Origin of the sequence: uncultured Veillonella sp., from assembly GCF_963524655.1 — a bacterium.
Taxonomy (GTDB): domain Bacteria; phylum Bacillota; class Negativicutes; order Veillonellales; family Veillonellaceae; genus Veillonella.
This window is the reverse complement of sequence record NZ_CAURHA010000007.1, coordinates 1-57,671: the sequence shown is the minus strand read 5'-3', so window position 1 is coordinate 57,671 and position 57,671 is coordinate 1. Positions and strand designations below refer to the sequence as shown.

The window sequence follows — 57,671 nt, the reverse complement described above, 5'->3', positions numbered from 1 at the left end:
CGCACCTCTTGTGGACGCATATCGACAGCGTTCATGATTTCTGTACGACTGCGATCTGTAGCTTTTTCTTCGAAGAACTCACCGATACGGTAAAACAAGATAACGCCTACGGCTTCAGGCAATGCATCGATAGCAATAGCGCCCAATGTAGCGATAGACATCAAGAAGTTCTCGTCGAACACTTGGCCTTTTAAGATATTGCGACCTGCGATACGCAATACTGGGAATGCAAGAAGAATATAGGCAATATAGTAAATTGGAGTTTCGATAGACTCTGGCAAGCCGATGGACGGCACAACTGTAGTCAACCCTTCGTAGGCCATGAATAACAAGCCTGCTACGATAACTGCAATTGTTACTGCATCACTGCCGTGATCGTGATCGTGGTCATCCATAGCCGCTTTAGATTTACGCTCGTAATCGGCTACTGTTACACCCTCTTCAATGGCATCACAAATGTCTTGAATGTCACGTTTAAGAGCTTCGCGGTCTTCCCAAGAGCCGGTTAATTTTAATTGATGTGTAGCAATTGTGAAATTTGCAGTCTCTACAACATCCATTTTACGGATGCGATCTTCAATTTTTGCTGCGCAGTTCGGACAGTTCAAATCCTTCAACAATAATGTTTCTTCCATAATATCTCCTTTTTGATAATAGTGAAAGCTTCTATCCTGTATTGTAAGTTAATAGGTAATATTTTTCTAATACTTATTAGTCATATCTTGTTTCATATCTTGTTATATATGTTCCTAAACATTTTTCATCAGATATTTTTATTTATATGAATACTTGTTCATATGTTTATCTTACATTAAAGGAGATTAATTGTCAATACAAAATCATATTCAACATATATTAAATTTTATTTACTTTAGTTCTAACTATATTCACCTTATATCAAATTTCGTTCTACCAGGAATTTATGTGCTACATCAGCTGGCAGTTGGTGTTCCGTTTCAACGGCGTAATTCATCTTCGCCATCTCTTGATCTGTAATCGTATGATTCAAACTTTCTAATACAGGGCGCAGTTCAGGATGAGCAATCAATACTTCGCTACGCACCACATTACCAGACATATAAGATGGATATAAATGTTTATCATCTTGTAACACCGTAATTGGTGCAATACTTAATTGACCATCAGTCGTGAATATCGGCATTACATCCACCTCATCACGACTAATAGCCGTATATTTTAGCCCTATATCCATATCTTTAGTAGCTTTAAAACTCATACCATACACGCGTTGTAATCCAGCATAGCCATCTTCACGTCCAAAGAAATCATATTCCCCTCCTAATGTTAGGGATGGTGCTATACGAGCAAGATCAGAATACGTTTTTACGCCATAACTCTGAGCAATTTCATTACGCACCCCTATGCCATAGGTATTATTAAAACCGTACATGCCGACCCACTCAAAATTATATTTCTCTTTATAGGCCTGTGAAAGCTCATTAAATAGACTTTCATCATACGCATCCGTACGTTTTAGCACAGCAGACCAAGCCGTACCTGTATATTCAGGATATATATCAAATTGGCCAGAAAGCATAGCTGGTTGAATATTTGATGTACCACCACCGACACCTTCTGTAACCTCTACGGTTAAATCAGTCTTCTTCTCGATTAATTCTTTTAAGATATTCCCCAAAATAAGCTGTTCCGTCATAGGTTTCGTTGCAATATGAATAACATCGGTCTTCACATGACGGCAATACATAGCCCAGCCACCTATACCCATCGCAATTATCGTCATAATCGAAACAAATATAATCGTATAGCGCTTCATATAAGGGCTAATACGCGTTACTCTTTCACCTAAAGAAAAGAGCGCATCAACAGTAATGGCTAATAGGGCAATCAGTAGACTACCTGCAATTGTCAAAGCACTTTGATTCGTTGTAATCCCCCTATAAATCGCCACACCTAAGCCACCAGCACCAATAAAGGATGCAATACCTGTCAAGGCAATGGTCATAACGAGCATAGTCCGTATACCAGCTATAATAGTCGGCATAGCCAAGGGAATCTCTATATTCCACAAACGTTGAATCCGCGTGAGCCCTAACGCAATTCCCGCTTCACACATGGCTTGATCGATCTGGTTAAGACCAGTAAATGTATTTCGTACCATCGGTAATAAAGCATAGATAACCAATGCAATGATAGCCGTCGTATTACCAACCCCTGATACGTACAACAAGAGACCTAGCATCGATATAGATGGAATTGTATATAGGAAATTAACTACTACCATAACGGGCACAGCTAGCCGTTTATATTCATATATAAACACACCCAATAATCCACCGATGATGGTAGCAATAACAGAAGCTAATACTGAAATTTCTATATGCTCCCATAGCAACTGGAGAAAAAAATCATAGCGATTGATAAGTAATGATATGACCTCATGCATTACAGACACCGCCTTTCTCATAAAACAATACAAAGAGTATATATAGTCATATAACAGCTAACCATATAGGGTGTTTTATACGAGAATATAATTAAATTATAATTCTTATTATCATTGTATACCGAATCACACCTTAACTCTAGCCCTTAAGCCATATATAAAGACAACTCTTTATATTGTCATATCATACAGATTCAATTCCTTGATATATCTAAAGGGAATATCTATGCCTTGGACAGATATAATTTGCATTTGCGCACTAATCCTATCAACAGCCCCTATAAGCTCTGTATATCTTTGTTTATTGTAGTAAACAATTCGTACCCATTCTCCGCCATGTATAGTCTGTAAAACCTTATTTAACTCATCTATTTGATCCTCTGACAGCTCCACTCGTGCCTCCTTAGACCGTGCAACAGCTGACAATAAAGTCTCAAAGCCCTTCAATGCCGCAAAGGGCATAAATTGTTTCGCCCGTTGCAAACGAGACATACGATGTTTCATTAATGTATACCTCCCCTTATGCGACTAATCTATTTTCAATTGCTGTTCTTCGTTCAATTGCCATGCTATCCATTACACTATTTATTCCCCATTATGGCCACCTACCAAGGTATTTCTAAAGCGCATTGTCCCTTCATCTTGCAAGCTAGAGGCACGTAAAATAGCGTTTTTACCGAACTGCTCCTTGATAGATAACATCGCCTCATGTACTTGCCGCTCCTTTTCCTCTTCCTCCGTCGCAAGAGAGCTAAATAAATCTACCTCCTGAGGTATAGCAGAGCGATTGACTAAATCCTCAAAGCTTACGCCTATACGTCGTATAAGTTCATTTTTATGGCAATGTTGTTCATATAATTTAATTACTGCCGTCGTTAATGCTTGCAATGAATCAGTGTACTGTTTAAGCTTTTTAGAACCTCCAGTAGAGCGCACCATATCATCTGCATAGCCAATATGAACATGAATATGATTCGTAACCCCTTTGATTTGTAAAAGCTCTAGTACCAATGACTCCACCATTTCCCGCATAGGCACGTACGCCTCTTCGTAAGTATAGTTACGCAACAAAATCTGGCTATGCGAGATAGAATGCTTAATAGGACGATACGCATGGATATCTGCAATCGTACACGGCTCACGGCCCCAAGCATGATCGATGATGAGCTCGGCGTTAATGCCAAACTCCTTATACAGCTTAGCCTCTGGAACCATGGTAATACCATGCAAATCATAAGCTCCATATTTATGTAAGCGGTTGGCTATGCCCTTACCAATCTGCCAAATGTCGGTCAAGGGCTGATGATACCAAATTGTCTCTTTAAAGAGGCTTTCATCAAGATACCCTATAAAATCAGGCGCATGTTTTGCCAGGATATCGAGAGCAATCTTGGCAAGGAACAAGTTTGTTCCAATCCCAACGGTGGCATAAATCTTGGTCGCCTCTAACACCGCATCAAGTAGCATCTGCGCTAGCTCTCGAGGCGTTTTCTTGTAGAGCGGTAAGTAAGGCGTAATATCGATAAAATACTCGTCGATAGAGTATACATGTACATCCTCAGGTGCCACATACTTGAGCAAAGTCCCGTAAATCTCAGCAGACGCCTGCATATACCGCTTCATATGAGGCTTCACCGTCAAATACTCAATGTGCGGAGGAATCTCAAAAAGACGACTACGATTCTTAACACCTAGCTTTTTTAAGGCTGGTGAAATGGCCAATGTAATAGCCCCTTTGCCACGAGACCCATCGGCCACCACCAAAGGCGTCGTAAACGGATCCAGCCCCAAATCGGCACACTCCACAGACGCGTAAAAACTCTTCAAATCAATGCATATATACATTCGATCCGTATCAGCTGAACCCATACAAACACCTCCTCAAACCGCTAAATAACTAGACTCTACAAGAAATATAAAAAGAAGAATTTCTATGATTAGTATAACAAAAATACGGAGTATTTTCAAACATATGTTTGTTATTATAGCGGCAAATTTTGGACATAAAAAATCCCAAGCCTTAACTATATAGTTAGGACTCAGGATTAAATGATATAACTTCACCTGCAATATACTATTCTATTACAAACTTAACCGATTTCCCCATCTCTCCAAACAATACACTGAAAACTATCTAGTGCTACTATATTGATGGGACACCTTCATATGTACAGTGATAAAAAGAAAGGACTATACTTATGCAGCGACATCAGGTCACGAGGAGCAAAGAAGTATAGTCCTTTCTTTTAATTAAAATGTAGCTATGTCACGGGGCCCCATCAATATAGGCACACCCCCACGATAGTTTTCATTATTGTTCCGGCCCCATGTCTCGGAATTCCACGTCTCTAAATTGTGTTAATTCCCCAACGAATTGGAGTTCCACGGTACCAACGGAACCATTACGGTGTTTACGAATGAGGACTTCTGCATTGTCCCCTTTTTCGGAGTTTTCATCGTAATATTTGTCGCGGTACAAGAAGATAACGATATCCGCATCTTGTTCGAGGGAACCAGATTCACGAAGGTCAGACAGTACAGGCCGTTTATCTGGTCTGCTTTCAACACTACGAGACAACTGAGACAAGGCGATGAGCGGCACGTTAAACTCACGAGCGATCAATTTGAGGTTACGAGAGATTTCAGATACCTCTTGTTGACGGTTCTCGCTGCCCTTGCCGGAGTTGCGGCCTTGCATCAACTGAATATAGTCGACGATAACGAGATCGAGACCATGTTCCACCTTAAGACGGCGCAATTTAGAGCGCATATCTTGTACGGTAAGGCCCGGCGTATCATCGATAAAGAGCTTGGCTTTGCTCATGCGATCCGCTGCAGCGATAACCTTTTCCCAGTCAGTAGGGTCCATGTTGTATGCACGGCGCAGTTTTTCAGAGCTCACGCCTGCCACGGAGGACAGAATACGAGCAACGAGCTGTTCCTTGCCCATTTCTAGGGAGAAGAAGGCTACCGTCTTGTCGTACATCATCGTTACGTTTTGGGCGATGTTCAAGGTGAAAGCCGTTTTACCCATTGCAGGACGGGCTGCTACGAGGATGAGGTCAGATTTTTGTAGACCATTAAATACATGGTCTACATCTTTAAAGCCTGTTGGAACGCCTGTAATGGCACCATCATGCTGTTGCAATGCGTTCAATCTATCTAAGTTAGATAATACGATCTCACTAATTGGAGCAAAGGAAGATTCAGATTGAGTTTGACCACTTACGTCTAGCACCATTTGCTCTGCCTTGTTGAGGATAGTCGTTGGTTCATCTTCGCCAGCGTACGTCATGCCTACGATTTTATTCCCTGCATCGATAAGGCGGCGCAACTGAGCTTTCTCGCTAATGATCTTCGCATGTTCCTCTACATTGTAGGACACCGATTCATTAGCAAGAGATGTAATATAAGCAAGACCACCTACCGCATCGAGTCGCTTGCGACGGTCTAACTCTTCACCAACAGTGATAAAGTCTGCCGTCTTATTGGCATGCACGATTTCTAAGATAGCATCATAAATAATACGATGCGCATCGCGGTAAAAGTCTTCAGATTTTAGAATGCTCGTCACTGTATCAACAACAGCGCCCGAGTTCGATCCATTGGTTAATAAGGCCCCCAAAACGGCCTTTTCCGCATCTAGATTATGCGGTGGAATGCGTACATCCATGATAATCCCCTTCACACAACCACTATGGATAAAAGAATTCACCATACTCAAAGAGCATGGTGAACACTATTATTCAGCTACTACATTAACCTTGATAGTACTTGTAATCTCAGGATGAACACGAACTAAAACGTCATGTACGCCTAATGTTTTCAATGGTTCTTTGATTTCGATTTTCTTTTTATCGATATCTACTTTGTACTGAGCTTTAGCTGCATCGGAAATGTCTTTTGCAGTAACAGAACCGAATACGCGACCTTCTTCGCCCATGCGAACTTTTACAGTTACTTCAACCTTAGTCAATTGAGCTGCCAAGATTTTAGCTTCATCGTTCGCTACTACTTTGTGGTGAGCAATGGAGTCTTGTTTTTGTTTTGCGTTATTTACGTTAGTCGTTGTACCTTCAAGGCCAAGACCTTTTTTAATCAATACATTACGACCATATGCGTCGCTAACTTCAACGATTTCGCCTTTTTTACCAACTTTTTTAACGTCTTCTAACAATACTACTTTCATTGTTGTTCCTCCTCTTGTTCAGCGGAATGAAGGGCTTCTAGAGCACGCTCTAAAATGGCCTGCTTCGCTTCCTCTACGGTCATACCTTGTAATTGGGCACCAGCCACAGTTCTGTGACCACCGCCACCCAAGGCTTCCATTACAACTTGTACGTTTACCTTGCCTTTGGATCGAGCGCTAACGCCGATACCGCCGTCATTCAAGGAATACAGTACAAAGGCTGCTTCAATATCTTCATTACTGATGAGCATATCCGCACTTTGTGCAGCTAATGCCATCATATCTTTCAAACCTTCAGGTGCTACGGAAATAGCAATCCCTTCGGTGCGATTGGCTTCAAATACTATTTTAGCACGCAATTGAACAGAATCGAAGGTTTCAATAAATAATTGTTTCACCTTTTCGATATCCGCCCCTGCACGGCGCAAGAATGCAGCCGCTTCAAAGGTACGCGCACCAGTTTGTTGAACAAAGTTCTTCGTATCTAAAACGATACCTGCATAGATGCCTGTAGCTTCCGCTTTTGAAAGCTTCACAGGAACACCTGCATATTGTACGAGCTCTGTAACGAGCTCAGATGTGGACGATGCAGTAGGCTCCAAATACGTAAGCAATGGGTTTTCTACAAAATCCGCTGCGCGACGGTGATGGTCGATAACGATGCGTCGTTCAGAAATTTCAAGCGCCTCTGGGGCTGCTACCATTGCTTGACGATGCGTATCACACACGATAGTGAGCGTATTCGCATCTACCCATACCTTTGCACCTTCTAGGGTGATAAAATGCTCTTGCCAGAACTCAGATTCATTGAGAACGGCCACCATTTTATCGATAGCACTCGATTCTTTTGAAAGTACAACACGTACGTCTTTACCAAGTGCTCGAGCAATAGAGGTGACACCTATGATGCCACCTAATGCATCATAGTCTTCCCGTTGATGCCCCATAACAAGAATCTTATCAGAGTCGATCATGAGCTCATGTAAAGCTTGAGATACGACACGAGCACGAACACGTGTGTTCTTCTCAACACCTGCTGTATTACCACCGAAGAAGCGGGTGCTTTCACCATCCATAATACACACTTGGTCACCACCGCGACCTAATGCGATATCTAAGGCGGCGCGAGCACGACTAGACACATCTTTTACAGAGCCTACGTTCTCACTAATACCGATAGAAATCGTAGCTGGCACCTGACGTGGAGAAGGCAATTTACGGATTTTCTCAAGAATTTTAAAACCCTTTTCCTCCATCGCGCGAAGAGCGCCACGAGAGATGGCAAAGGTGTACATATCATCTTGGAAGTTACGAACGAAACCTTCATGGCCGTCGATTTCATCTACGATGATATTGTTAATATCGGACCAAACGCTAGTATACTCGCGGTCACTAAGACCTTTTGTCAACTCTTCGAGATTATCGATTTGAATCATGCCCCATACAGGCTGATCCTCTTCAGCCTTGATACGCGCTTTTTCTACTTCTGTAATGTTTTTGAAGTATAGCGCCATTACAGCATGTTCAGCTAGCTCATCTTCACTATGAAGATCTGGCCGTGTATCACGAGGATCAATAAATTTGTAAATGATTTGGAAGTGCTTGTCTTCGTACTGCTCCGTCATATATCCGGATTTACCCCAGATTTTATCAAGGCGGAAGCCTGGTAAAAGAGCAGACATTTTTTGAAGTTTATTCCAGTCCACCTTAACCCAATCTGCAAAGACACTATTATTCCATACGAGGGTACCTTGTTTATTAACAAGAGCAATCCCCATTGGCAAGTTTTGTAAAGCAAAGTTCGAAGCTTGTGTGACATTTTTTATCATCGCCCCAAACTGTTCCCTTGCTAAACGACGGCGGTTATGAATGGTGTTATAGTTAACCAAATACGCCGCTACTACGATAATTAAAGCTAAAATTGCCACAGCCCAGTTTAAATAGGCCAACAATAATAACAATAATACGATAACAGTGATAATGGTAATTTCTAAACCTTCCCATTTCCGTTGAAAGGATTTCATAACGGCCTCCTTTCTATTACAAGCTGCGTTTTTGGAAACGTACTCGCATATCTAAAAACATATCAAAAATACCGTATATAACGAGTGCCATCGGACTCATCACATATAAGAGAGCTATAATAATAAATCTGAAAAAGCCCGCTAAATTATAAGACTTCATGATGGATAGTAAGCATGTAATACCATTTAAACCACATACCATACCACCAAACAAAGCTAAATTAAGACCTACATCTGAAATAATAGTGTTTGTATAGCCTAGATACTGCTCACCATAAGCAAGAATAATACCTACTGCTAATACCCCAGCGCCCCAAATCGGCATGCGCCATGTATCCATAGTCGGCAGCGTACGCATTACGCTATTTGTACGTCCACCAATATAAGATACAAGCTTAGCTAACATATAAACTACGACTGCATTGGCAGCAAACCAATACGCTAACAGCATTCGTTTTGCTTGTTGAATCGTAAAATCTAAACGATTGATATATGCATCCATTTGCTCTTGTGTCATAGGCTGTTGCTTAACAGACTCAATGATAGCATTCTTTAAATCTACATCAATCATTTGATTAATTTGACTCAAATCAAAGGATGTAAGACCTGCAGAAATAAAAATCCCCATAAGGCTCGTTAAAGTTAACGCAACAGCCGGTATAACGATAAGCTTCCCAAAAGACCAATTCGCTCTGAAAGCTTCACCAAGGAAGATACTTGGCAAGGAATATGCCAAGATTGTCGCCATTGCCATTAATGGGCCTACTAAAAGGGAGACGAGTACAAATGCCACCACTGACGCGGCGCAACTATATTTACTACCCCACCGGATACCAATCAGTGCAATCCCAGATGGTGCAACTAAGGTGGCTAGCAAACTAAGAAAGGGCACTGTAGACCCCACTATAGTTAACATTACAACAATGGTTGATACAAATCCTGTTTCTACCATCGCTCTTGTATTTGTTTGTTTCATAAATCTCCATTCTATATATAAGAAGATAGATTAATTGGTATCTTTTAATTATAACAGTTTAAAAGGGTAACTTCAAATACCCCATATAGTAGCTAAATGCGATAGCGTAGCTATTTATAGTAGTTTTGAAAGCCCATTTTTTAAATGTCAAAAGTACCACATCATACGATGCGGTACTTTTGTGTATTGTATGTGATTATACGTCTTGAATAATCGGCAAGATCATAGGACGGCGGCGAGTTTTATCGTAGAAGAATTTACCCAACGCGTCACGTACGTTTTGCTTAATAGTAGTCCAGTCTTTGATGCGTTGCACTTCGCAATCATCAAGGACTTGTTCTACGCGACGTTCTGCAGCAAGCATAAGCTCTTCTGCATCGCGCACATATACGAAGCCACGAGATACGAGGTCTGGACCAGCTACGATTGTACCAGAAGCTTTATCCATCGCCATTACAACGATAACCATGCCTTCTTGTGCCAATTGTTGACGGTCGCGGATAACGATGTTACCTACGTCGCCAACGCCAAGGCCATCGACGAAGATAGCACCAGCTTGTACACGGCCACCTTTACGGCCACCATCTTTATCGAATTCAAAGATTTGACCATTGTCGCCGATAAGGATTTTCTTAGGATCTACGCCCATAGCAACACCAAGTTCACCATGACGACGCAACATGCGGTACTCACCATGAACAGGGATGAAGTATTCTGGACGAACAAGGTTGAGCATCGTTTTAAGCTCTTCTTGGCTCGCGTGACCAGATACGTGGATGCCACGGTCTTTACCGTATACTACATTACAACCTAAACGAAGCAAGTTATCGATAGTTCTACCTACAGCACCTTCGTTACCTGGAATTGGTGTAGCAGAGATGATAACTGTGTCATTCGGCGCCAATTCTACAGTGCGATGGTTGCTTGTAGCCATACGGGACAAGCCGGCCATCGGTTCACCTTGAGAACCAGTTGTTAAGATCATGATTTGGTCATCTGTGTAGTTGTGCATTACATCTACGTCGATGATTGTATTTGGTGGAATGTTCAAGTAACCGCGTTCTTGTGCGATTTCTGTAACATTTACCATGCTACGGCCCATAACGACAACCTTACGATTGAACATAACTGCCGCATCAACAGCTTGTTGAATACGAGATACGTTAGATGCGAATGTTGCCAAAACAACGCGGCCTTTTGCTTCGCCAACAGCTTGTTTAATCGCAGGGCCTACAGAGCTTTCAGAACCTGTAGTGCCTGGTTTTTCAACGTTTGTAGAGTCGGACATCAACGCTAATACGCCTTTGTTACCGAGCTCAGCAAATTTGTGCATATCCATCAAACGGCCATCAACTGGCGTTTGGTCGATTTTAAAGTCCCCTGTATGAAGTACAGTACCGATTGGTGTATCGAAGTATACCGCGCAGGAATCAGGGATGGAGTGGTTTGTTTGGATGAAACCAACATTTACAGAACCAATTTGAACTTCATCGCCTGCAGCAATCGTGCGGAGACATTTTGGAGATACCTTATGTTCTTTGAACTTGCCTTCAATCAAGCCACAAACGAGATTTGTTGCATATACCGGGCAGTTAATTTCTTTCATAAGGTATGCCAAGGAACCGATATGGTCCTCGTGACCATGAGTAATTACGACAGCTTTTACGCGATCCTTATTCTCGATGATATAACTCATATCAGGAATAACGATATCTACGCCAAGCATGTCTTCACTAGGGAACGCAAGACCAGAGTCGAGAACGATAATTTCGTCCTCATATTGGAAGATGGTCATGTTTTTACCGATTTCACCAAGACCGCCAAGAGGGATGATTTGGAATTTACCCTTGTTAGCGCCATTTGGTGTACGACCTACTAATTCCACTTGTGCCTCTTGATGATTGCGGTTCGTGGAACGGTTATTTGGACGGTTGTTGTTACGGTTTTGACCATTTTGGCCATTGCGACCAGTATTATTAGTACGCGTGTTGCGCGTATTTTCACTACGTTCACCGCGTGGTGCACGAGTTTGGCGTGGTTTACGTTCTGTACGTTCTTGACCTTCACCTTGCTCCGCATTGCGACGAGTATTTGTACGGCGAGTCGTATTTGTACGACCACCATTCGCGCTTGTGCGAGTATTTGTACGGCGTTGGCGTGTAGTGCCTTCGCCTTCGCCAGCTGCTTGTTGACGAGTACGACCTTCGCCAGCAGGACGGCGTGTATTAGTGCGGCGACGAGTTTGTTTTTGTTCGCCTTCAGCCGCAGCTGTACGAGTAGCATTTCTTGCTACTGTCGGTTCTGCTTTCACTTGTGCAGTAACCTGATTATCTGTTGTATTCACAGTTCCTCCTAAAATTTTGTTCATTATTTTATTTAACATAGTTTCTTTTCTCACCTATCACTTGAATTGATCTATGCTACGGAGGCCACACAAAGAAAAAGGCGCTAAAATACTAGCGTCTCGTCAAATAGGCGCAAAGATGCGCTATCGATTTTTGCCGTTCCTAGTGTTGTTGTGACCATTTGCCATAGCAAATGAGTATATTGCCCTCATTAGATATGTCAGCCGCGACGGGTACGTTCTCTTCGTCCCTATCCAATGGGTCTTGCAATATAATCCGATCGATTTTGATGAAAGCCTCGCTTTCATACGTTAGTCCTATTGTAACATAAAAATAGCGCTAACAAAAGAGGGGACCCTTATGTTAACGCTATTACACGAACTTTACACGACTGTTAAGTGCTTCAAAAGCGCACAAAATCAAGTCAATTCTATAGATTATATAATTTTAATTATCTATTTTAATCCTTATAGCTAACTATTTTATTCTTAAATCGATCTAGGTACTTTATGCTTATATGATACAGCTATTTTATTTGTATTAGATCTAATTATTTATCATTAGGATCATCTTTGTAAAAGCCTTCAATATGCCATGCCCCATTTTCTTCAATGACGGAAATATAGCGTTTCGTATGTGTCGCTTCTACGGCACCTTCACTAGGTTTTGTCATTTGCAAGTTCGCCTCGAAGGTAATGCGCTTCAAATTACCTACGCGGCTCACTTGAGAAACGCCTAAAGAGACAACGTCAACCTTAGGGGCCTTCTTCATAGACTCAATCCACTTTTGTTTCTCTGTTGGGTTAGCCTTAGCTTGATCAATAACATAGGTGAAAGCCTTGTCGTAATCTTTGTTATTAACGGCATTAAAATATTCTTTTACCGATGCTTCCGCAGCTTCTTCACTACCTTCACCTACTACAGCATTCGCGAACCACCCCATGGATATGGTCTTATCAGAAGGCGCCATATAACGCATGGAAAGACCACAAACACTAAGAGCACTTACGATTACAGCAATAAGAACTTTCGTTGTTAAAGAGCTGCTAGTAGGAGATACTTTCATAATAGACGCTAAGCGTTTGTCGATTACGATATGTTGTAAAGCGCTGCCATATTGATTATCCTGCGCTTGCCCCTTTTTACTTAATAAACCTAATGCGATCAAAGGGCCTACAAAAGGAACGAAGAATAGTAATAATGTGTCACTACCTTTTCCCGTATCATGGAGACGACGGACACAGAGTGCAACCATAGGCACAAAAGAAACGAGTCCCAAAATCGAGATAATCATCCATGCTAAACCAAGTAAATAAGGGCCTGTTTTAAATATAGCAGTCAACGCACAGAACACTGCTAATATACAGATTATTACTACATTCCACAAGAATATAAATTGGAAAAACTCCCTACGAGAAGCACGTCCATCGGTATCCATGAACTTTTTCCCCATTACATAAAGGAACGTATCCTTATAACTCATTTGGTAATGGGCGAAAGGATAGATTACATCGCCTTCCGGTGCGATACGCTCCACCTCTGTTGCCACTGTATACTGCCCACAAGTAGGGCAAAACATAGCCGCCTCATCACAATACTGACGGCAAGTATCACAATAACGTTTCATAAAATTCTCTCCAAAACACTCTAAAATCCGCTCTTACAGTCTTACTCTCTTTAGAACTTAAGAACTTCGCTAACTCTCTTTAGCACTTAAGAATTTAACTAATAAGATAATTATATTTCATTAATTTATATAATATATCTTATATTTTATCACTATATATCAAACTATATTATTTCAAATATGTATCTACAGCCTCAGCAAATCCTTGGCGATATAAATTGGCGCCACCGTTTGCAGGATGACGTAAACCGATGGCAGACAGGCCAAATTTATCCATCGTATCAGCAGATTTTTGTCCTACGGCGAGCATAAGAGGTTCTACACCACCTAGCTCAAGATGTAAATCTAATAAGCGTTTTGTATATTCCCAGCCTACTTGTTGTTCTCTATCCGTAGGTGTACGGTTAGTCAATGGATTTCCATCCTTATGTGGGTGGAAAGGGAATATGTTCCACAACAATGTATCATAGGTATTGATACCCTTTTCAACAATAGCATTCCACACCACTGTATCAGTAGGCTCGTTAAAGCCGTCCTTTTGCTGTGTTCCTTTTAACAGATTACTACTAGGAGAACTAGTTCGTTCTAAGCGAATAGGCGTTACATCCTTTGCACGAATGGTTTTGTGCTTATCTAGTAGCATTCTTTCACAAGTAATAGCAATCCCTGTAAAGCGTCCCCCTTGATAGCCTACAGCCTCAGCCACCACAAAAACCTTAGCTCGACCTAAGCGCGGCAATAGATAAGCGACTAAATTATCTCGGCGCACTTGAGCCGCATCAAAACCATCTGTAACGATTTCTAAATCGGGGTTTACCTCACCCCAAGGATTATGGATAAGACTACCTTGATACTGTGCGAGCCAATCTACAAAACCGCGTACCTTCGCTACACGCTCCGCATCAAAGGACTCTATATATTCATCAAAAGACAAGCTCTTCTCTAACTCAAATAAAGACATACAGCCTCCAATTTAAATTTCATACGTTATTACCGATATATATCTACTATACATGATAATTACACGAATTGCATAAGAAATATATAGTTATATGTACTACAATCAAGATGTCACCACTCTGTTCTGGGGAAACAGGTACAGAAAGGAGGTGCACCAGTGAAAGATATTCTTATAATCCTTCTAATTCCTATCGTGGTAAATGTGACCAGCTATCTCATTTGCAAGTGGTTAGATAGGAAATTTCATAGTGATTAACCCCGTTAGCTTAGACGATCATAAACAATAAAAAACTCCCTCAAGTATTTCGCCGTTCTTGAGGGAGTTTTTTTGTGCTAACAGTGAATTCTTATAATCCTTCAGCTACTTATAGTATACATTATTTTAGGATTTTGTCTATTATAATTAAAGAAACCATCTAGGTATGTCGCAGTCCCTAGGTGGTTTCTTTTGTGCACTCAGTGGAGCACTTACAATCTTTAGCTACTTATAGTATACCGTAAAACAACTAAATATAGAACTCGATTTTGTCTTCTTTTGCCAGTTGGAATTGTTCGAAGATGTGGTTACGTATATTAACAAAGTTCGGCGATGTACGGTCTGTTCTGTCGATGATGTTTACAGGGATGATAGTTTGTACACGACCTGGATTTGCCGCTAGTACTACGACGCGGTCCGCAAGGACTACGGCTTCTTCAATATCGTGGGTAACAAATACAACCGTCTTGCCTTCTTCGCGGCAGATACGAGAGATTTCGTCTTGCAAATTGATGCGTGTTAACGCATCAAGGGCGCCTAGTGGCTCGTCCATAAAGATAATATCTGGATCTACCGCTAGTGCACGGGCAATGGATACACGTTGTTGCATGCCCCCAGATAGTTCTGCAGGATAGCGATTGCGAGCATGATCGAGGCCTACCATTTTAACGTATTTATCGATGATAGCAGGACGCTCTTCTTTAGGCACCTTTTTACTTTCAAGACCAAGCTCAATATTGCTTTCCACCGTACGCCATGGCAACAAGCCATAATTTTGGAATACCGTTACATATCTGAGTTGAGGCGCTTTCACCTCTTCACCGTCGATAGTAATGGAACCAGATGTAACGAGCTCAAAGCCCGCTATAGCGTTTAATAGCGTACTTTTACCGGAACCAGAAGGGCCTAAGAGACAAATAAACTCGCCCTTTTCAATATCTAGATTAATATCTTCAAGAATGGTGAGTGGTTCCCCATCTTTCATAAATTCCTTGTGTGCATTGCGCACCGAAATGTAACCCATGAGGCCACCTCCTATTTCTCAATACCCCAACGTTTGTAAATCCATTTTTCGATAAGGGATACGCCCCAATCGAGTAAAAGCCCAACGAAACCGATGGTCAAAATGGCTACCATCAAGAGATCGTTACGCAAGTTATTTCTCATATCGATAATGAGGAAGCCAAGGCCTGTTTGGGAGCCTACCATTTCTCCTGTTACAAGGAAGATCCAGGCCGTACCAAGGGCAATGTGAAGACCGGATGCAATACCAGGGAATACGGCAGGTAATACGATTTTAAATAACAGTTCTGGCTGTTTAATACCAAAGTTGCGCGCTACCTTGATGTACACAGGGTCAATATTTTGAATAGCAGACACGGTGGACAATAGCACCGGGAAGAATGCTGCGATAAAGATGATAACGATAGCTGGTGCTTGGCCGATACCGAAGAAGAGAACGATAAAGGGCAACCACGCCACAGGAGAAATTGGTCGAATGACTTGAACGATTGGATTGATATAGTTCCAAATCCCCTTGTACCAGCCCAAGATAAGGCCGAAAAATACGCCAGCTACAACAGAAATAAGATAGCCGATAAAGAAACGCACTAAACTATCTGCAATATCTTTAAAAAGAACACCGTCGCCTATAAGTTCTCCAAATCCGAGTAATACCTTATATGGCGTTGGAAATAGCGCTTCATTAAAACCGCCGAGGTGAACGATCAACTCCCAAATTAGCCAAGCTGCGATAAATGAACCTGGCACATATGTATATTTCTTCATGGTCCCCCTCCTATGGTAACAATGATGTATCTACAAACTCTGAATAGGTCGGCACTTTTTTGATTAAATCAATATGTGTCATATGATGCACAAGCGCATTATAACGGTCCTCTGTAAGGGCTAAATCTTTAAACCCAATCACTTGTAAGGAACGTTCAATAATAGGATCCTTAAACTTTAAATATTTTAAGGCAATTTCTTTTTGGGACTCTGGATGCTCATCTAGGTATTTACCTGCATCGAGATAGGCCTTGGTGAAAGCTTTTGCCAAGTCATGATGTTCATCGACGAATTGACCATTAAACACAAGGGCACAGCAAATATTATCATGCCAGAGATGGTCAGGATCTTCGAAGACCTTCCCAGTTCCCATTTCAAGGGCTAGAGAGCCAAATGGTTCGGCTACACTATACCCAGCAATTTGACCTACCGATAGAGCAGATGGCATTTCTGGAGGGCTCATTTCTACGATTTGTACATCTTTTTCAGAAAGACCCGCTTCTTCAAGCATGCAATCCACGAGAACTTTTTGAGTAGATTGTTTATGAGGGATAGCAAAGGATTTGCCTTTTAAGTCTTGAACGGAGTTAATATCCTTATTGACGATAATAATATTACCCTCTGTATGACCAAGTGCAGCAGCACGGACATCAATGCCTTGTTCACGAGCCTTTACACCAAGTTCAACAAGAACAGCTGCGGCATCTACCTTACCAGTATTTAACGCATCCATAAGCTCTGGCCAAGACCCATACTTAACAAGCTCTACATGAACAGGACCATCTGCCGTTTCCAGCTCTTTTGTAGCAAATACTGGCAATGCATGAGTAATTGGTAAATAGGCTACGCGTACAGTCTTTAATTCTTGTGCCGTCTTTGGTTTATGGTGTTCATAATAACCATAGGCTATGCAGCCAATAACCAAGAGAACCACTCCGATGATTAGATACCATGTCTTCTTCATAACTTCCCCTCTTTCTACCTCATAACAAGGGGCGTTTTTGACACATGTCATTTTTCACACTTTTCTAAAACCTAGATGAAGTCTGGTTCTAGAACACCTTGTCTTCTAAACTTATTTATACCCTACTATATCAATATGTATTAATTCTGTCAATAAAACACAGTAATATTGTAGGTATTATTATTTGGGTGCGAGAAACATCTATATACTAAAAATAGGTAGCACCCAAAGGATGCTACCTATTTGCAGTTGTTATTTACTTGTTAGATTTACTTGTTAGACTTACTTGAATATAGTCTTTTTATTCAATACATATACCTCTGATGTACCAGCTTCGCTAAATTCTGATACATTCGGGTAAATAGAGGATTGACGGAAGTGCTTAATTTCGCCTTTTGGAACGATTAACATCACAGGTTTACCAGATGTGATAATCTTGTTAAACTCTTCTTCATTGACTTGTTCCATAAGATATTTTTTTGACCATTCAGCACTGCGTTTTTTCAATTTATCGCGATCATCCCAGCGACTTTCATCACCGTTGATTTTGATAATCTTATGACCTGTATAGTATACAGTCGCTGTACTATAACCGTTATAGTAATATACATCGCCATCATAAGAGTCTACTACTGGTACTACATCAATATTACTACGTTGTTTAATAAATGGCTCTAAGCCTTCTACAACAACGATAGAGGATATCACCATCGTACCAAGGACGATAATAGTGACTAAACGATAGCCTCTTCTTGTAAACCATGCGTGAAGCATAAGTAGTACTGCTATAGCCACCACTACGTAGAGCAAGAAATAGAAGCCCCACGGAGCGAAGAACGTACCCGCTACATAGGCAATCCACAACAGAAGCGTCGGCCCCACAATAATCCATTTTAAAGCTCTAGACTTACCTTTACGAATAAGCTTCATAACGCCCATGGCACCAATAGCACTAAATGGAACGAGACTAACAAAGGTATATAAAGGATATTTAGTAGCCATCAAGGTATAGAATAAAACAATACCTACACCCCAGGTCATATTATAGATAAAACCTGTATGACGTTGTTTTAAACCATCGATAATACCGTAAATAACGGCCCCCGTCCACGGCATAGAAGCGCCGAGGAAGATAGCCAGATAATACCACCAAACATTATCCTCTGGATGCTCGGATTGTGTGGCACGTGTTACATTGTGAAGACCTAAGAAACCATCGATAAAATCTTGGCCGTGAACGCTGTACATGTACGCATACCACGGGAAGCAGACTGCACAAAATGCTAAAATACCACGCCAATCAAAGATGGCTTTCACCATGGACCAAGAGCGGTTGATGCCTGCAAAGACAAGTAATATCATCCCTGGCAAGACAAGGGCTACAGGACCTTTAGTGAGTACACCTAGCCCGGCAAATACATAGGCCACAATCATGGCATATGGTTTCCGTTCCACCAGCCCCTTATAGGAGTAAATCATGACCATCAATGTCGTATATAGTAAGACCATATCCGTAATAATGCCATGAGCTACGGTCCAGAACATGAGAGATGTACCTAGAACAGAACCGCCGATGAGCCCAAGCGCCCATTTACCACTAATGGTGCGCATCGATTGATACATGGTCGCTACTGACAAAGCGCCAAAGATAGCACTTGGTAGACGAACCACCCAATCGGCGATACCAAAGAGTTTAAAACTAAGGGCGATAAGCCAATAAATCATAATCGGTTTGTCGTACCAATAGGTACCATAAATTTGAGGAGACAGCCAATCACCAGAAAGAACCATTTCCTTCGCGGTTAACGCGTAATTAGATTCAACAGGATCGGTAATAGGCAACATATTATTGCCGAACATGTAGAACACGAGCCACACAATAAACATGACTGGTGTTAAGCGAGAGAGTTTCATAAGGCCCCTCCTTATCGACGATTGCGATAATATTTAAAGCCCAGTACTGCAGCTATAATAACAAACACAACAATCATAACAATCAAGAATTCATGATTGTATTCGATAAGATCTTGCCAATTTTCACCAAGTATCTTGCCAAGGTAAACGAGCAAAATCGTCCAAGGAATCGTACCAAGAACTGTCCAAATGATGAAGTGCCACATTGGATAGCGCGCCATACCTGCTGGGAAAGAAATGAAGGTACGAACACCAGGTAAAAGACGACCAAAGAATACGGCCGCACCACCGTATTTATTGAACATCTTTTCTGCTAATTCAAATTTATGTTCATTAAAGAATACATATTTACCGTATTTCAATAATAGAGGACGACCACCATATTCACCCATCCAGTAGGATAATACAGAGCCAACAATCCCCGCCAAAGTACCTACGACCATCGTCGTATGCATATCAAATACGCCCTGAGCAATCAGATATCCTGCAAAACCAAGGACGATTTCACTCGGAATAGGAATGTTAGCATTTTCCAAAACCATTGCAATAAACATGGCTGCATAGCCATACGTTTCCATAAATGAAATAATATATTCCACTGTTTTACCCCTTTTTAATCCCCATATGGGTCCATTATGCACAAATTTTTGGGCATAGTATTTTCATCATTACCATACCTGTTCGGTATACCTTATATTTTACCATAATAAAAAGGCCCTCACCACAAGGTGAAAGCCTTTTTACCATTTAACTGTATACGATTATTGCAATTCAGTAGTTTGAGTTGTTACTTCACGAGCCGTAGTAAATGCAGCAAGTTCTGCATCACCAGAACCAAGGATTACTTTGTTAGCTACTAGCGCATTAGCCGCTGTTTTAGCATCTTGTAAAGTAATTCCAGCACGAGGAGCACTAATTGTGACTGATGTGCTTTTACCACCGACCGTAGAAAATGTAAGATATACAACGCGTTTTTCCGCCATGTGGGCGCCTCCTTTCACGTTTCATAAACAAGTTCTCGAATATAGATAGAATAGGATGATCTTTATAGCTCTGTAGCTCTGTAACTCTGCAATTCTGTAGTTACACTAATTATACTTAGATTAAATATATCTATCTACATTCATATCAATAAGGATGGGAATGTGTGGACTTGCGATTGCTACACCCTTTTACGACTATGTAAGGATGTATGAAATCAGCAATTTAGGATGTGTTTGGAGCAACTAAAACAAGAATATATAGATAATCTACAATTAATGTCCTAAAGATACTTCATTGACGCGGACCACGTCGGACAAGCTGTGGTCATACAAGGCTGCCAGCGCATTACCAACGGTTTTCACATTATCGTCGGACGCTTCTTCTGCAACACGTGTATAGGTTACGTCTTTGTACTTCGGCGCATCTTCGGTACCGATATTAAAACGCAACACCAATTTAGTACGTTTAATGTTAGCCATCGTATCACCTCCTTTCACCCTCTTATATTCCTGAGATCCCCCTTCGACAACCCCCTCGGTGTGAATTAAGGTGATTTTGGTGAAAGCTGATGAATTATCATTACAACTCCTTATTAAGAAGCAAAAAAGACCTTTACTAGTACTAGTTATATATGAGATATAAAACTAGTTTCCGTAAAGGTCTATATACTGCTCAGCCTATAATCAATGTAATAATAAGCGATTAAGTTATAAGTACTATATTATGAGTACTATGTTATCAGTACTATGTTATATGTACTATTCAGTTAAATTTTATTCGGTTTTCAAGGCCAACATGAAGTCATAAGCTTTAACAGCTGCTTCTGTATCTACAAAATGGAACGGATTTAGCATACGACAGAACTTAAAAAGACATTCGTGTTTGCGTAAGATTTCTTTTACATGCAATACCGTATCACGTGCTGTACGGGCTGAACTATAACCATTCATCATGGCATAAAGATAAGAAATCGGTAGGTTGTCCTCACGCAAGTAACTGTGAACAAAGATAAGTAAATCCCAACCTTGCGGTGTTAATTCAGGCCAACGACGGCCATTTTCCCAATCTAGCAACGTAATCTTATCAGTATCTGGATCATAGGTAATATCACGCATGGCAGGACGCCCATGAGATAAACCATAATCATGAAGTTGTCCCAATGTTTTACCAAAAATATAGAAGATATGAGTGACCATATCTTGTAAGCTATCATCATCAGGATGTTGCGCAGGCAATTGACTATAATAAGTTAAAGTCTTACCACACGCTTCGGTAACAAAGTAATGTTCTCTAAAGCCTGCAATCGTTGGTGCTACAGGCAACTGTGTATTCACAAAGGAAATTTTATAGAACTCATAATCAAAAGAAGCTCTAGGAGCTGGCTTAATCCAACTAGAGCGATGATTACTAATATCTTGTTTTACATAATATTTTTGGTTATTAAATTCTACAGGAAAAACGCGATGGTCTTTCTCTTGATCGATCATTCGATCGATATATTCTAATAGCATATCATTCATTATATCCTCCCTGTGTATAGCACTTAATAATATTAAAAATCCCTTTTACATAATCGCTCAATTAAAGTAGACATTCTATATACAACAGATCTCCCAATCGTATAAGTTCTACATTACAAGCCTAACATTATTGTGATTTATGAACTGACGCTATTATATAAGTCATTGCTCATATAAGTGTATACAATCAATATGCTCATTATACTATAATTCTCAATTGATATCAAAATCAAATTTATTTATAAAACTAGTATTTAATAGAAAAACCCCCTAGCCTAAGCTAGGGGGTTCTTCTGGTAATTATGATAATAGGTTTAGATATAGGACAATGCTAGGACCAACTGAGGTCACGTCCTAATCAAACGAATTAACCTACGAATTTAGTCACTGCTGCAGTATCAGTTAAGTGACGTTTAGGCATGCCCATTTCATCAGGGGAGATGCCAAGAGCAAGACCCACTAATTGGGACATGTGCAAGATTGGCATATCTTTGCCACCGCCAACAACTTCTTTAGCTTCTTTTTGGAACATATCAAGTTGCATTTGGCAAAGTGGGCAAGGAGTTACTACGCAATCTGCGCCTTCTGTAGCTGCATCTTTGTTGATGGAGCCAGTCATTTGCATTACGGAATCATGTGCAGGGTATACAGCATGGAAACCACAGCAATCGAGCTTACGGGAGAAGTCGATTGGTGTAGCACCAATAGCGGAAATCAATTCTGCTAAGGATGTAGGCATTTGATAATCTTCGAAGCCCAATTCAGTTTGAGGACGAAGAATATGGCAACCATAGTATTCAGCTACACGTAAACCAGTTAAAGGTTTAACAACTTTAGCTTTCAATTTGTCCAAACCGTAATCGCGAATCAATACCCATAAGAAATGAGTAATATCAGTTGTACCGCGGTATTGTTTACCGATTTGAGCTAATTTTTTGTTAACTTCGTTCTTTTCTTTTTCGTTTTTATCAAGCTCGTTTTTAGCTTCACGAAGCATCAAAGTACAAGTGTTACATACAGTTAAAAGGTTCAAACCTTTTTCTTCTGCTAATGCAATGTTACGTGCGTTTGTAGCAAGTGTAATTTCTGGAGCGATGTCTTGAACGTGGGACGCGCCGCAGCAAGTCCAGCCGTCAAGCTCTTCCAACTCGATACCTAATTTTTTAGCTACAGCAACTGTTGCTAAGTAATCTTCTTTGGCAGCGCTTTCAAGAACGCAACCTGGGAAAAATGCGTATTTCATTATTTGCTTACCTCCTCAGCTGCTTTCATAAGTCTGCGAACACCATCAATACCGTTTACAGGTTTTTGAGGTACTACAAGTTCAAATGGATTGATTTTGCTGTGTTTCCACAAACGTAAAGCATAGAATGCTTGTTTAGCGGAATCAACAACGCCATCAGATTTCAAGCTCATAGATACTTCTTTCAAGCGACCAGTTTTGTAGAGGTCGTCTTTGAAAGCAACCGCATGGCGAACGCCTTTGCTGTTAGTAAGACCAGCTTTAGTAGCTTCTTTACGCAAGTTAGAAATATCCACAGCAGGTTTTAAGTGTTTAGGACAACGGGAGATACAGTTCATGCAGTGAACGCATTTCCAAAGACCGTTGTCGAATGCAGGTTGAATGTGAGCCATAGGTGCATCATCACGGCTATCCAATACGAAACGGTTAGCTTTTGTGAATACATATGGTTCTAAGAAGTCGTCTTCGCGAGCAGTTAATTTGTTACATTCAGACGCGCAACAACCGCAAAGGATACATTCTGTACCAGCAACGAATTTTTTGAAGTCAGCTGGAGTTTGGCGAACAATTTTGTCACCTTCGTTGAATTCAGCTTTAAGGAAGATCCAAGGAGCAACTGTTTTCAAACGATCAACTTTGGATTCCCAATCAACAACTAAGTCACGAATAACGCGGAAGTTGCCGATAGGTGCAATTGTTAATTCGTCAGTACCATAACGTTCTGTTAATTCGTCGATTTTAGCTTCGCAACCAAGCATTGCTTCGCCATTTACACGAACGGAGCAAGCGCCACAAACTGCGGAACGGCAAGCTGCCAAGAATGTTAATGTTGGATCTTGAGTGTCTTTAATTTTTTGAAGGCCCCAAAGAATTGTACGGTCAGCTTCATAATCGAATTTGAAAGTCTGTACAAACGCGCGACCTTGTTGGTAACGGTGGATATGGTAGGTGATTTGTCTCATCTTAGTACTTCCTTTCTTGTGGTTCGTATTTAGTGAACACTACGTCGCGTTCTGTCAATTCGTACTCGCCGTCAGCACCCAATTTGATCAAAGAGTGTTTTAAGTATCTTTCATCATTACGTTTTGGATGGTCTTCACGAACGTGAGCACCACGAGATTCACGGCGGTGTAAAGCGCCCATAGCAATAGCTTTAGCTACTGTTAACATGGAGCCGATTTCACAATAGTTTACGAATGCCATGTTGTAAGTACGTTCAGGGTCACCTACATAACAAGTTTTGTAATCTTCCATCAATTGGTTGATTTCTTCTAATGCTTCAGTAATACCTTGTTCATTACGGAAGATACCTACTTTGTTCCACATAGCGTTAGCTAATGCGTCACGGATTTCAACTACTGGGCGACCGCCTTGGCGAGTCGTTACTTCAGTGAATTTTTCTTCCCAGTGTTTAGCAGCTGCAGCTAATTCTGCATCTACGTTAGGTTGTTCATGTGTTTCAGCATAGTCAGCTGCACCAGCACCGGATACTTTACCGAATACTACGCCGTCTGCCAAGGAGTTACCACCTAAGCGGTTAGCACCATGGATAGAGATACAGGATGCTTCACCAGAGGAGAACAAGCCTGGAAGAGAAGTAGCACAAGTTTTGTAATCTACTACGTCGATACCACCCATGATGTAGTGACATGTAGGACGAATAGGTACTGGAGTTGTCAAAGGATCACAATGTTCGAAGCACATAGCCAAGTCACGGATACCATGAAGTTTTTCGATGATAACTTCAGGACCTAAGTGACGAAGGTCAGCTACTACGTATGCGTTAAGACCAGAACCGAAACCACGACCTGCAGCGATTTCATCTTCGATTGCTTTCGCTACAACGTCACGGGATGCCAATTCCATTTTGTTAGGCGCATATTTTTTCATGAAACGTTCGCCTTCAGCGTTAAGAAGGTAACCACCTTCACCACGAACCGCTTCAGACATCAAGATACCAGTACGACCAAGACCAGTTGGATGGAATTGGATCATTTCCATATCTTTCAATGCATTACCAGCGCGGAATGCTGCTGCCATGCCGTCGCCTGTGGAAAGGAATGGGTTAGTAGTACGAGTCCAGAATACACGACCAGCACCACCAGTAGACAAGATAATAGCTTTTGCTTTAATTTGTTCTACTTTACCTTCTTTCATGTTCCAGATAACTGCGCCACCAACGTGACCGTTTGCGTCTTTAACAAGATCTAAAAGGTACCATTCTTGCAAGAAGTGTACGCCTTCTTTCAAGCATTGTTCGTAAGTTGTGTGCAAAATAACGTGACCAGTTTTATCCGCAGAGTAGCAAGTACGTGGATAGGATTGACCACCGAAGTTACGTTGCGCAATTTTGTTTTGTTCTGTACGGGAGAATGGAGCACCCATGTGGTCCATTTCAAGTACGCCTTCTGGACAGCGAGCACAGAAGAATTCGATCGCATCTTGGTCGCCAAGATAGTCAGAACCTTTTACTGTATCGAAAGTATGAGTTTCGATAGTGTCTTCAGCTGCTACGTTATTCAAACAAGCATTTACGCCGCCTTGCGCCATTGCTGTTGCAGAGCGAGTTGGGAAAATTTTAGTAATAAGTGCTACAGTTAAGCCTTTACGACGACCTACTTCAAGAGCCGCGCGTTGACCAGCGCCACCGCTACCTACTACTAGAACATCAAACTGTTCCATAATGACCTCCTCATAACTACCTTAATAAGAAAATTTGTTAGACTATCTCATTTCAAAAACTTATAAAAATTTTTGATAACCTAATCATTTTTCTTTCAAGAAAAACCCCATACTTATACGATTTTTCTTATTTCTTTACCTATAATTATAGAGAGCATTTTAGGTCATGTCTAAACCCTATTATGCATAATTAATTTTGATTAATCTAATTGATAATTTATTTCACTTAATATTTTTTAGGTAAAATTATGAGGAAAAAAAATTGTAATATGAATAATTTCCACAAGAACTTAAGGATATTACGAAAGTAGTTCGGTTCCGAAATTTTTGTATATTTTTATTTCTCCTAACACATATACGATCCCCATAAATACTAGCTTTTTACTTTATCCCAACTGTTCATAATAATTAATATCCGTTAAATTCCTACTAAAATCACCTCGAATTTAACTATCGAAAGTTATCGGTTTTTTTCACCCATAACAAGCATTTATCTCTGTGATAATAATTATCACAAGTTTTTTTAGTGATTTCTTTCACATCATCCAAAATCAATAAAATCTTAGTCATCTATGCGCATACGGCAATCTTCGATATAGTTCATCTTCATTCATTAGTAGAATTCATTAACTTTCAGTATTTCTCCATTTTTAGGGTTTCAAAACATGAAGAAGAGGCTTATAAACTCGCATAGACATTCATCTTTTGCTCATTCCTATTGTATAAGGTATGATAATAGATAAATAAGTTATATAATATTATATATATAGTCACCTTATATGGTGTTGTGGCTTTCACAATAAAAGAAAGCTTATATATATAATGACTATATTATAGTAGTTGGAGAGCTATATATTTAACTCATACATAAGGAGAACAGAGAATGAAAATTTTACTTGTAGAAGACGAAGAAATGCTGAATGGCATTACGGCCAAATATTTGCGTGCTGAGAATATGACTGTTGATACATGCTTCAACGGTCAACAAGCGATTGATTATGTTAACACATCTAGCTATGACGTTATCGTAATGGATATTATGATGCCGATCCTCGACGGCATTAGTGCTCTTGCACAAATGCGTAACGATGGCAATACAACACCTGTGTTGCTTTTAACAGCAAAAGATTCCTTGCAAGATAAAGTAACCGGCCTTAATACTGGCGCTGACGACTATCTTGTAAAACCTTTTGATCTTGAAGAATTGACAGCTCGTATTTATGCATTGGCTCGCCGTAATGCGCGTCATGCACAAAACGACATCCATGTTGGTCCTCTTACTATTAATGTTCCACAACGTACAGTTAAACGCGATGGCGAAACGATTACATTGACAGCAAAAGAATTCGACCTCTTATTCTATTTAGCAAGTAACGAAAATATCGTATTGTCTCGTCAACAAATTCTTGACCACGTTTGGGAATACGATTATGAAAGCTACTCTAACCTCATCGACGTATACATTAAAGATTTGCGCAAAAAAATCGATACCGATGAGAATGTGAAACTCATTCAAACGGTTCGTGGAGTAGGGTATGTCCTCAAAACTGAAAACTAACGATCCCCACCGGGATTTGGACACCATGTCCGGGGCAGCCACCGATTTATTCAATCGGCTGCCCCTAACCTTTAAAATTATGTCTTGGTATACCATCTTTTTGCTCATCATTTTGATGGTTGCTTCCGCATGGATTTATGCATATACACATGAGTCCGATAACAAGGAAGTACGAGAACGTTTGCAGCAGCAAGCGATGATTATGGCTACGGATATTCGAAAGTTTAAACCCTATCAAGATAATACATTCTTCTTCGTATCCACCCAAGACGGTTATATTATTAAAGGCGCCTTACCGGATGGTTTCCCTAATCAAACAGTCCTTTCCTTAGGACAGGTTGGAGAAATCGCTGTTGGTGATGACACCTTCTACTACTACGATACACCGGTTAACGAACCGAATTATCGTGGTATTTTGCGTGCCGTTACAAAGGTAAAAACAGCGTCTAAAAAGACTGAAAACCTTTTATACAGCTTACTATTAGGAAATATCATATTCTTGCTGATTTCCTCACTAGGTGGTTATCTATTTATCAAGAAAGGACTTAAACCAGTCCGAACCTTGACCAAAACAGCTAAAGTTATCGGTAAGAACAACGACTTGAGCCGCCGTATCGACATTCCACCGCGCACTGCGAAGGATGAAATCTACGAACTAACTACTACATTTAATCGCATGATTTCAGGTCTTGAAGATTCTTCAAACCGTGAAAGACAGTTTAGTTCTGACGTTTCGCACGAGTTGCGGACACCGATTGCGGTTATTAAAGCAGAAAGTGAATTTGCTTTAAAATACGGCCGCACCGAAGACGATTTGCGGGAAGGTTTGACACATATCTTAGAACAAGCTAAGTTTATGACCAATCTCGTAAGCCAATTGCTTGATGTAGCTCGCCTAGAGAATGCACAAGATCTTACCTTCGCTCCTGTAGATGTATCAGGGATGCTGACGAATATGGTTCATGACTATACTCGACTTTGTGCAGAAAACACAGAAAAGCAAATCACCATAACATCTCAAATTGAGCCAAATTTACGCATGACGGCTCACGAAGTATCCTTGCGTCGAGCTATTACAAACTTAGTGGATAATGCCATTAAGTTTACAAATACTACCATCGATATTTCAGCAAAACTCGTAGGTCATGAGCTCGTTATTACCGTGTCAGATAATGGTATCGGTATCGAGCAAGAAAACCTAGAGCACATTTGGGACCGCATGTATCAAACGGAACAATCCCGTAATAAAAAATCAAACCACGGTATCGGCCTCGGCCTGTACTTTGTAAACAAAGTTATTAGCTTGCACCACGGCAAAGTAACAGCCACTAGCGAACCTCAGGTAAAAACTACGTTTACCGTGCGATTACCGTACAATCATAGTGAAGAATAAACTAAAGGGACTGACTAATGGTCAGTCCCTTTGCTGTTATCTAATTTTATCCTACAAATTGTTGCCAGAATGGCATATACACATATTCTAGGAATGTCCATACGAGCAGACCTGCTACAGCACCAACGATAGCACCATTGATGCGAATCCAGCTGAGGTCGTCCTCTACCTTAGATTCGATGAAGTAAATAAACTTCTCTGTGCTAAGGCCGCCGAGCACTTGGCGTATGATGGTTTCAATGAGGTCGTAGCCTTGTTCAAGGACATAGACACCTATATCGTGTAATGTAACTTCAATACGGTTTCTAAGGTCTTCAGATTGACCGTATACGGTCCACAATTCAAGGGCGATATTAACTAATACTTGAGCTGGTGTTTCCCCATTTTCATCCCCTACGAGTAATAGTTCTTCTACATACGGGCATAAATGGTTTTCAATGACAGATTCCCAGTCTTGTTCGCGAATCCAACGCTCCCACGCTTCATCGAGGGCATTACAAACTTCGCGATTATCTTCAATATTGCGAATGGGATCTACCCATTGGCGAAGCCATGCAGTCCGTTCAGGACTATTTGGTCGCTTCCAGTTTTCAAGCATAGCATAAGCCTCTTGAACGATAGCCTGTGCCAACTCATGGTAGTTCACCACATCAGTCGCTTCAGACATAGAGATGAGGAAATCAGACCAGAAGCCTTTTCTCTTTTTCTTATGAGCCTCTTCTGCTACAACCGCTGTAAGCCATGTCACCATAGCTGGATGGTTGATACGTTCTTGAATTACGTTCAATACCTGTACAACCATGCCTTCATAGCGATTATGTTCACATAAATCGAGCAATACGTGTTTTAACACAGGTACGAGGGAGTGTTTTTCTAGCAAACCGCGAATGCGTTTCGCCCCCCACTGTGCCCATTCTTCGCTCGTTTGAGATTTCCATAATAGATGCAACCCTTGATGGATTACAAGACGCGCTGCCCGTTGCCCTTCCGGTGATAGCAAGAATTTTTCAAACAATGGAACAAATTCCACATTATTTAACAATACCTTGCAACGATCCTTGGTCAGCATCTTTGTCTCAACCAGCTTGATAACACCATTGATAAGGCGATCTTTATTTCTTGGAATGAGCGCCGTATGGTATGGGAAACCGAGTGGCTTACGGAACAAAGCAGTTACGGCAAACCAGTCGGCTACGCTACCGATAAGGGCAGACTGCACAGCCCAGTAAAGCGGCTGATACCAGCTTTCAGAACCAAAGAAAAATTGACCTACGAAAGCAAAACAGTACAATAGAGCAGTCAAACCAAGAATACCATTTGCGCGCTGCCGCAAGGTAAGGGATTTCAAATATCTAATCATTTGAGCACCCCCTCTACAAAAATGGTCAAGCCGTAGAAGATGCCGCCTAGGATAGCCCCTACGAGAGAGCCGTTAATACGAACCATTTGAAGGTCATAGTACATCTTGCCGCGTACGATTTGGGTAATTTCCTCAGGTGAATAGCGAGATAGTTCCTGCCCCACCACCTTATCGATAAGAGGGTTCAATTTTTGTAACCACGGAATGCTACGAAGCAAGAAGAACCGTTCAAATGGCGCCTGCTTATCTGGGTTCAACAAGATTTCCGTACCGAGCACATTAAAGCGGTCGATAACGATGTCCATGAGGCGATTCCAATCTACAGTATCGCCGTCGATGAGCTTACCTTCCCATTCTTCGAGAACCATTCGGATCCATTGGTCTTTATGTTCCTCGATAAATGCTTGCCATTCCTTATTAGTTTCCAAATTATTGAAGAATCGAATCGCTTGGCCCCATACGTAGCGACCTAGCGCAGAATCGATGGACTCATTTTCCTTCAAGAATTGAACAGCCTTTTTCTGCACCGTTTCCACCAATCGTTCTGGTGAAAGCCCATCCCCACCAAAGGCAATAGCCAGTTCGCGGAAGAAGGAATCCTTCGTATAGGTTTTCATAATGTCTAGCATGACGCGATACAAATAAGGGTATACCTGATTCGATGCGATAACACGCTGACAGGTACGGTTAAAGTAGAGCCAGAAAATACTTGCTGTTTGGCGTTCTAACATGCAGCGGCCAAACAAGATAACGAGAGGCGTCGCCTTCCAGTTCGTAACACCTTTATAAACAGCCTTATTGATTTCTTGACGCATAGGCTCAATATCCATATGGGATAAGACTTGATTACCTACACCGTACAAGATTTCTTTAATCTGACCTTGTCCTACATCACTCATGCCGTATTCGATAATACGAACCATTACGCGTTCTTTTTTGATGGCATAATACATCTGCGGCACACGTAGCAACTCTTCACTGAGCATGGTACGCCCTATTTGAATAAGACGCTCCTTGCTACGCGGCAAGATGGCTGTCTTAAAAGGAATACCCAAAGGCTTCGTAAAGAGTGCCGTTACCGCATACCAGTCCGCCAAGCCACCAATCATGGCCGCTCCAGATACGTGCATGATAAACGCCCAGAACGTATCCTGTCGTTGTGGATATGCAATTAAAAATATAATAGCCATGACAACCAACAGGGTGGTTGCCACTGGTTTAGTTTTCATCATCACTTGATCCTAACTTACTGAATTACGTATATAGACTCTCCCCATATAACGTAGTGACCTCTAGTGTCACGGACTTTCACAAACTACAAACGGTGAAAGTAGATTTAGAATGTGCATTCGTCGCCATCTTTTTGAGGCGCCCAAATCGGCACATCTCCAAAGAGGGCCTCAAAATACACGGATGGAGTCCATAATGGACCATTTAGATGCATCGGAATAAAGGCTTTTTTCACGTCTACGCGGCGTAAAAACTCAATGCTGCCCCACTCCATAGCGTCTTCGAGACGATTATCGACAGGGAACATCGCCACATCTACAGACAAGCCTTCCAGCTCCTTAAACTCACGCCAAGCCATACGCTTTGCATCTGCATTATTTTCTGGTGTATCACCAAGCCAATGCCACCAGTTGAGGTCACCGGCATGGAAGATAGAATCAGAGTCGATATTAGCCGTATTTGTCTTTACGTAGAAAGAACCGCCTTCATCGGTGCTACCATACATATGGATGCCTACATCATCAAGTGTGGCATCTTGGCCAGGGCGCATGGTAATACATTTTTTCACCTTACCCTCTAATGGTACATCTTGATGGCAAATATAACGAGTTTGAGGACCATCAAACTCCGTAATAGACGGATTAAAGTGATCACCATGAGTATGGCTCACAAAGAACCAAAGCTCACGACCTCGTTTAGCTAATTGCCAAACTATATTATTAGGATCTTTATAATAATCAAACACATAGCAACGCTTGCCATCATCTACGACAAAGCCACTATGAGCTAAAAAAGTAACATCTAACATTATTATCAATACCTCTAGTTTATTGAGAATTTATATCATTCGCATTGTTTATTATACCATATTTTTATAAAGACAGGGCATAAACATCTTCCATTACTATATACGCAAAAGAACCGCTAGTTTACTAACTAGCGGTTCTTATTCATTACGATACTAAAGACTTGACTAAACGAACGATTTTAAGAAATAAGAGGTATTATAAAATAAATATTACATATCCCTTCAACATTTAGCCGTCTGCCCGAATTATAATAATGTTTTAATGAAAGCTTCCATTTCCATCGGTTTTACAACAGGCTCGAAGCGTCCTACCACATTACCTTTACGATCTATAACAAACTTAGTAAAGTTCCACTTTACCTCATCGTCTTTCAAATAGTTAGGATCAATGCCATTGAGATAGTCTGTAAGCATTTCTGTCTTATCACTAGGTGGGAACCCTTTAAATGGTTGCTCTTTAATCATATATTTGAATAAATCCAAGGCACTTTCATCACGCACATCAGATTTCCCCATCACAGTAAAAGTAACACCATAATTCAATTTGCAGAAGGATTGGATTTCCTTATTAGAACCAGGCTCTTCCTCGCCAAATTGATTGGAAGGAACCGCAATAATTTCTAAGCCTTGCTCTTTGTATTGTTTATAGAGAGCCTCTAGGCCCTCATATTGATGAGTAAATCCGCATTTACTCGCCGTATTAACAATGATAAGAACTTTTCCTTCAAATGTTTGTAAGGATTGTAATTCACCAGACTTAGTAGGCAGGGAAAATTGATATACAGACATAGTATCTCCTAATTTAAATTAAAAATCTCTATTATACGTATAACGCACATCATAATCAAAGGCAGCGGTCCTATCAGCAGCAGTTTTTTGCCATTCTGTCGGTGCTGTACCATCTTTTTCAAGGAAGAATCCAGAGTCAAGATAACGAATGATAATATAGTTGGAATCTTTTTGGTCAAAGCCATTGCCACGACTGAAGTCAATGCCATGGCCTGTATTGCAGGTTACGATGGCTTCCAATAATGGCAAGGTAATGGCGTTCAACGTGATTTTCATATCAGGGGAATCAAAAATCTTTTTAAGGAATGAACTAGGTTTTTCTTCCTTATAGACTAACAATTTGCTAATTGTACCATTAGATGCACATACTACGCGGCGGATTTCATGAATAGGAATATCAACCTTACCATTTGAGATAACACCGTTTTTAATAGTGATTTCACGTTTACCCATAATAGAATAATCCAATGGTAATTGAAGTGTATCTAAATTTGCAGGGAAATCTGCTGTCAATTTATGACGAGCAAAAGCTGCGATAACCGCTTTTGTTTCACGAATGTTATGACCAATGTTAGATTCTGTACGGTCCGTATCTAAATCTTGGCCTTCTATATTCTTCCAATTATGGTCTCTAAACATAATCGTATAGTTAGAATTTGAATTTAGATATCTTGTAAGATATAGCTCATTTACATCTTCAAAATCAATGTCAGTTATAACCTGTCCATTTGCATCTTTACAGAGCACACCATTATAACTAATTGTTAACGTACGATCATTACTTTCAAAAACAACAGGATGTGCGTCGAATACAGAAATCATAGCCCTCTCCTTTTCACGACTCTAAACACAACTACACTTGTATATATCAAGTGCATTGACTCAATACATTGATTAAATATATTAATCAAATATTCTTAGCTTAATCATACACCTTCTATATAGGATTATACAAATGATATATTTCTGCCTTTATAGTTATAAAATCATGATGCTTAAGAAAACAAAAGACACCAATCATCCGATTGGTGTCTTTATAATATAAGAATCTAGTTCATAATAGTTCTGTATCATTGAACAGATGAAATTATAATCTATTTCATATCAAACAAAACAGAGTTCTCTAAGAAGATATGCTCATGAAGGCCTTCTTCTAAAGCTTTCATAGTTTTAAACACATACACATAAGTAGCACAGCCATCTGCTGGTGCAGTGTAATGATTAGTCAATTCACTTAAGGATTCTAATAGCACACCTGCAGCTTCGTGCTCGGCACGGAGTTCATCAAAATCTACAGGTTTACCCGCTATAAACTCTGGAAAATCCACATGTTCTTCATGACGGAAATGAGGAACGAGGGCCGATTTCAGTTGAAGGAAGGTTTGATAAATCTTCGTCAATTCTGCCCCATGATGGTCGTAGTGTACATTGAGGAGCTTTGCTAAACCTTGATCAATTTCATCAATCATAGCCAATTGTTCTCGATGATAGTTGTGAACAATGTAATCAATCAATTGCTCTTTGGAATAGCTCAGTACCTCTGCACGAGAGGACTTTTGTACTCGTTGAACAGTATTCAACATAGCGATGTATTCATCTACATCTTTACCTTTAGCCTCGATAGCCTCTACCAATGGATGTCCACCACCACAGCAAAAGTCGATACCATCCTTCGCCAACACATCCATTAACTCTGGATTGACCTTAACCGCATCAGCTACGGTCATGGATTTATTAATAGTATTTACACTCATAAGATACACCTCCAATGATGTAACTCCATTTCGTTCAAATTATATCTATACTATAAGCCAAATTGTAAATCCTGTCTGTCGCAGTAGCTACAAATTTGAGAATACCCATCATCCAATATGAAGGCTACGAAAAATAACAGTAAATCATGAATATACAAACCTATATAATACAAAAAAGCTGGCCCTATAGAGCCAGCTTTCAGCATATCAAAACATATACGACATATGTTTATATATAATTGTTTGGTCAGCTATTAGATGCTTTCAACAGCAGCGATAGCTGCAACGTCTACAACGTCTTGAGCAGAGCAACCGCGGGAAAGGTCATGAATAGGTTTAGCTAAACCTTGAATCAATGGACCAATAGCGTCAGCGCCAGCGAAACGTTGAACCAATTTATAACCAATGTTAGCAGCTTGAAGATCAGGGAAAATCAAGATGTTAGCTTTACCAGCTACATGAGAGCCAGGAGCTTTCTTTTCTGCTACGGAAGGAACGATGGAAGCGTCCAATTGTAATTCGCCGTCAAATTTGAAGTCTACATTGCGTTCTTTCAAGATATTAACAGCTTCTACTACTTTGTCTACTTCTGGAGTGGAAGCGGAACCTTTAGTGGAGAAGGACAACATAGATACGCGAGGATCAGCCATGCCAACAACTTTGCGAGCTTTTTCTACAGTGGATTCTGCAATATCAGCCAATTGTTCGCTAGTTGGGTTAGGCAATACGCCACAGTCGGAGAAGATAAGCATGCCATCATCACCATATTCTTTTTTATCTGTGAACATAACCATAGTGGAAGATACAGTTTTAAGGCCTGGTTTAGTACCTACAACTTGTAATGCAGCGCGCAATACGGATGCAGTTGGAGTTGCGGAACCAGCAACCATGCCGTCTACTACGCCAAGACGAACAAGCATAGCACCGAAGAACAAGCAGTCGCCTTTCATAGTTGCGTCAGCTTTTTCAGGAGTCATACCTTTTTTAGCGCGCAATTCTACGAATGTATCAACCATTTCTTGGTAACGATCGTAGTTAGCTGGATCGATGATTTCAGCACCTTCAATGGATACGCCAGCAGCTTTAGCAGCTTCAGCGATTTCAGCAGGATTACCTACTAATACAGGTGTGCAGAAACCTTCTTTCAAAATGATTTCAGTTGCTTTCAATACGCGTTCATCTTGGTATTCTGGCAACACAATTTTTTTACCTAATGGTTTTACTTGGTCTTTTAATTTTTGAATTAAATCCACGATTTTTGCCTCCTTAACATTGGCTTTACGCCATATCAATACTATTATTATAGCAAATTCAACCTATTGGTAAAAGTAAAAATTATTTCTCACCCTATCATTCCTAGTTTTATACCCTTTTAGTAAAAGTTGGAATCTATTCCAACTTTTCTAATATTTAGTAATAAATTGGGATTTCATTCCAACTTTTACATCATTTTATGACTAATTAGGATTCAATTCCAACTTTTAGTAGAAGATTACGAAGAAAGCTCAACCCTTTTATTGAGCTCTTTCCACATAAAAGGTTACAATAATAGAAACTACACATTCTTTCAAATCCCTAATTATAGTCATACATCTACTAGGAGGACTCATGGCAAATACAGAAACGACCATCAATGCCGTTGTTAATCCGAAAAACAACGATGCACCTATAGATATAGAGAAAACGATTAAAGCCTTAGAACGTAATAAATTCGTAGTCCATTATTTTGAAACGGGTGCCGAAGCCGTTGCGTATTTACAATCTCGCATTCAAAACAAACGAGTAGCCATCGGTGATTCCCACACCCTATTAGAACTCAAGGCTTATGAGGCCTTGCGCGAGGTCAACGAGGATGTAACAGACATTCAGCGACCGTTAGCGGGTGAAAGCTTCCGTGATACGGCCTTACGCACCATGGGTCGTGATGTATTTCTTACTTCGGTAAATGCATTATCCCAAACAGGAGAAATGGTTAATATTGACGGCACAGGAAATCGCGTGGCTGCTTCTTTATTCGGCTCCCAAGAGGTATTCTTTGTACTAGGCATTAACAAGATTACCCCTGATTTAGCATCAGCCATTTATCGAGCTCGCAATGTAGCAGCTCCGCTGAACAGCAAAAAGAATAAGAAAAGCTCACTCAACCCATGTGCCAAATTAGAAGAAAAATGTTATGACTGCGGGTCACCAGATAGAATCTGTAACGCCTTAACTATTTACTATAAAAAGATGCGTAACATGCAAACCATGGAGGTTATCATCATCAATGTATCTTTAGGCTTCTAATGGTTTGCGGTCCATTGAGAAAATCTTGAATGCTCAGCTGTCCTAGACCATTAACGACTCTATAAATCGTAGACCATCTAGGATCGATAGCACCGCTTTCAAGATCACTTATATAAGATTGAGCTAGACCTGATTTATCTGCTAGTTGATACTGTGTCATGCCCAATTGTCTACGCCAAAGTAAAATCAACACACCGAGCTTGTGAACTTCTTGTCGAATTTGTAAATCTCGACAACATACGATAGGATTCATAGCAACCTCTATCTACTTTCACACTCAACACATGCTTATGACCTAACTATAACGATTAACTGCGGCCGCTGACTAGTAGCAGTTGAAAAGCGATAACGTAAAAGCCTTAATAAAAACTAACATCCACATTAGTTCTATTAAGGCTTTTTTCTACGTCTATTAAGTTATGTCCGATTTCATCAATTCGTGGAATTTTAGTATATCTAACAAGAATTAAGACTAAAAATACAGATATTACACTCAACAAATTTTGGTTTTATGAGCATTTATCGTGATTTCTATACATTATCCATACATTAGATGTAGCCTTGAATTCTAATAGCAAAAAGAGGACTATACCTAGTACAGTCCCCTTCGATTATCTTTATAAGATTATTCAGTAATGCTATCTTGTGCCTTTTTGATTTCCATGTATTTAACCATGCCATCAACAGCCTTTTTGGCTTCGCGCATTGCCAATACTACAGTAGCAGGTTTATGTACAACGTCACCGCCAGCGAATACGCCTTTACGGTTAGTCATGCCATATGGATCTTCTGAAGTAATGATGTAGCCTTTTTCATCTACTTTTAAGTTGTTACCTTCACCGATGAGGCGAGCATTTGGTTTATGACCAGCAGCGATGATGATTTTATCAACAGGTAATACTTGGTAATTACCAGTGCCATGAATACCTGCACCATCTTCGTTGAGCGCCATAACTTCGTATTTGAAGCCTTCTACTTTGTCTTTACCTTCTACTGCTACTGGAGAAGCGAACCATTGGAATTGAACACCTTCAGCACGTGCTTCTTCGTATTCAGACAATAATGCTGGCATTTGTTCTTGGCTACGACGGTATGCTACAGTTACAGATTTACAACCTAAACGTACGCATGTACGAGCCGCATCCATCGCTACGTTACCACCACCGATGATGATGACGCGATCGCCTTTTTTCACAGGAATGAGAGATTCTTCAAGATCCCCATTTTCTACTAATTGAACGTTAGTCAACAAGTACATCGCTTGGAATACACCATGGATTTCATCGTTTTCCATGCGTACTTCTTGAGGAATATGCGTACCTGTACCGATAAAGATGGAATCAAAGCCTTCAGCGAAAAGCTCATCCAATGTTTTATCTTGACCGATAAATGTATTACATACGAATTTAACCCCTAAGCCTTCAAGACGAGCGATTTCACGACGAACTACAGACTTGGACAAACGGAATTCTGGAATACCGAATAAGAGTACGCCACCTGGTTCAGATTGGCCTTCAAATACAGTTACATTGTAACCAAGCTTAGCCATGTCACCTGCTACGGACAAACCGGCAGGGCCAGAACCTACTACGGCTACATTACCGAGATTTTGTTGGATTTTCTTAGGTTTGCGAAGTTCATTGATGCTTTCAAAGTCAGCAGCAAAGCGTTCCAATTTACCGATATTGATAGGCGGTTTTTTCGCCTTGTTCATGATACAGTTGCCTTCACATTGGTTTTCACGTGGACATACGCGACCACAAATGGATGGCAAATTGGTACGTTCCGCCAAAATATCGTTGGCCAAACCAAAGTTACCGTGTGCGATGGCTTGGATGAAACGAGGAATTTCGTTTTCAATAGGACAGCCCATTTGGCACAAAGGTCTTGGACAGTTTAGACAACGTTTCGCCTCGGCGAGCGCTTCCTCCATCGTATAATCCGCATCAAAATGTAGTGGTTTTAATTCGTTACTCATGGCACATGCCTCCTAGCAAGGATCCAGTACTATACTTATACAGCGTTGCATGCACCTAAACATTCCGATGAGCCCTCTCACATAGGGATGCCGCCACATGCTGCTAACATTTATCTTTTGTAACCATTCGATAGACGTGTGGTCACTGGTCAGACACACACTATTCTATAGTATATTCTAAATTGTGAAAGTCGAAACCGTCAAGCAATTCTCACAGGTTGTGTATACGGATATAGGCCCTATTCATGCAAGGATTGCATAGAAAAGAACGACGCACAATCCCCATTTTTTAAGTATATATTTACATATACATCTATGCATGTATACTGATTATAGATAGAATAATTCATACATTCTTAACAACTTTACAGGTACTAATACCTTAGCATACAAATATAGAAGTTGATGATACCAATCCAAGATATATGTTTATACGAGGTGCCTTATAAATACACCAGAATGTAAGAGGTTCACTATGAACACCAAAGACTTTACTAAAAAATATTATATTGATCGCCGTGGTTCACACTCTAGAAAGTGGGACGGTCAACATTTGAAATTCAATCGCACCGACCTATTACCTCTATGGGTAGCGGACATGGACTTTCTGCCTCCGCAGTGCATCCAAGAGGCTATTTGTAACTATGTGAAAGCCAATTCTTTAGGCTACACCATGACAAATCCTAATTATCTAGAAGCTGTCATAAGTTGGTACAAACGTCGCCATAACTGTACTCTAAAAAAGGACTGGCTCGCCAGTGCACCCAATGTCATTACAGGCCTCATGTGGTGTATCGGTGCTTTCACAAAAGCAAAGGATGCCATTGCAGTCCTAACGCCTGTATATGGTGCATTCGACACGAGCGCTAACGATGCACAGCGTCAAATCATCGCCGTTCCTATGAGTCGCGACGGAGAAAATCGCTATTCCGTAGATTACGAGGCCTTTGAAACGGCCATCATCAAACACAATGTTACATTATTTATTCACTGCAATCCGCATAATCCTGTAGGTCATGTGTGGACAGAAAGCGAGATGGATCAACTATTTAGCATTTGTCAGCGCCATAAAGCACTCATTATCAGTGACGAAATCCATCAAGACCTCATTACGGGACCGAGGGCCTTTATGCCAGCACTAGCTGTATCTAATGGCGCCTATGCAGATAATCTAATTGCTATGTCCTCCCTATCAAAATCATTTAATATGGCTAGCTTGCACCATGCGGAGGTCATCATCCCTAATGAGGAACTGCGAGGTCGTTATAATACCTTTAAAGGGCTTGTATACCATACTGATTCTGACGTTATTGCGGAAGCGGCCATTACTACCGCCTACACGCATCCAGAGGCTGAAATTTGGCTCTTCCAGTTGCTTGCCGTTGTAAGAGAAAACTATGACTATCTCTGCCAGAACTTGATGGTGGCTTTACCTAAATTACGCATCAGTCCCATGGACGGCACCTACTTGGCGTGGATTGATTTTGGCGCCTACGTGAAAGCCGAGGATATGCACGATGTATTTGAAAATCGATGTGGCATCGCCCCTAGCTTTGGTGAATGGTTCGGTGGTGAACGCTACGCTACCTTTGTGCGGCTCAATTTAGCTACAAGTCTAGAAAACATCAAAATAGCGACTAATAGTATACTTCAACACATACATCCATAGGATATATGTGCACAAAAAAGAGGCTACTCTAGCATCATTCAATGTTAGAGTAGCCTCTTTCTGTTATAAGTCTATACTATTAGTTTTTACAACATGTCGATATTATGGTTTACACATGTTGTATTATAGTTTCACCATAATGCACTGTTAGCATTACATAGGATTTTATTTAGTTCTTCCGAAGTGGTCCTTAGCAAATTGCATATCTTGTACTAGTTCTAATGTGCCAAGGTAGTTATTGTTTTGATCGCGTACGGCCATGTAATTTACATAGAATGGGCGACCTACCTTTTCAAGCCAAACTGCTACATTATCGCGTTCACCATTACGGAAGGACTCGATGATGCCACGTACAATTGGCTCTACCCTTGGAGGATGGCAAGAAAACACATCTCTACCAATAGCTGTTGTAGGGCGTTTGAATACCTTTTCACCGTCGTTAAAATAACGGTTAATGTCCACATGGTCAACGAAAGTAATTTCCATAGGCATTGTATTAAGCATAGCATCTAGTTGCTCTAGCGTTAAGCTGCCACCGATTAAAGCGATTGTATTGCTATCACCACTTGTTGGTGCTTTAGCAGCTAATGCAGCTTCAGCCTCTGCCCAAGCAACGCGTTCTACGCCAAAGATTTCTTCGTATTGTTCAGTGTCTTTGTAGATTTGGTACCATTCTTCAGTGCTAAAGTTCTCTGCACAGATTGGGAACAAAATATTTTGTTCTTTGTAAATCATCTCTTGAGCACGTGTAAGAAGACCATCAAACTCTTCGTACCAAGCATCATCAATAGACGTAGCACGAGCTAGACGACCAAAGCCATCGCGAATATCTCCGTCAACAGTCCACATAACTAGGGATGGACCAGAAATATCGTAAGCCACTTTCAAATGAGGATATAAAAGATCGCCCTTCTTAGCGTAGTGAATGGACACTTGGCGCACTTCGTTTACATCATCTACTGTAGCAGTCTTATCAGCCACTTTCACCTTAAGCGCTTCGATCAAAGCATCAAGTGCTTTATTTTCCTCTGTTAATCGGTTAATCGGATGACCTACTGTTTCCACCAAAGTCACAACGCTTTTGCTCTTCTCTTGAGCTTCTAGTACAGCCTCTACTTTAGCATGTTCTGCATCCATTTGTTCGTGGATAGTAGAACCGTGGAATAGTGCAGAGTGAAGGTCACATAATTGTTGAACCTCAGCCAATGGCGTACCTTCACGCATAAGGCCTTGCTCAGCTTTCATGATTTCACTTGCCTCTACATGAGCAAATTGACTAGCAAAATCTTCACGAACAGCACCAAGGTCTTCGCCTGTGCCTAAACGTTTTAAGAAGCCTTTAAGCTGCTCTACGCGTTCGCTATCTTGCACTGTATCTTGAACTGCATCGGCAGTTGTATTTTCGGAATTTTCCTTAGCGTTAGCAGATGTTTCTACAGAATTAGGCTTCACAGCTGCAGTAGGCGCAGCAGGTGTAGAAGTTGCAGCAGTTGCACCACTAGGAGGAACGCTCGCACTTTCACCATCACCAGATAAGTTTGGCATTTCACCAGTTAATGTAAAACCTGCTTTCATGAAAGCGCCTACGATATCAATCATGGATACGCCTTTCATTTTAGCCCCTTTCGGGATAGTCATGATTTTACCAACAGAGTTCAACATCACCTTATTTGTAATCTCGGTGAACCCTAATTCTTTCATAATCTCTGTTACTTCAGGATATTCTGTTACCAAATCATATACAGATTTGGATAAATCTAATTTCTTTTCCATTTTGATCCCCTCGTGTCAAAAATTTCTATCATATACTAATTCATATGCCTATACGATGCGTATAAGGCTGTTCTACTATTATGTAACAGGTCTATATTCATAACCTATGACTCTATGATAAACGATATCGATTATTAAATCTGTATCCATGGCTATACTTTTGAAAGCACTTCCTAAAATTTTTATAAAACATGTAAGGATATCTCAAGATAAGGGAGCTTGTTCAATAAGACAACTAAGCAACTAGACATAAAAATAACGGATAGATGATACATCAACCCCCAATGCATGAGGAGATTAACCAACTATCCGTTATATATAAATTAGTTTGCTTCTTCAATTCCTAATTTAAATCCTGATTCTGTTTCTGTTTCTGTTGATGTTTCTGTTTCTGTTTCTGTTTCTAACAAGTATATCACTTAATCGTGATGTGGTTTCAATGCTTTTTCGTAGTTTTCAGAAACTTTGTCCCAGTTAATGACACGGAAGAATTCCTTGATATAGTCTGGGCGACGGTTTTGGTAGTGCAAGTAGTATGCATGTTCCCAAACGTCTAAGCAAAGAATTGCTTTTTTACCTTCTAATAGAGGGTTATCTTGGTTCGCAGAGGATGTTACTTCAAGATTACCTTCTTGGTTAACTACGAGCCAAGCCCAACCAGAGCCAAAACGTGTTGCCGCCGCAGCAGAGAAGCTTTCAACAAAAGCATCATAGCCACCAAGTTCAGCGTCGATAGCCTCTTTTAAAGGGCCTTGCAATTTAGATGTGTCTGGTTTTGTCATGATTTCCCAGAACATAGTGTGGTTCTTGTGACCGCCGCCATTGTTGATAACCGCTTGACGGATGTCCTCTGGCACATTAGCGATATCGCCAAGAATGCAGTCTACACAGCCATAAGCAAGATCAGGATATTTTGCGATAGCAGCATTTAAATTATTAACATACGCTTGATGGTGCTTGTCATGATGCAATTTCATTGTTTCTGCGTCGATAACAGGCTCAAGATAATCATAAGCATATGGTAATGGTGCAAGTTCGAAAGGTTTCATAATAGTCCTCCTTAAATTTAGGGCACGAACGATATTTGTTATTGCCTAGTATCGTTCTTGTGAAAGCGTTTCGATGCACCTGCATCGGGTAGTTATTATTGATATGAATTATCATTCTTTATTTATTGTATCCTTTATATAGAAAATCGTCAATATAACTATAAGACTGATAATGCATAGCTTCATTCCCCAAAATGTATTAAGACCATTATAAGATATCTATATATTCACTATTTAAAGCCTTATTCATGCTGCGTACGGCACAGAATTTGCCACACATACTACACGTTTCACTATGGCCTTCCTCTGGAGCACGACTTTCACGAATGGCACGAGCTCTTTCAGGATCGAGGGCACAAGCATATTGGGCCTCCCAGTCAAGAACACGTCTTGCATCAGCCATCGCATCATCTCTATCTCGCGCACCAGGGATGCCTCGCGCTATATCTGCCGCATGAGCTGCAATTTTGAACGCCATGATACCATCTTTTACATCATCTGCATTAGGCAATGCCAAATGCTCCGCCGGCGTCACATAACAAAGGAAGGACGCCCCATGCATGCCCGCTACAGCACCACCAATGGCAGCAGTAATATGGTCATAGCCAGGTGCAATATCTGTTACTAGGGGACCTAGCACATAGAACGGAGCACCTCCACACAAAGTTTCTTCAATTTCCATATTAGCTTGAATTTGATTGAGTGGCACATGTCCTGGGCCTTCGATAATAACTTGAACACCCTTTTCACGAGCACGCTTTGTGAGTTCTCCAAGACGAACGAGCTCCTCAATTTGACAGACATCTGTTGCATCCGCCAAACAACCTGGACGGCATGCATCACCTAAAGAGATTGTCACATCGTATTCTCGGCAAATGTCCAAGATATCGTCAAAGTATTCATAGAACGGATTTTCCTTACCGGTCATACTCATCCACGCAAAGATGAGGCTACCCCCACGGCTAACAATATTTAATTTACGCTTATGTTTTCTGATTTGCTCAATTGTTTGACGAGTAATACCACAGTGTAGTGTCACAAAGTCTACACCATCCTCCGCATGGAGTCGAATGGTATCTAGAAAGTCTTGAGCTGTTAGCTCTGCCAAGTCTCTTTTATGGTGAATCACACTGTCATATACAGGGACTGTGCCAATCATGGCCTTACACTCGCCAGTCAACTTGCGTCTAAAAATACGAGTGTCCCCGTGAGTAGATAAATCCATAATTGATTCGGCCCCTAGTTGGATAGCCCAATTCACCTTTTCTAATTCGCTGTCATAGTCCGTCACATCGCGCGAAGTACCTAGATTCACGTTTATTTTAGTGCGCAACGCCTTTCCAATACCTTCTGGATCAATGCATGAATGGTTCTTATTGCAAGGAATAACCACCTGTCCTAACGCCACAAGTTCTCGAATTCTCTCTTCAGAAACATTTTCCTTATTAGCTACGACCTTCATAGCCTCTGTGACAAAGCCTTTTTTTGCTGCTTCCAATTGAGTATAAAACATACTTTATTTCCTCCTATTGAGTAAAAATATATTAGCTTTGTACACAAGAAAAAGGGGATCGATACAAAATGATCGATACCCTTTAATGGTCTTTGCGTGCTTCCTACGCGGGCATGATCCCGATCAGGTCAAAGGTCAGGTGCTAACAGCCCTTTCTCAGCCTATTCCATAGGCTCCCTTGCATACTCTGCTATGTAATTATGTTTAGCATATCACTATTCAATAAATAGTTCAATATACGAATAAGTCTTAATCAATATGACTTCAATAACTAATCAACCATATGCCAGATATATATATAGAGATAAATTGGTATAGATAAATATTCAGTCAGTTAGTTAGTTGATTAACGAGTTAGTTAGTCAATGATGCACTGACACATTTTCATCGTTGTTAACGCCGCTTGGTGAGACTCTTCGGTAACGCCAGCACAGCAACTAGAGTCTACGTAAACAGGAATTTCTGGTAAACCAGCTTTCAATATAATCGCATTAGAAACAACACAAATATCTGTACATAAACCAACGAGCGTAATTGACTCAATAGGGTTGACCGAGTTCATCCCTTCCAAACGAGATAAGAGTTCAAAGGATCCAAAGTTTGGCTTATCTATAAAGGATACAGGGCTCATGATAGGGCGACCTTCTGCGGCCTCAATTAAACCTTTTACAATATGCCAGCCTTCTGTATTCTTAACACAATGCGTAACAGGTAAGAACTTACCCTCTTGGCTTTCAAGATAATTAGTATCATGTGTATCACGAGTAAAGATGATAGGCCCATCAAAGCTTTCAATTTTCTTGCGCACATTATCTACAATCACCTGCGCTTGCGTTGAGCCAAGGGCGCCATCTACGAAATCTTTTTGCATATCGATAACAACTAGAACCTTTTGCATAGTTCCTCCTGTATATAGTCTACAAAGAATACATTAATTATTCACTACACTACTAGTTATACTCTTAATTTTAGATAACATCAATAGCAAGAATTTATGCTTTTTCCTCAGCTAGCGCATGGCGCACCCGATGTGGTTCGTTATGCGCCAGTTTCCCCGCTGCAGCTGCTGCCACGGCACCTACTAAATCATCGAGGAATGTATTACAGCGACCACCCTCTTCACTATCTAGCTTTTTGATGATGCCCGGTTTTACCTTGTCTAAATAGCCATAGTTTGTAAAACCAATAGAACCATATAGATTAACGATGGAAAACGCCAAGATTTCGTCGATACCATAGAGGCTTTCATCATTAGCTACGATGCGTTGCAATGGCTGAGATAGTTTATTTTGTTCCGTCAACTTGTCTAGCTCGATGCCTGTAATAATCGCATTGTGCACCTCTCGTTTTGAAAGGACCGACGCCACATGTTCACGGCATTCTTCAATTGTTAGATTCGGCATATATGGTTTTTGAACGTATAAAACAAGCTCTGCAATATCCTCTAACGTAACGCCTCGTTCCGCCAGTAGGTCGTAAGTATATTTCTCTAAATCTTTTGTAGATTCCATAAATGCTCCTTTATTTTTTCTTAGGCTTATCTCCAGATAGCATAACAATACTAACCGGAATCGTTATTACCAGCTCTTCCTCCGTATCGACATGCTTTGTGTTCCAAGCCGCCTCTTTGGCAGCCTCTTCAAAGATAGGGTAAGCCTCTCGATCTAATTTCCAATTATTAGGCCCTGCTTCAACGGCTACGATATTGCCCTTGTCATCGGTCTTAATCTCCACGGGAACAATCAAGGTGCCGTCAGCACTCGTTTTGAAAGCCTCACTAGGAATGATGACATTATAAGAGATTTGTTGCTGTAATTCATAAGTACGCTTATCTGTGGGCTTTAAATCCGCTGCTAAAGAACTAACAATTCCCATCATAGATGCCAATACAGCCAGTAACACAACACGTTTTACCATAATTTCCTCTCGTTTAAATACTCTCACACTACACGCATTCTACGTTGATTATACCACGAAAAAATCCCTACCGACGTATCGGTAGGGATTCCTTTTATTAGATTTTTTTTACCATTTCAGATTTCAATGCCATTGCACCGAAACCATCGATTTTACAATCGATATCGTGGCCATCGCTAGCACCAGTGATGAGGCGAATGTTTTTAACGCGTGTACCTTGTTTTAATACGCCAGCGCCTTTTACTTTGAGGTCTTTTACAACAACAACTGTATCGCCATCAGCTAGCTCGTTGCCGTTAGCATCGCGAATGATACCTGCTTCAGCTGCAGCTTGTGCATCAGCTGCTGTCCATTCATTGCCACACATAGGGCAGATAAACATATGACCGTCTTCATATGTGTACTCGTCGCCACACTTAGGGCAGTTAGGTAAATTTGCCATTTAGATCTCTTTTTTCACTACATAATGAAAGTATTATACCATATAATTTCCACTAGAATCCTATATTTGTGTAAAAGTTGTACGAAATTAATTCGTATTTTTCAATATTCAAAATCCGCTATATACTAATAACGAAAGAGCCATTAACGTGAGTTAGGTTCATCTCCGTCTTTTCGAGGGAGGTGGCATTATGACTGTATACGAAGCATTATCATTAATGATTTTATTCGCTACCCTCGTAGTGTTAATTCTTAAAAAGTAACTATTAAATAGTTACAAAATAAGATAAACCTAACGTTTAAGACTAAGTACTGCAATACTTAGACACGTTAGGTTTATCAAATTTCTCACATTTTGATGAGCCTAACGCCTAGAACACGTTAACTGGCTCTTTTGTACTTATAGTATAGTCTGAATTCTAGTGACTGTCAATTTACTACCCAAGGCGTTTGCGCAAGATAGCATAGAGAATCATGCTAACGATAACGCTCATAACGGCTTGAATCGTATTAGTCAAAATGCTAGCAATGGCTACGCCTGGATCGAATACGAAGTATTCAGCGATAAAGTAGCCTGCTACGATGATAATACCACCTACAATAGTTGCCGCTAAGGCAGAGGTAGTTGTCTTATTGTTATAGACAGTACCGACAAGATAGCCTTCAATGCCTTTCACCACGAAGGTGATTGGTACAAAGACTGCGTAGCCGAGGAACAAATCAGCTAGCGCTGGGCCGATAGCACCAATATAGGCGCCGTATTTTCGACCTAATAGTAGAGCTGATGTCATAATAACGACATCTCCAACATTGAAATAGCCGCGAATGCCAGGTACTGGAATTTTCGTGTACATGGTAAACAGTGTTGCGAGGGCAATCAATACGGCTGTGAGTACTAACGCAGACGTAGTACTGCGGGTTTGAACGTGTTGCATAGCGTCCTCCTTATAAAGAAAATAGGCATGTGAATAATTACATCACATGCCTCTACTATATACCTTTATGATAACACCTGCAAATAAAAGGAGTTAACTATAGAAAATACTATTCACCGTACTCTTCAAAACGTTCCTCTACATTGTAGATAACCTCGCAATCACAGCCGCCACCTTCGTTAACGATCCAGTCTAATACACTTTCCACATCTACCTTTTGTTTTTCCAAGAATTCTCTGGTGAAAGTCAAACTATGGTCACAACCGTCATTTGCCTCTAATTTCTCGTCTACATAGTCAAAGAGATTCCAAAATAACTCTTCGTCCATAGGTAAGCTATCTTGAAAATTCTGTTTTTCTTTAGCTTTATAGTCTTTCAATAATTCCTTTTTACGCGCTTTATCCATTATGATTACTCCCTTTTATATCTTATAAGTTATAGCTCATGACTTATATCTCAAGCCTTATTGCTCATATAATTCTGGTCGTTCTAAGACTGTACCATATTTTAATTTTGGTAATTTAACGAATTCAGGATACAACTGCTTAACCTCTTTACAAGATTTTAACGTAAGATGTTCTAGATTATGGAGTTCTAAAATAGGAGAATAGTCTGTATCCATCAGTTTAGCGGTCAAGAAGCTAAAGAATCGTAGCTGTTTCATATGACGTAGAAATCCCAATGATTGAACCTTAAGAATTTTAGGCGCAGCAAAATCACCTTCTAAGGCAAGACTTTCTAGATGTTTCAGATTAGCTAATGGCGTATAATCATTAATTTTCTGAAAGTTCTCAATAGATAAAGCTACTAAATTTTCTAATTTTGAAATAGGCTCTAAGCTCGAGACACTTCTGCCAGATCCAATGTGTAGATATTCTAGTTCTTGTAAATTCTCTAATTTTGAAATATCTGGATAAACGCCCCATTTTATATGTAATCTTTTAAGTCTACGTTGGGAACACACCGCATCAAATAAGTCCTGTGACATTCTTGTACAAAACATTAGCTCTGTAAAAGTATCTGGATTATTTACTAGAAAATCACACCACTCCATCCAAATTCTCTTCTTATCTTTAGCAGAATAAGACTCATCTAACTGTGTGCAGTTGATTATCAGCTTGTCTTCACCATCATATTCAGAGACCTCTACAACAGATTTAGGCCGTGCATCATCCTTATGATAGTAGTCAAATCCATATTTAATTTGCTTTTCTGTTAACACTGCCATATTACAATTCCTCATCTTCGCCAGTCACATAATTAGTTTGGCTATAACTAGATCCATAGCCAACAAATTTTAACGACCTTAGCAAATCGATACAAGTACGTTCCCATTAGCGTCTAGCACTTGTTTATAGAAGCGTTTCATTTGTTCGAAATCATGAAGAAGTTCGTCTTTGATTTCTTCCTCTTCCTCATCGTAATCCCAAATATCTGGATATAATTCTGCCTCTTTGCAGGCTGCCATATCAAAAGATTCGAGAGCTGCTTCCATGTCAAACTGTTCTAGAGCCGCCACGATATCTGCTAACTTATCGTGTTCGGTATACGCTAAGTAATCCGATATTTCTTCAACAGCTGTTATGCCAAGCACAGCTTGACTAAGAGGGTTATTATCATCCTTATGGTCCGTTCCTACGCCAGTTAGCACAAAGTGAAGTACATCCCACATCTTGTCGATATCAAGCAATAATTCATCATCGTCATTCCACTCTTCAACGCTCTCAAGAATTTCCTCTTCTTCTGAGCCCATGGCTTTAAGCTCTTTTAAATTTACATCGCTTAAACAGCTATAATTAGCAATTAATCCCATAGTCCATAACCTCCTAATCCTATAATCTCAGTAGATATGTAATAATCTGTAATCCCCTTAGATATATAGTACTCTATCGCTTATTTAGTACTCTATCTCTGTCAGTAATTCTAGTAAATTAGCCTCTCCTTCATTAGCTTTATTTAAAAATGGCTTACCTAGTAAAAGCACTTGCAGTGAGTAGTAATAGAAGCTAAAGAATAAATCATCAGGGAATATTTCCTCTTCCTCATATCTAAGAACATCTTCGTCTTCATCGTAGTCTTCAGACCATAGGTATCCTTCGTTGAGCATATCCTCAAAGTTCGACAATGGATCTGCATGCTCTAGCATAAGACCATCTCGGATACACTCAGCAATCACAGCAAACAACTCAACCAATTGTTCTGCTAAATAATGAGCTACTTTATTCTGAGCGCTCTCTTCCTGGGCTCTCTTAAAAATACGAAGCAAGAAAATCATGGCGAATGGTGTAGCATGCCACAATGTGGATTGATGCTCAATATTTAACGCTATGTCCTCACCAGCCACATCAACAGCTTCAATACTGTTCATCTTCCATAAAACATCAAATTGATTAGGAAAATCTGTGCCCCGTCCATAAGAGGTCGTTAACCGATGCCACGGTATATCACTGACTTGTACGGTCTCTATGTATTTTTTAGTTACAGTATCCATTAAATTTACACCTTTATAGTAACAATTTTATATTTGCACATTGATATGTACGCCATAGATCAGTGCATTTATCGATGATTATTCCTGAACAACCGCTTTCACCAATTCATAGGTATCTATAAGGCGAAGTCTACCTATTCTTGGCTCGTCTGTAATCTCCTCATAGATATCCTCAAGCGTTCTTCTTGGTGCTAGTGTCCATAATTTACACGGATATAGTTCAACTGTCCCGATAATTTCCAAATTATCCAGTAACAAGCCTAAGTCCTTATGATTGAACCAACAGTCTGTATCGATACCAAAATTTGTATTATCTTTCCGGCAGGCAATTTTACTATTTAAAAACTGCTCCATTGTAGGTTTTTCTTCTTGTAAAAGCCGCGTACAGGCTAAATGATATTCGATTTTCCGCGGTGATTGATCCACGTCAGAGACAAAAATAGCACCATACTCGTTTTCAAATTTAACAGCTAATACGTCGCCCACCTTAAAATAAGGTACTCTTTTTGTTTTAGATTTACGAACCTTAATAGGCTTCGGATTTTCGCTCTGTAGCTGTACTGCTAACTTATCCAATACCTTTTGACGCTGTTTAAGGGCCTTACTATCGATGTCTAGCCAAAACTCATGAGGGCCCTGAGCGATTATATCCAAGGCTTTCTGTTTAATGTCAGTTGATAGATGCCCTATCTTCCATAACGAATAGGCCACCGCTGTCCAATAAATCTCTGTGTAAAACTCATCAGTACAAAAATTTTGTTCCTCACCTAAAATTTCAGAAATGATTGTATCAACACTGACGCCATCCTTGTATCGCTCAACAATGGCATTATAAATATCATGACCGTCGTCACTATCTATGATCTTCACTCCGTCAATTGCCATACGATTCTCCTATAACAACACAAAACCGCTTGAAATACTCTTTTATTACTGATTATTTTCCCATTTTACATATTAAAAGAATAGACTTTCATAAGGCGTAATGCTACCATCCTCTTCATGGTAAAAGCCTTGATACAGAGGTTCTCGATGTGCCGCATCATAAAACTTTTGTAATTCAACAGCCACATTTGCTTCGGAAGGCATACCTAGCGCCTGAACAACAGTTTCCCATTCATCCATTTCTGTATAGGATGTAATTTGAGTATGTCGCTCCTTAGCATACGCTTCAAGAGTACCCATGTCTGTATACTGGCTGGAGTCACAATAATCATGCCAGCAAATGCTATACACCAACAAATGGATTAAATCATCTATACTTTCAGCTATACGACCACACTCACCTTCGCTGCTCATATAACCGATAGAGCCATCCTCTAATTGATGATATTCACCGCCGGCACCATCTCGAGCAAAAGCCTTTCCATCCAAGGAAAAGGTGCATCGCCCCTCTACCTCATCCCGTTCCGTTGGCTCATCAAGCAAAAAGAAATCAAATAGAGCATCAAAATCTGCCGCCAAGTTAGAGTCTTCATGTAATAATTTTAAATAGTCCATATTCTTACCTCTTATAAATCCGCATATTCACTCTATTTCATCTCTTATTTTCCCGTAATTCTAACAACGTAGAAACCTCACTCATACTAAGATTAAACATGTTACTTTCAAGATTGATAGGCTCGAAATAATAACGAACTGTATCTGCCCCAAATTCGTCGTTTAATTTAGCCCATTCTGCCCCTGAAAGCACAGTAAACCCAAGCGTATCGTTTCCAAGGCTTTCAGTAAACCAACGCACCTCATAATCAGGCTGAACGAAGTCGTTGAAGTATTTGATAGTTACATCCCGATCTTTCTCATCACCGTAAGGAATTAAGAGTTCATTATCGCCCTTATGTAACACAATATCGTCACCATAGAGATTGCCATTACTAACAGTTTGAATATCGATAGGCTCATCCATCATATCATTGAAATAGTTCACCACATCCTCGTCATCCTCGCGCCAGTCAATCCAAATAATAGCCTCAGAATCAAATAAATCATCTAGCTCAAGGTCATGACTGAAGAAATCTCTGACTAATTTATACATATCTTCCATGGTCTCTCTCCTATATATCACTTATATTTTTAGGTAGAATACAACACCAGTATCACCAATTTAAAACAACTCTATAAGGTTTCGTATATCACATCCTGTTGAGCCGTAAAGTTTTCATCAAAAGGAACCAAAACATATAGATGTCCTGCTGGGGATTCTCCCACATCATAGCCTAGTGCAAATGCATCGTAACAACCTGATTTATCCAGCATTATATCCGTTAGCGTTAGTACAACAGACTCTACTTGCGGTATTCCCTTTTGTATGAGCCCCTTCGCCAGTTGGTCTAATTCATCTAATTGAACATATAATTGCTCCCATATTGATAGTGAAAGCACCTCAGTCTCAGTATAACCGGTACAACTAATATTAAGTTTTTTAAAGGCTTGTCCTTCATTCTCTAAACCATTAGTGCCCAATCGGCTAGATACAAAGTAAACGCCATACGGTTCTTCAGACCAGCTTTCAACATTCCATAATGTCATTAATTCCGATTTTCTCATCAGGACGCTCCATTAGTTAATCATCCTGCAATATCCGCATCAGTAGGATTTCCATCCGCATCAATATGAGCTATGATGCAGTGCCCCCAGAAGATATCATCGTCGTCATAATAGACCTCTGTAGTGCCATCGTTGCGAAACGCCAATTCGCCCATCGTAATACGCTTAGCAAATACGTCAGCTGTAATTGGGTTCTGGTCATCATTGTCTAGCCAATCATTCGCAAGATCTAGTAATTTTTCACTAATATATGTACTAATTCGTTGTTCAAATTCTTTGAAGTTATTGATTTTATTGAAAGCAGCCAATGCTACGGTACAGCTTTCATCAGAACCCTCATCCACATCAAGGGTGAATGCATAATCATCAATTCTGGCTGTGTAATATTGATACTCTCGATTTAACAGGAAATCACCCCTGTCAGTATGAAGGTATTTAGGGGTTTTCAAATAAGCCGACAACGCCTCTAACTCACTATGTTTAGCATGCTCCTCTAACACCTCAAGCACATAATAGCGATTATTCCAAGAAGGACGCATATAGCCCAAATCCTCTAAAGGCTTTGCTTTCTTAACCAACAATTTGTAAACACCATGGGGCTCAAAAGAATAACCCCATCTATCGTCAAGCCCCTCAATAATCCACGTCAAAATGCCTTCGCTACGGTCAAGCAAGCCAGTTCGAGTATCTACGATAGCATCGGTAGACACTAGTGGTCTATGGTACTTATCTAAATAAGGACTAGCCCCATTCGCATCACTGCGCGGCAATGCATAGATTTCAAACTCTTCCGGCTCAAACTCTGCTTCATATTCTGGTAGACGTACAATACTCATATGACTCTCTCCTATTTATCACATTTATACGGTGCAAACTAATTACAGTTTAGAACTACATCCTTATATAGATGATTCCATAGCATAATTGCTTCTATAGCATCATAATTTCTGTTATATCATAAGCGTTCAGCTACATCGATTCTATGTAATAGCTCTTTAGCTAGTTCTTGGGCTGTTTTGAATTCCTCATTTGAAAGCACCATAAGTACAAAACTATCGGTTCCGATATCCATGCCGGCTAACGTATAGTTTTCCCACCTAGAGTTAAGATCTGCACACCAGTCCATAATAACTTGATCTTCATCTAATGCTGCTGGGTCAATCGTTAGATTTTCGCTGGTATCTAAAGACTTGTTACGTATTAACTTCTGTACATTATGTATAAAATCCTCTAATTCACATTTACAGCTTAGCTCTACTGCATATCCTTTATCTACTAATTTCTCATAGAGGTTCCACCAACTATCTTCTAATTCTTCCATGGAACGCAACTTTGCCTTGGACATAAACGATTTAGCTTGTTTAGCATCGCCTAGTAATAATGTTGCTAGGTCTGTAAATGTAGGTCGCATCTGATCGATATCTAGATTCACTACTTCCACACACGAACTACAATCAGGTAATCTGCGTTTTTTCACAAAGGCCCCCATCATCTTTATTGCATCAGGATAACTTACATCAGCCATACGATACGTCTTACCATCTATATCTAAGAATATATCTACTGCATCTGGTGTTTTTCCTACACGCGCTTTCATAGCTGTACAGCCATCGATGGCATGAGGTGGATACAATTCTATATACATGAAAAACCCATCATGCATGGCCTTTAAGGTGTTATCTATTCCGACTATATTAAAACCGTTTCGATTATAATCAGGGCTCTTCATACGCCACTCTTCGTAATTATCGAAAAGCTTTTCTTGAATCCAATTGTAAAAATTCATAAGGATATACCTTTATATAACTACCTTTTACAAATACACTATTTTATCTAATTATAACATTATTTATAAATTAAACAGCATGATTTATAAGTACTTTAAATAACAAAATATAAACACAAAAATAGGGAGGCGAACATGTCGCATCCCTATTTTATTGGATTATAAGCCTAATTTTTCCATAACCATTGCCAATTTAGCTTTAGTTTCTTCATTTTCTTGTTTAATTCTTGCATTTTCTTCTTTCAATGCAGTAATTTCATCATTCATTACGTATATAGAGCTAATTGGGCCACCTTTATAACGTTCAGGAATTGCTTTTTTTGCTGTGGATGAACCTACTTTTTTAGTTACCCCAACATTGAACATGTTATTTTGATCATCAAGAGTTACACCAGCATGGAGCATAGTACTTTCATCAGTGAAATGAGCCACACCAACTGCTACAGCAGATTTATTATGATAATGACCATATGCAGCCATGATTTGAGTTGGTTCCAATGGATCGTATTGAATTGGTTTCAAACCAGCCAATGCTGCCGCATTTGCACCAGTTGTATTTATTTTGCTATCCAAACCATTAAACGCACTGTTTACACCACTCAAAGTAGCTTGTACTTGACCTACAGTTGCTGCATCAGTAGCAGATGTACCAGGTGCTACATTATGGATTTGGTTACCTCCATTATTCAAGCCATCACTTGTCAAGGATACTGTCTTACCAGGGTTTGTAGGACTAGAAGCACCTGTAATAGTTACACCATTACCATTAGTTATAGTTGTGTTACCAGCTGCATCTGTGGTTGTTACATTTGTAACAGAGATTGAATCTTTAAGTGCAACATTAAATACTTTACCATTTGTAGCTGTATCTAGTGATTCTGTAACTTTGATATTATTACCTTCCGTAACTTTACTATGTGCGCCTCCACCGATACCAGAGATCATATTTTGTACTTGAGTCAAGTTAACTGCATCGGTACCATTAACCGCTGTTGCTACATTACTAATTATTTTCCCACCAGCATTGATACCATCTTTTGTAATGCTAGGACCAGTAGCAGCACCAGTATTATCAGTGAAAGATAGACCAGAGCCATTGACAACTGTTGTATTACCAGTAGCATCTTTAGATGTTAGACCAGCATTGCTAATTTTAGTGTTACCAGTTGTAACAGAACCATTAGTGCCAAGATCAATATTTTCAGCTAATTTAACAGTTAATGTATCTGTACCATTTGCAGTTACCACAACATTGTTAGTTGTGCCATTACCAGTTGTACCACCAACTACATTAACAGTCGTACCTAATGCACGGTTGAATTGTGTGCCAGTATCTCCTTTAAAAGTCAATCCACTATTAACGGTATTAGTCAAATTAGTGATATTTTGTTTTACATCAAATAATTGACCACCATTGACTGCCTCTTTACTATTAGCAGCAACTGTGCCATTAGCAATATTAGTTAATTTAGTTGTAGCACTAGTTGTTGTACCATCTGGATTTACGAGGCTAGCTACTGGGTTAGTTACAGCCGTTGCACCCGCTACAGTTGTACCGTCTGCATTTACTTCATTTGCTTTATAGTAGTTGCCATCGTTGGCTTTTTCTAAACGCTCACCAGCATCATTTGTGTACACGATAATACCAGCTTCGCCATTACGAATAGCATTTGTTTTATCCGTTAAATCTTTACCATTTAATCCATCTTTACCTGTTGGCCCAGTAATAGATGCTCCAGCTGTACCATTAGAACCATCTCGACCATCTTTACCATTGCCAGCTACAGTAGCGGCTGTATTAATTTTATCCTTGATAGATTGTGCTAAATCAACGGTAATGGCATTGCCATTTGCAGTCGTTGTTACATAATTAGCAGTACCATTGACTGTAAGAGATTGAGTGGCTAATGCTACGGTTCCTGTCGTACTGTTATCTGCCGCAGTCTTAAGTGTAGTCGCCCCTCCCGTTGTAGGGATTGCTGCAATCGCTGCCTCTAATTGATTTTTATTAACAGCATCCGTACCATTAACGGCTGTGGCTACATTGCTAACTGTTTTATTACCCGCATTGATACCGTCTTTTGTAATGCTAGGACCAGTTACAGTATTAGTGCTATCTTTGAAAGATACACCAGAACTATTTACAATTGTTGTATTGCCTGCAGCGTCTTTTGAAGTTAAACCATCATTACTAATGACAGTATTGCCCATTGTAACAGAACCCGCTGTACCAAGATTAATCTTTTGTGCCAATTTAACTAACAATGTATCTGTACCATCAGAAACTACACCAATGTTACCATCTGTTAATACAGCACTAGTTGCTGTATTCCCTTTAATATTTAGTGTTTCGTCTAGTTTGCGAGTGATAGTTGTACCTGTATCACCATCGAATTTGATTCCTTTTGTAGTAACTGCAGTATTGGCAGCGTCTGCTGTTGTTTTTACATCAAATAATTGACCACCATTGACTGCCTCTTTACTATTAGCAGCAACT

The 57,671-nt window shown here is 40.2% G+C and carries 55 protein-coding genes and 1 riboswitch (1 of these 56 running past the window's edge); of the genes, 5 read left to right on the top strand and 50 right to left on the bottom strand.

What is annotated here, in order from left to right:
* From RYM16_RS02720 to RYM16_RS02615, 22 genes are all read right to left on the bottom strand, one after another.
* Nucleotides 1-635, bottom strand: the beginning of a protein-coding gene (locus RYM16_RS02720; protein ID WP_314982137.1) for a heavy metal translocating P-type ATPase. It extends 1,492 nt beyond the left edge of the window; 635 of the gene's 2,127 nt are visible here — the first part of the coding sequence; its start codon is at nt 633-635; the stop codon falls past the left edge of the window.
* A gap of 257 nt (nt 636-892) precedes the next feature.
* Complete coding sequence (locus RYM16_RS02715) at nt 893-2,425, bottom strand: glycine betaine ABC transporter substrate-binding protein (RefSeq protein WP_314982144.1); 1,533 nt, start codon at nt 2,423-2,425, stop codon at nt 893-895.
* Between the two features lie 171 nt (nt 2,426-2,596).
* Entirely contained in the window at nt 2,597-2,929 is a 333-nt protein-coding gene (locus tag RYM16_RS02710; protein WP_195186222.1) for a YolD-like family protein, read from the bottom strand.
* Nucleotides 2,930-3,010: 81 nt separating this feature from the next.
* On the bottom strand, nt 3,011-4,294 hold the full coding sequence (locus tag RYM16_RS02705; RefSeq protein WP_314982135.1) for a DNA repair protein: 1,284 nt from the start codon (nt 4,292-4,294) through the stop codon (nt 3,011-3,013).
* Nucleotides 4,295-4,736: 442 nt separating this feature from the next.
* Nucleotides 4,737-6,098, bottom strand: a complete 1,362-nt coding sequence (dnaB, locus tag RYM16_RS02700; RefSeq protein ID WP_314982142.1) for a replicative DNA helicase — start codon at nt 6,096-6,098, stop codon at nt 4,737-4,739.
* A 69-nt stretch (nt 6,099-6,167) separates the two neighbouring features.
* Entirely contained in the window at nt 6,168-6,614 is a 447-nt protein-coding gene (gene rplI / locus RYM16_RS02695; protein WP_009352526.1) for a 50S ribosomal protein L9, read from the bottom strand.
* Nucleotides 6,611-8,638 (bottom strand): DHH family phosphoesterase, encoded by a 2,028-nt coding sequence (locus RYM16_RS02690; protein ID WP_288991686.1) that lies wholly within the window; start codon nt 8,636-8,638, stop codon nt 6,611-6,613. Before RYM16_RS02690 ends, rplI begins: the two co-directional genes overlap by 4 nt.
* Before the next feature lie 16 nt (nt 8,639-8,654).
* Nucleotides 8,655-9,614, bottom strand: coding sequence for a DUF2232 domain-containing protein (locus tag RYM16_RS02685; protein ID WP_314982133.1), 960 nt, complete (start codon nt 9,612-9,614; stop codon nt 8,655-8,657).
* Between the two features lie 196 nt (nt 9,615-9,810).
* Nucleotides 9,811-11,997 carry a ribonuclease J gene (locus RYM16_RS02680; protein WP_314982131.1) on the bottom strand — a complete coding sequence of 729 codons (2,187 nt, stop codon included), beginning with the start codon at nt 11,995-11,997 and terminating at the stop codon, nt 9,811-9,813.
* 512 nt (nt 11,998-12,509) lie between these two features.
* A complete protein-coding gene (locus tag RYM16_RS02675) occupies nt 12,510-13,586 on the bottom strand; it encodes a DUF805 domain-containing protein (RefSeq protein WP_314982129.1) in 1,077 nt (358 codons plus the stop codon).
* Between the two features lie 169 nt (nt 13,587-13,755).
* Nucleotides 13,756-14,547, bottom strand: a complete 792-nt coding sequence (locus RYM16_RS02670) for a uracil-DNA glycosylase (RefSeq protein ID WP_314982127.1) — start codon at nt 14,545-14,547, stop codon at nt 13,756-13,758.
* A gap of 505 nt (nt 14,548-15,052) precedes the next feature.
* Entirely contained in the window at nt 15,053-15,826 is a 774-nt protein-coding gene (locus RYM16_RS02665) for an ABC transporter ATP-binding protein (RefSeq protein ID WP_105081743.1), read from the bottom strand.
* Nucleotides 15,827-15,837: 11 nt separating this feature from the next.
* Complete coding sequence (locus RYM16_RS02660) at nt 15,838-16,590, bottom strand: ABC transporter permease (protein ID WP_314982125.1); 753 nt, start codon at nt 16,588-16,590, stop codon at nt 15,838-15,840.
* Between the two features lie 10 nt (nt 16,591-16,600).
* A complete protein-coding gene (locus RYM16_RS02655) occupies nt 16,601-17,554 on the bottom strand; it encodes an ABC transporter substrate-binding protein (RefSeq protein WP_156719814.1) in 954 nt (317 codons plus the stop codon).
* 282 nt (nt 17,555-17,836) lie between these two features.
* On the bottom strand, nt 17,837-19,468 hold the full coding sequence (locus RYM16_RS02650; RefSeq protein WP_314982123.1) for a glycosyltransferase family 39 protein: 1,632 nt from the start codon (nt 19,466-19,468) through the stop codon (nt 17,837-17,839).
* 11 nt (nt 19,469-19,479) lie between these two features.
* On the bottom strand, nt 19,480-20,067 hold the full coding sequence (locus RYM16_RS02645) for a DedA family protein (RefSeq protein ID WP_105097457.1): 588 nt from the start codon (nt 20,065-20,067) through the stop codon (nt 19,480-19,482).
* A gap of 162 nt (nt 20,068-20,229) precedes the next feature.
* A complete protein-coding gene (locus RYM16_RS02640; protein WP_009352278.1) occupies nt 20,230-20,451 on the bottom strand; it encodes a DUF2922 domain-containing protein in 222 nt (73 codons plus the stop codon).
* A gap of 273 nt (nt 20,452-20,724) precedes the next feature.
* Nucleotides 20,725-20,931 carry a DUF1659 domain-containing protein gene (locus tag RYM16_RS02635; RefSeq protein ID WP_009352393.1) on the bottom strand — a complete coding sequence of 69 codons (207 nt, stop codon included), beginning with the start codon at nt 20,929-20,931 and terminating at the stop codon, nt 20,725-20,727.
* A 294-nt stretch (nt 20,932-21,225) separates the two neighbouring features.
* Nucleotides 21,226-21,972 (bottom strand): hypothetical protein, encoded by a 747-nt coding sequence (locus RYM16_RS02630; protein ID WP_314982121.1) that lies wholly within the window; start codon nt 21,970-21,972, stop codon nt 21,226-21,228.
* A 367-nt stretch (nt 21,973-22,339) separates the two neighbouring features.
* Nucleotides 22,340-23,215 carry a CoB--CoM heterodisulfide reductase iron-sulfur subunit B family protein gene (locus tag RYM16_RS02625; RefSeq protein ID WP_105081747.1) on the bottom strand — a complete coding sequence of 292 codons (876 nt, stop codon included), beginning with the start codon at nt 23,213-23,215 and terminating at the stop codon, nt 22,340-22,342.
* A complete protein-coding gene (locus tag RYM16_RS02620; RefSeq protein WP_314982119.1) occupies nt 23,215-24,177 on the bottom strand; it encodes a succinate dehydrogenase/fumarate reductase iron-sulfur subunit in 963 nt (320 codons plus the stop codon). Before RYM16_RS02620 ends, RYM16_RS02625 begins: the two co-directional genes overlap by 1 nt.
* A gap of 1 nt (nt 24,178) precedes the next feature.
* Complete coding sequence (locus RYM16_RS02615) at nt 24,179-25,897, bottom strand: FAD-binding protein (RefSeq protein ID WP_314982117.1); 1,719 nt, start codon at nt 25,895-25,897, stop codon at nt 24,179-24,181.
* Nucleotides 25,898-26,780: 883 nt separating this feature from the next.
* On the opposite strand from RYM16_RS02615, the gene RYM16_RS02610 reads away from it, so the two are divergent.
* Both RYM16_RS02610 and RYM16_RS02605 read left to right on the top strand, forming a co-directional pair.
* Entirely contained in the window at nt 26,781-27,455 is a 675-nt protein-coding gene (locus RYM16_RS02610; RefSeq protein ID WP_004698139.1) for a response regulator transcription factor, read from the top strand.
* Nucleotides 27,433-28,848 (top strand): HAMP domain-containing sensor histidine kinase, encoded by a 1,416-nt coding sequence (locus RYM16_RS02605; protein WP_314982115.1) that lies wholly within the window; start codon nt 27,433-27,435, stop codon nt 28,846-28,848. The genes RYM16_RS02610 and RYM16_RS02605 overlap by 23 nt, the downstream gene beginning before the upstream one ends.
* A 46-nt stretch (nt 28,849-28,894) precedes the next feature.
* On the opposite strand, the gene RYM16_RS02600 is transcribed toward RYM16_RS02605, so the two are convergent.
* The 7 genes from RYM16_RS02600 to pta all read right to left on the bottom strand — a co-directional run bounded on the left by RYM16_RS02600 (nt 28,895) and on the right by pta (nt 36,042).
* Nucleotides 28,895-30,208, bottom strand: coding sequence for a DUF445 domain-containing protein (locus RYM16_RS02600; RefSeq protein ID WP_314982113.1), 1,314 nt, complete (start codon nt 30,206-30,208; stop codon nt 28,895-28,897).
* Nucleotides 30,205-31,440 carry a DUF445 family protein gene (locus RYM16_RS02595; RefSeq protein WP_288187607.1) on the bottom strand — a complete coding sequence of 412 codons (1,236 nt, stop codon included), beginning with the start codon at nt 31,438-31,440 and terminating at the stop codon, nt 30,205-30,207. Before RYM16_RS02595 ends, RYM16_RS02600 begins: the two co-directional genes overlap by 4 nt.
* A 104-nt stretch (nt 31,441-31,544) precedes the next feature.
* Nucleotides 31,545-32,246, bottom strand: a complete 702-nt coding sequence (locus RYM16_RS02590) for an MBL fold metallo-hydrolase (RefSeq protein ID WP_105081750.1) — start codon at nt 32,244-32,246, stop codon at nt 31,545-31,547.
* Nucleotides 32,247-32,492: 246 nt separating this feature from the next.
* The gene (locus tag RYM16_RS02585) at nt 32,493-33,035 is read right to left on the bottom strand and encodes a glutathione peroxidase (protein ID WP_314727233.1); all 543 of its coding nucleotides are present in this window, start codon (nt 33,033-33,035) and stop codon (nt 32,493-32,495) included.
* Between the two features lie 18 nt (nt 33,036-33,053).
* Nucleotides 33,054-33,857, bottom strand: coding sequence for a hypothetical protein (locus RYM16_RS02580; RefSeq protein ID WP_314982111.1), 804 nt, complete (start codon nt 33,855-33,857; stop codon nt 33,054-33,056).
* 272 nt (nt 33,858-34,129) lie between these two features.
* Nucleotides 34,130-34,789, bottom strand: a complete 660-nt coding sequence (locus RYM16_RS02575) for a DUF542 domain-containing protein (protein ID WP_314982110.1) — start codon at nt 34,787-34,789, stop codon at nt 34,130-34,132.
* Nucleotides 34,790-35,043: 254 nt separating this feature from the next.
* Nucleotides 35,044-36,042: a phosphate acetyltransferase gene (gene pta, locus RYM16_RS02570; protein ID WP_295205753.1), complete on the bottom strand. Its 999-nt coding sequence runs from the start codon at nt 36,040-36,042 to the stop codon at nt 35,044-35,046.
* Between the two features lie 355 nt (nt 36,043-36,397).
* Here pta and RYM16_RS02565 point away from each other — a divergent pair, with 355 nt between their 5' ends.
* A complete protein-coding gene (locus RYM16_RS02565) occupies nt 36,398-37,075 on the top strand; it encodes a lactate utilization protein (RefSeq protein WP_314982109.1) in 678 nt (225 codons plus the stop codon).
* Here RYM16_RS02565 and RYM16_RS02560 read toward each other — a convergent pair.
* On the bottom strand, nt 37,053-37,328 hold the full coding sequence (locus RYM16_RS02560) for a helix-turn-helix domain-containing protein (protein ID WP_314727228.1): 276 nt from the start codon (nt 37,326-37,328) through the stop codon (nt 37,053-37,055). The two genes, RYM16_RS02565 and RYM16_RS02560, sit on opposite strands and share 23 nt — an antisense overlap.
* Before the next feature lie 372 nt (nt 37,329-37,700).
* Nucleotides 37,701-39,053, bottom strand: a complete 1,353-nt coding sequence (locus tag RYM16_RS02555; RefSeq protein ID WP_314982108.1) for an NAD(P)-dependent oxidoreductase — start codon at nt 39,051-39,053, stop codon at nt 37,701-37,703.
* Nucleotides 39,054-39,528: 475 nt separating this feature from the next.
* On the opposite strand from RYM16_RS02555, the gene RYM16_RS02550 reads away from it, so the two are divergent.
* On the top strand, nt 39,529-40,722 hold the full coding sequence (locus tag RYM16_RS02550; RefSeq protein ID WP_314982107.1) for an aminotransferase class I/II-fold pyridoxal phosphate-dependent enzyme: 1,194 nt from the start codon (nt 39,529-39,531) through the stop codon (nt 40,720-40,722).
* Between the two features lie 165 nt (nt 40,723-40,887).
* On the opposite strand, the gene RYM16_RS02545 is transcribed toward RYM16_RS02550, so the two are convergent.
* From RYM16_RS02545 to RYM16_RS02515, 7 genes are all read right to left on the bottom strand, one after another.
* On the bottom strand, nt 40,888-42,495 hold the full coding sequence (locus RYM16_RS02545; protein WP_314982106.1) for a DUF438 domain-containing protein: 1,608 nt from the start codon (nt 42,493-42,495) through the stop codon (nt 40,888-40,890).
* Between the two features lie 419 nt (nt 42,496-42,914).
* The gene (locus RYM16_RS02540) at nt 42,915-43,544 is read right to left on the bottom strand and encodes a superoxide dismutase (RefSeq protein WP_314982104.1); all 630 of its coding nucleotides are present in this window, start codon (nt 43,542-43,544) and stop codon (nt 42,915-42,917) included.
* Between the two features lie 208 nt (nt 43,545-43,752).
* Nucleotides 43,753-45,057 (bottom strand): phosphomethylpyrimidine synthase ThiC, encoded by a 1,305-nt coding sequence (thiC, locus tag RYM16_RS02535; RefSeq protein ID WP_314982103.1) that lies wholly within the window; start codon nt 45,055-45,057, stop codon nt 43,753-43,755.
* Between the two features lie 83 nt (nt 45,058-45,140).
* Nucleotides 45,141-45,247: riboswitch (TPP riboswitch) on the bottom strand.
* 168 nt (nt 45,248-45,415) lie between these two features.
* The gene (locus RYM16_RS02530) at nt 45,416-45,955 is read right to left on the bottom strand and encodes a cysteine hydrolase family protein (protein WP_009352296.1); all 540 of its coding nucleotides are present in this window, start codon (nt 45,953-45,955) and stop codon (nt 45,416-45,418) included.
* 94 nt (nt 45,956-46,049) lie between these two features.
* A complete protein-coding gene (locus RYM16_RS02525) occupies nt 46,050-46,568 on the bottom strand; it encodes a phosphatidylglycerophosphatase A (protein WP_009352365.1) in 519 nt (172 codons plus the stop codon).
* A 10-nt stretch (nt 46,569-46,578) separates the two neighbouring features.
* Nucleotides 46,579-46,974 carry a hypothetical protein gene (locus tag RYM16_RS02520; protein ID WP_314982102.1) on the bottom strand — a complete coding sequence of 132 codons (396 nt, stop codon included), beginning with the start codon at nt 46,972-46,974 and terminating at the stop codon, nt 46,579-46,581.
* Between the two features lie 97 nt (nt 46,975-47,071).
* Complete coding sequence (locus RYM16_RS02515; protein WP_257846825.1) at nt 47,072-47,416, bottom strand: zinc ribbon domain-containing protein YjdM; 345 nt, start codon at nt 47,414-47,416, stop codon at nt 47,072-47,074.
* A gap of 190 nt (nt 47,417-47,606) precedes the next feature.
* Here RYM16_RS02515 and RYM16_RS09060 point away from each other — a divergent pair, with 190 nt between their 5' ends.
* On the top strand, nt 47,607-47,678 hold the full coding sequence (locus RYM16_RS09060) for a putative holin-like toxin (RefSeq protein ID WP_219565824.1): 72 nt from the start codon (nt 47,607-47,609) through the stop codon (nt 47,676-47,678).
* 174 nt (nt 47,679-47,852) lie between these two features.
* Here RYM16_RS09060 and RYM16_RS02510 read toward each other — a convergent pair whose 3' ends face one another.
* The 12 genes from RYM16_RS02510 to RYM16_RS02455 all read right to left on the bottom strand — a co-directional run.
* Complete coding sequence (locus tag RYM16_RS02510) at nt 47,853-48,350, bottom strand: ECF transporter S component (RefSeq protein WP_314982101.1); 498 nt, start codon at nt 48,348-48,350, stop codon at nt 47,853-47,855.
* 109 nt (nt 48,351-48,459) lie between these two features.
* Complete coding sequence (locus tag RYM16_RS02505) at nt 48,460-48,756, bottom strand: DUF2695 domain-containing protein (RefSeq protein WP_314982099.1); 297 nt, start codon at nt 48,754-48,756, stop codon at nt 48,460-48,462.
* A 57-nt stretch (nt 48,757-48,813) separates the two neighbouring features.
* A complete protein-coding gene (locus RYM16_RS02500) occupies nt 48,814-49,578 on the bottom strand; it encodes a leucine-rich repeat domain-containing protein (RefSeq protein WP_314982098.1) in 765 nt (254 codons plus the stop codon).
* Between the two features lie 78 nt (nt 49,579-49,656).
* Nucleotides 49,657-50,163 carry a YfbM family protein gene (locus RYM16_RS02495; RefSeq protein ID WP_314982096.1) on the bottom strand — a complete coding sequence of 169 codons (507 nt, stop codon included), beginning with the start codon at nt 50,161-50,163 and terminating at the stop codon, nt 49,657-49,659.
* An 84-nt stretch (nt 50,164-50,247) separates the two neighbouring features.
* Nucleotides 50,248-50,841 (bottom strand): hypothetical protein, encoded by a 594-nt coding sequence (locus RYM16_RS02490; RefSeq protein ID WP_314982094.1) that lies wholly within the window; start codon nt 50,839-50,841, stop codon nt 50,248-50,250.
* Between the two features lie 78 nt (nt 50,842-50,919).
* Nucleotides 50,920-51,726 carry a hypothetical protein gene (locus RYM16_RS02485; RefSeq protein WP_314982092.1) on the bottom strand — a complete coding sequence of 269 codons (807 nt, stop codon included), beginning with the start codon at nt 51,724-51,726 and terminating at the stop codon, nt 50,920-50,922.
* Nucleotides 51,727-51,798: 72 nt separating this feature from the next.
* The gene (locus RYM16_RS02480) at nt 51,799-52,341 is read right to left on the bottom strand and encodes a hypothetical protein (protein WP_314982090.1); all 543 of its coding nucleotides are present in this window, start codon (nt 52,339-52,341) and stop codon (nt 51,799-51,801) included.
* Nucleotides 52,342-52,378: 37 nt separating this feature from the next.
* Nucleotides 52,379-52,885: a hypothetical protein gene (locus RYM16_RS02475; protein ID WP_314982088.1), complete on the bottom strand. Its 507-nt coding sequence runs from the start codon at nt 52,883-52,885 to the stop codon at nt 52,379-52,381.
* Between the two features lie 71 nt (nt 52,886-52,956).
* Nucleotides 52,957-53,388, bottom strand: coding sequence for a hypothetical protein (locus RYM16_RS02470; RefSeq protein ID WP_314982086.1), 432 nt, complete (start codon nt 53,386-53,388; stop codon nt 52,957-52,959).
* A gap of 20 nt (nt 53,389-53,408) precedes the next feature.
* Nucleotides 53,409-54,224 (bottom strand): DUF2262 domain-containing protein, encoded by an 816-nt coding sequence (locus RYM16_RS02465; RefSeq protein WP_314982085.1) that lies wholly within the window; start codon nt 54,222-54,224, stop codon nt 53,409-53,411.
* A gap of 119 nt (nt 54,225-54,343) precedes the next feature.
* A complete protein-coding gene (locus RYM16_RS02460; protein ID WP_314982083.1) occupies nt 54,344-55,174 on the bottom strand; it encodes a DUF6630 family protein in 831 nt (276 codons plus the stop codon).
* A 159-nt stretch (nt 55,175-55,333) separates the two neighbouring features.
* Nucleotides 55,334-57,671 (bottom strand): YadA-like family protein (locus tag RYM16_RS02455; RefSeq protein ID WP_314982081.1); only part of this gene is annotated, 2,338 nt, incomplete at its 5' end.

What these genes read in the sequence shown, in the direction of transcription:
- RYM16_RS02620 (WP_314982119.1), bottom strand. Translation starts at nt 24,177, where the DNA reads ATGAGACAAATCACCTACCATATCCACCGTTACCAACAAGGTCGCGCG.
- thiC (WP_314982103.1), bottom strand. Translation starts at nt 45,057, where the DNA reads ATGTTTTATACTCAATTGGAAGCAGCAAAAAAAGGCTTTGTCACAGAG.
- RYM16_RS02480 (WP_314982090.1), bottom strand. Translation starts at nt 52,341, where the DNA reads ATGGACTATTTAAAATTATTACATGAAGACTCTAACTTGGCGGCAGAT.
- RYM16_RS02490 (WP_314982094.1), bottom strand. Translation starts at nt 50,841, where the DNA reads ATGGATACTGTAACTAAAAAATACATAGAGACCGTACAAGTCAGTGAT.
- RYM16_RS02485 (WP_314982092.1), bottom strand. Translation starts at nt 51,726, where the DNA reads ATGGCAATTGACGGAGTGAAGATCATAGATAGTGACGACGGTCATGAT.
- RYM16_RS02635 (WP_009352393.1), bottom strand. Translation starts at nt 20,931, where the DNA reads ATGGCTAACATTAAACGTACTAAATTGGTGTTGCGTTTTAATATCGGT.
- RYM16_RS02575 (WP_314982110.1), bottom strand. Translation starts at nt 34,789, where the DNA reads ATGAGTGTAAATACTATTAATAAATCCATGACCGTAGCTGATGCGGTT.
- RYM16_RS02500 (WP_314982098.1), bottom strand. Translation starts at nt 49,578, where the DNA reads ATGGCAGTGTTAACAGAAAAGCAAATTAAATATGGATTTGACTACTAT.
- RYM16_RS02510 (WP_314982101.1), bottom strand. Translation starts at nt 48,350, where the DNA reads ATGCAACACGTTCAAACCCGCAGTACTACGTCTGCGTTAGTACTCACA.
- rplI (WP_009352526.1), bottom strand. Translation starts at nt 6,614, where the DNA reads ATGAAAGTAGTATTGTTAGAAGACGTTAAAAAAGTTGGTAAAAAAGGC.
- RYM16_RS02715 (WP_314982144.1), bottom strand. Translation starts at nt 2,425, where the DNA reads ATGCATGAGGTCATATCATTACTTATCAATCGCTATGATTTTTTTCTC.
- RYM16_RS02640 (WP_009352278.1), bottom strand. Translation starts at nt 20,451, where the DNA reads ATGGCGGAAAAACGCGTTGTATATCTTACATTTTCTACGGTCGGTGGT.
- RYM16_RS02660 (WP_314982125.1), bottom strand. Translation starts at nt 16,590, where the DNA reads ATGAAGAAATATACATATGTGCCAGGTTCATTTATCGCAGCTTGGCTA.
- RYM16_RS02530 (WP_009352296.1), bottom strand. Translation starts at nt 45,955, where the DNA reads ATGCAAAAGGTTCTAGTTGTTATCGATATGCAAAAAGATTTCGTAGAT.
- RYM16_RS02545 (WP_314982106.1), bottom strand. Translation starts at nt 42,495, where the DNA reads ATGGAAAAGAAATTAGATTTATCCAAATCTGTATATGATTTGGTAACA.
- RYM16_RS02505 (WP_314982099.1), bottom strand. Translation starts at nt 48,756, where the DNA reads ATGGATAAAGCGCGTAAAAAGGAATTATTGAAAGACTATAAAGCTAAA.
- RYM16_RS02685 (WP_314982133.1), bottom strand. Translation starts at nt 9,614, where the DNA reads ATGAAACAAACAAATACAAGAGCGATGGTAGAAACAGGATTTGTATCA.
- RYM16_RS02550 (WP_314982107.1), top strand. Translation starts at nt 39,529, where the DNA reads ATGAACACCAAAGACTTTACTAAAAAATATTATATTGATCGCCGTGGT.
- RYM16_RS02630 (WP_314982121.1), bottom strand. Translation starts at nt 21,972, where the DNA reads ATGAATGATATGCTATTAGAATATATCGATCGAATGATCGATCAAGAG.
- RYM16_RS02475 (WP_314982088.1), bottom strand. Translation starts at nt 52,885, where the DNA reads ATGGAAGATATGTATAAATTAGTCAGAGATTTCTTCAGTCATGACCTT.
- RYM16_RS02495 (WP_314982096.1), bottom strand. Translation starts at nt 50,163, where the DNA reads ATGGGATTAATTGCTAATTATAGCTGTTTAAGCGATGTAAATTTAAAA.
- RYM16_RS02605 (WP_314982115.1), top strand. Translation starts at nt 27,433, where the DNA reads ATGTCCTCAAAACTGAAAACTAACGATCCCCACCGGGATTTGGACACC.
- RYM16_RS02555 (WP_314982108.1), bottom strand. Translation starts at nt 39,053, where the DNA reads ATGAGTAACGAATTAAAACCACTACATTTTGATGCGGATTATACGATG.
- RYM16_RS02560 (WP_314727228.1), bottom strand. Translation starts at nt 37,328, where the DNA reads ATGAATCCTATCGTATGTTGTCGAGATTTACAAATTCGACAAGAAGTT.
- RYM16_RS02595 (WP_288187607.1), bottom strand. Translation starts at nt 31,440, where the DNA reads ATGATGAAAACTAAACCAGTGGCAACCACCCTGTTGGTTGTCATGGCT.
- RYM16_RS02590 (WP_105081750.1), bottom strand. Translation starts at nt 32,246, where the DNA reads ATGTTAGATGTTACTTTTTTAGCTCATAGTGGCTTTGTCGTAGATGAT.
- RYM16_RS02690 (WP_288991686.1), bottom strand. Translation starts at nt 8,638, where the DNA reads ATGAAATCCTTTCAACGGAAATGGGAAGGTTTAGAAATTACCATTATC.
- RYM16_RS02520 (WP_314982102.1), bottom strand. Translation starts at nt 46,974, where the DNA reads ATGGTAAAACGTGTTGTGTTACTGGCTGTATTGGCATCTATGATGGGA.
- RYM16_RS02665 (WP_105081743.1), bottom strand. Translation starts at nt 15,826, where the DNA reads ATGGGTTACATTTCGGTGCGCAATGCACACAAGGAATTTATGAAAGAT.
- RYM16_RS02580 (WP_314982111.1), bottom strand. Translation starts at nt 33,857, where the DNA reads ATGATTTCTGTATTCGACGCACATCCTGTTGTTTTTGAAAGTAATGAT.
- RYM16_RS02465 (WP_314982085.1), bottom strand. Translation starts at nt 54,224, where the DNA reads ATGAGTATTGTACGTCTACCAGAATATGAAGCAGAGTTTGAGCCGGAA.
- RYM16_RS02600 (WP_314982113.1), bottom strand. Translation starts at nt 30,208, where the DNA reads ATGATTAGATATTTGAAATCCCTTACCTTGCGGCAGCGCGCAAATGGT.
- RYM16_RS02565 (WP_314982109.1), top strand. Translation starts at nt 36,398, where the DNA reads ATGGCAAATACAGAAACGACCATCAATGCCGTTGTTAATCCGAAAAAC.
- RYM16_RS02650 (WP_314982123.1), bottom strand. Translation starts at nt 19,468, where the DNA reads ATGAAACTCTCTCGCTTAACACCAGTCATGTTTATTGTGTGGCTCGTG.
- RYM16_RS02470 (WP_314982086.1), bottom strand. Translation starts at nt 53,388, where the DNA reads ATGAGAAAATCGGAATTAATGACATTATGGAATGTTGAAAGCTGGTCT.
- RYM16_RS02655 (WP_156719814.1), bottom strand. Translation starts at nt 17,554, where the DNA reads ATGAAGAAGACATGGTATCTAATCATCGGAGTGGTTCTCTTGGTTATT.
- RYM16_RS02610 (WP_004698139.1), top strand. Translation starts at nt 26,781, where the DNA reads ATGAAAATTTTACTTGTAGAAGACGAAGAAATGCTGAATGGCATTACG.
- RYM16_RS02615 (WP_314982117.1), bottom strand. Translation starts at nt 25,897, where the DNA reads ATGGAACAGTTTGATGTTCTAGTAGTAGGTAGCGGTGGCGCTGGTCAA.
- RYM16_RS02680 (WP_314982131.1), bottom strand. Translation starts at nt 11,997, where the DNA reads ATGTTAAATAAAATAATGAACAAAATTTTAGGAGGAACTGTGAATACA.
- RYM16_RS02670 (WP_314982127.1), bottom strand. Translation starts at nt 14,547, where the DNA reads ATGTCTTTATTTGAGTTAGAGAAGAGCTTGTCTTTTGATGAATATATA.
- RYM16_RS02460 (WP_314982083.1), bottom strand. Translation starts at nt 55,174, where the DNA reads ATGAATTTTTACAATTGGATTCAAGAAAAGCTTTTCGATAATTACGAA.
- RYM16_RS02515 (WP_257846825.1), bottom strand. Translation starts at nt 47,416, where the DNA reads ATGGCAAATTTACCTAACTGCCCTAAGTGTGGCGACGAGTACACATAT.
- dnaB (WP_314982142.1), bottom strand. Translation starts at nt 6,098, where the DNA reads ATGGATGTACGCATTCCACCGCATAATCTAGATGCGGAAAAGGCCGTT.
- RYM16_RS02710 (WP_195186222.1), bottom strand. Translation starts at nt 2,929, where the DNA reads ATGAAACATCGTATGTCTCGTTTGCAACGGGCGAAACAATTTATGCCC.
- RYM16_RS02525 (WP_009352365.1), bottom strand. Translation starts at nt 46,568, where the DNA reads ATGGAATCTACAAAAGATTTAGAGAAATATACTTACGACCTACTGGCG.
- RYM16_RS02675 (WP_314982129.1), bottom strand. Translation starts at nt 13,586, where the DNA reads ATGAAACGTTATTGTGATACTTGCCGTCAGTATTGTGATGAGGCGGCT.
- RYM16_RS02540 (WP_314982104.1), bottom strand. Translation starts at nt 43,544, where the DNA reads ATGAAACCTTTCGAACTTGCACCATTACCATATGCTTATGATTATCTT.
- RYM16_RS02625 (WP_105081747.1), bottom strand. Translation starts at nt 23,215, where the DNA reads ATGAAATACGCATTTTTCCCAGGTTGCGTTCTTGAAAGCGCTGCCAAA.
- RYM16_RS02705 (WP_314982135.1), bottom strand. Translation starts at nt 4,294, where the DNA reads ATGGGTTCAGCTGATACGGATCGAATGTATATATGCATTGATTTGAAG.
- RYM16_RS02585 (WP_314727233.1), bottom strand. Translation starts at nt 33,035, where the DNA reads ATGTCTGTATATCAATTTTCCCTGCCTACTAAGTCTGGTGAATTACAA.